We start from the raw sequence: 57061 nt of genomic DNA on the forward strand, positions 1-57061 counted from the left end.
ACCACGAATTTGGCTAGCGATGTCTTTATCAGTGTTTTCAAGAGTAGTAGCAGTCTGTGAAAGCTGTTTAGAAACGTCGCTAAGAAGGTCAGCCATCTTAATAAAAGAAGGTCTTAATTCTTGATATTGGGCTGCGAACGCACGGCTTGATTCACCTTCCCACATATCTTCAAGCTGTTTAATCATTTGATCAAGTCGTTGCTCAACCTGGCTATGAACAGCTTCGCTTTCTTTAGCATATCTGCCAGCCATTGAACGTAGTTCAGCTGGTGTTACGCGAATAATTCCTGACATATTCCTTATACCTCCTGCGCTATTTGCCCAGAAATATGGGCTAAAATAACTTATTTTTTGGAACGATCTTATTATAAAAACAAGATTGATTCACAGTCAAACAAATATGTTGTTATTTAACAAAATGAGTCTAAAGGTTTATTTTCTAACTATTCATGACCCAGTGAAATGCAAAAAAACTAGTAAAAATATATCATTTTTTAGCGTTTGAATAGATTGAGTCAAAAGAACTGCTTCTATCACATACACAAAAAAACAGCCCAACTTTTTGCTGTAAAGTCAGGCTGCATTTTTTAACTAGCTTTCAGTTTAGTAGGTTTTTGTCGGTTATAATGATGTAAGAAGAAATCATCTGTTTCTGCACGAATGACTTTCCATAATAAAATAAGTGCTACCAAGTTCGGGATCATCATCAAAGCGTTCGCCATGTCGGCAAATGCCCAGACGGTATTAAGGCTTGCGACCGCTCCATAGTAAGTAGCAACAACATACACAATTCGGTAAACCGGTACCCATCTCAAACCGACCATGTATTCGAGACATTTTTCTCCATATACATACCAACCAACAATTGTTGAATAACCAAAAAAGATAACTGAAAATGTCACAATGTATTTTCCAGTTATTCCTAAGGCAGAAGCAAACGCAGCATTTGTCAATGCACCTGCGTCAAGAGTGGCATCATGTGTAACGCCTGATAATATACCGCCTGACGAATCCCAAAAACCTGTGATGATGAGGACAAGCCCTGTCATTGTACAAACGATCAATGTAACGATAAATGTCCCTGTCATTGCGACTAATGCCGACTTAACAGGATGATCAGACTTCGCATTTCCCGCAATCAAAGCTGCCGTACCAAGACCAGCTTCATTTGAAAAAATCCCTTTAGACATACCATTTCTAATTGCCTCTGAAACCATAATACCGGTAAAACCTCCAGCAGCTGACACCGGATGAAGAGCATGATAAAAAATCAGCTGGAAAGCCGGAATGATTTGATCATAATGAATAAAAATAATTGCAAGAGATCCACCAATATAAAAAATCGCCATGACCGGAACGAAAATGCTCGCAACTGCACTGACACGCTGAAAGCCTCCAAAAATAATCGCAGTCGTCAAAATAGCAAGAACAAGACCTATGATCCATCCTGGAATTGAGAAGGTGTGTGTAACAACTTCAGAAATTGTATTAGATTGAACAGAGTTTCCAATTCCTAAAGCTGCAAACGCTCCAGAAAACGCGAATAAAAGAGCAAGCGGTTTCCACTTCTTTCCCAGCCCTTTTTCAACATAATACATTGGTCCACCAGAATATTCACCACGTTCATTTTTGACCCTGTATTTCATTGCCAGTAAAGCTTCACTATATTTTGTGGCCATTCCCAATAAACCGACAAGCCACATCCAAAAAATAGCTCCAGGTCCTCCTATTGTAATAGCCGTTGCCACTCCAGCGATATTTCCGTTTCCGATTGTTCCGGCCAAGGTTGTCATTAACGCTTGAAAGTTACTGACATCTCCATCAGCTCCCGCTGTTTCTTTTTCTTTCCCGAACGCAAGCTTAAACGCATAAATTAACCTTTTAAATTGAAGTCCTCGCAATATCACTGTTAAAAAAACCCCAGTACCGACAAGCAAAATAATCGCCGGAACTCCCCACAAGATGCTATTGATTTTTTGAATGATGTCCAATGTCTCTTTCTCCCTCTTATGTCAGAATAATAAAATTGTTGTATTGGAAGATTATTATTTATGAAAAATAATAAAAGGCCACTAACTTTTTTGTTGATTTTAACAAACAACTATAACCATAATAAAAGTAAGATGGGTATATGTCAAAATATTTTTTCATGCAAACTTAAAGTAGGGGTTTTTTATATGAAGAAACAAAGCAATCCATTTAAATATAGCTATGATCGTTTAGAAGATATCGCCGACCATATCAGTGAGGTTCTAAACTGTCCGATTACAATTGAAGATGTTCATCACCGTCTGCTTGCTTACAGCACGCACATAGACTACACAGATCCAGCGAGAACCTCAACAATCATTGGACGGCGCGTCCCGGAAAAAGTCATTAACAAACTCTGGAAAGACGGAACAATCCCTGCTCTACTCAAAAACGATCAACCTGTCAGAGTTGAGCAAATTGACGAAGTCGGACTGAGCAATCGTGTAGCCATTTCAATCTGGAAAAACAGTGAAGTGATCGGTTTTATTTGGGCGCTTGAAAGCCAAAAAACGTTGGCGGAAGAAGATTTATTACTATTAAAACTAGCAGCCGACGCTGTCAAAAACATGCTTTTACCTTACCAAGTCCGTAAAAGAAAAAATGAGCAGCGCAGTCAGGAGTTTTTTTGGAAGCTACTCACAGGTCATATTTCAGAAGAGCAAGAAATCGCAGATGGCTTTCACCAGCTTGGAATCGGTGTTCCATCATCATATTCTGTCTTTATGATCCGGCTCTTAGATGAAATTGAAGAGAAAACGGAGAAACAGCTCAATTATTTGTTAGAAACAACTCAGCAAGTACAAATTTTGTTAACGACAATTGATTATAATGAGATGATTATACTTGCTTCCCCAAAAACAGAACAAAGTGGACAGCCTTTTCATGATTTAAAACAGTTTGTAGGAAGCATACAAAAACAGCTTGCGGAAAGGTATAAATTAACGGACTGTATACTGGCAATCGGTGGCATGTATAACTTGATTACCCATGTACATCAATCCTATCAAGAAGCGCTCTCTGCCATAAAGGTAAAAGAGCGGTTTGCAACGGAAACGAAACATCTTGTTAGCTTTTCAGAACTTGGAATTTACCAATATCTAGATGTGTTAGCAGAGAAAAGAAAAAACACAAACTTTTCAAATTATGCCTTGGCAAGGCTTGAAGCCTATGATCAGGAACACCATTCCAACCTTGTTGAGACGCTTGAGCAATTTATCGAATGTGATAGTAATGTCAATATCGCTGCCAAAAAACTGAATGTCCATGTCAATACGCTCAATTACAGACTAAAGCGAATTAACAAAATTGCAGAAATTGATTTAAAGAATATTAATGAAAAGTTTACCATTTATCTCGAAATCAAACTACGTAACATGCATTTGTAAAATTCCACAAATGCATGTTTTCTTTTTTTTCTATTGCAAACAAAAAAATTTTAAAAGGAAGCTGACCCCTCCTGTTTGTTAACTAAAATTTAAATGAAGTTGACAAAAGAACTCTCATCTTTTACGATAATGATGAGATCATAAGGAGGAACATGAAATGAAGAAAAAGAAGCTTCGTGCAAGTGATATGGCGCTTGTTGGAATGTTTGCTGCTTTGATGTGTGTTGGTGCTAATATCACTTCATTTGCCCCTGTTCTACAAATCGGGGGGATTCCACTTTCAATGCAACCATTTTTCTGTCTGCTAGCAGGACTGTTACTCGGACGTAGACTGGGAGCTTTAGCAATGATCATCTATGCTTTAATCGGCTTTATTGGTGCCCCTGTTTTCGCCAATTTTTCCGGAGGGATGTCAGTGCTTTTGAAAGGCAGCGGCGGTTTTATTATCGCTTTCATTCCGGCAGCATATGCTGCCGGATGGATGACTGACCGAAAGTCAGAACCAAAAATAGGTGACTTTTTTACAGCTTCATTGATTGGGACAATCATCATATATTTAATTGGTGTCAACTATATGTACCTTGCCTTCACAAATTGGTTAGATACACCGCTGACTTATCAAGCTACATGGGGAATGATGACTGGCTTTTTCATCAAAGACCTGTCCTTCTCCATTCTTTTGGCCGCCCTTAGTTCAAAGATTTATCAAGCTGTTCAAAAAGGAGCTAACGTTAACAGAAATTCTGCTTATTAGAAGTCGGGCTTGGGTGATAAATCACGAAAAAAAGGCGTCCAGTCAGTCAATTTTTGACTATTGGACGTCCTTTTACGTTTAACAGCATCTTGAATCATCGCTTTACAATTTTCTTATAAAATAATCGCCGCTACCCAACCAAACAAAATGAGTGGAATGTTGTAAAAGATAAATGTTGGGACACAAGTATCCCAAATGTGGTGGTGCTGTCCGTCAGCATTGAGGCCAGCTGTTGGACCAAGCGTACTATCACTTGCAGGTGAACCAGCATCCCCCAACGCAGCTGCTGTCCCGATCACAGCAATAGTTGCCATTGGACTAAAGCCAAGCTGTAAGCAGAGCGGTACAAAGATCGTTGCAATAATGGGGATGGTCGCAAATGATGAGCCAATCCCCATTGTAATAAACAAACCGATAACTAGCATCAGAAAGGCACCGACAACTTGACTGTTGTTAATCATGCCTGTTGATGCTTCAACAAGTGATTGAACATCGCCTGTTTTCTTAACCACATTGGCAAACCCGGCTGCCGTTAGCATCACAAACCCGATAAACGCCATCATATTCATCCCGGCTGTGATCAATTCATCAGCCTCACCTTTTTTCATTGCACCACTGACAAATAAAACGATTAATCCACTGAGGGCACCAAAAATCATCCCATCGACATCTAAAAGCTGTGATAAATAGATCTGTACGCTTAATGAAACAGCTATCGCAAGCATTGCAATCGCAAGGCTTTTTTTCGTATAAGGAGCTGACTTTTGACCAGCAATTTCTTTCATTTCATATACCCGAGGCTTACGGTATATAAAGACCGCTACTATAAGCCCAGCAACCATGCCTAAAATAGGGATAATCATTGCAAACGGAATATCTGATAAGGAAACCGAAAGTCCCGCATCTTTCATATTATCTTTTAATATTCCTTGGAAAATCTGCCCGAAACCTACCGGAAGTAAAATATATGGAGCTGTTAAACCGAAGGTCATGACACATGCAATTAAGCGCCGGTCAACCTGAAGCTCATTTAATATTTTTAATAATGGTGGGATTAAAACAGGAATAAAAGCAATATGAACCGGAACAACATTTTGTGACATACAGGAAATGATTAAAATGATAAGGATGATGAGCACTTTAGAAAGTGTTTTTCTTCGTGTATCCTCTTCTTTTCCAATCAGCTTTACAGCGGCCTCAACCATGGCATCTGGAAGACCCGTTTTTGTCAAAGCAACCGCAAATGCACCGAGGAGAGCGTAACTGACCGCTACTGTAGCATTTCCCCCAAGTCCTTCTGTAAAGACCTTGACAGTTTGAGCAAGTCCGAGTCCTCCTGTCAGTCCACCAGCAAGAGCACCGACAATCAATGCGATCACAACATTGACACGCAATAAACTTAATATCAGCATAACGATAACCGCAATCACAACAGCATTCATCATAAACCTCCGAATATATACTTTAGTTTGCTAATGTAGTAGATAATTAAAGTGATGAACGTATAGTATCACAGTTATTGTGATGGCGTCAATAGACAAAAAACCCCTTTATCAAAATAAAGAGGTTCTGAATATGTCATGATTTATGATTGTCTGTAAATCGTTCCACAAATGTTACGAGCGTTCTCACCATTACACCTGTTCCGCCTTTTGGTCCAAAACAAGTCGTTTTATCTGTCACGGCTGTACCAGCTATATCAAGATGGACCCAAGGCGTTTGTTCAGCAAATTCGCCAAGGAATGTGCCCGCCATAATCGCATGTCCATCTCTTGACGGTGAATTATTTAAATCAGCCATTTGGCTGTTTCTCACTTTCTGTTTATCTTTTTCTGTAATCGGAAGTTGCCAAATGGATTCTCCCGTTTCTAGCGCAGCATTCTGTAATTGTTGATATAGCGACTCATTGTTTGTCATCGCTCCTGTTGTCTCAGTCCCCAGGGCAACAACAACCCCGCCAGTCAGTGTAGCGATATCGATCAGAACCGAAGCCCCGTGTTGTTTGGCATATGTTAATCCGTCAGCAAGCACAAGTCTACCTTCAGCATCTGTGTTTAAAATTTCAATCGTTTTACCGCTAAGTGAGACAATGACATCATCAGGCTTCATCGCACTGCCTGAGATCATATTATCTGTAGACGGAATTATCGCCAGCACATTTTGTTCAGGACGAAGCTCACCGATGGCTTCCATTGCCCCTAACACACTAGCGGCTCCCCCCATATCTGATTTCATGCCGACAATGCCTGTTTTCGATTTTATAGAATAACCACCTGTATCAAAGGTGATTCCTTTCCCAACCAAACCGATTACATCATCCCAAGTATCTTTTCCTTGGTATTTCAGAACGATCATTTTCGGCGGCTCTTCAGATCCTTGATTAACTGCCAACAACCCACCCATACCAAGTTCCTCTATATCATCTTTTTCAAGGATTTCACATTCAAATTCATACTTGGTGGCAAGTTCGGTTGCATATGAAGCAAGATCCGTTGGGGTAAGCATATTACCAGGCATATTGACAAGTGTTCTGGCTGAATTCGTCGCAGTTCCATAGACTTGACCAACATGTAAGCTCGCTTGAATTTCCTGAAGATCTTCATCTGTTAAAACATAAATGTTTTGTAAAGGTTTTTCTGGTTCATTTGATTTATGTTTATAATCCTGCACTTCATAACAAGACAGTATACACGATTCTGCCAAAGCATGAGCAGCGTCGTGATGATGAACTTGATCAGAGACAAAACTGTCAAGATAAACAGTAAGATCTTGTTTACGATCTTGATAAATCATTTGAAAAACAACAGAAAAACAATGGGTAGCATCCTCAAACGAATATTCTGCTTCCCGTCCCAGTCCAACAACATAAAGCCGTTTAACACCTTGTAGTGAAGGGGTAAATATTTTAGACACTTTTGCTTTTTTGGACGAAATATCTCCGTCTTTTAATAGCTGTGAAAGCTGGCCGTTCAAAAGCCAGTCAAGTTCTTTCGCTTTTCCATATAACCGGCTTTTTTGAAATAGACCAATGATCAGAGTTTCTTTCATTTCCAATTCTTTAAAGGCATAAAACATCAATTTGACAGCTCCTAACGAGTAAAATGAGTAAAAGTAAATCAACAATGTTATAATATGAAAAACATTTTTCTTATTTAGGTTCCATACGATTATTTTAACAAAGATTAGCATTTTTTTCTGGATTGATTATATTTATAGAAAGGATGTTCTGACAAAATGGAAATCCTTACAAACTTCCCTCTATTGGCAAGCTTTGCTGCTATCTTTTTTGCTCAATTTGTTAAAGTTCCCATTTATTTTATTGTTTCAAGAAAATGGGATTGGCGGCTTATAACAAGTACGGGTGGCATGCCAAGTTCACATTCGGCAGCTGTAACAGCACTTTCAACTGGAATAGCCCTTGATCAAGGGTTTGGCTCTCCTGTATTTGCTGTCTCCACTATATTTGCTGTCATTACAATGTTTGATGCATCTGGAATCAGAAGACATGCCGGGGAGCAAGCAACAGTCATCAACCGCCTCGTTAGAGATTTTAACTACTTTGTCAATAACGCAAAGGACTTCCCAAAAATTGAGCAGGAAGAAAAACAAAAAAAATTAAAAGAGTTGTTAGGCCATCAACCGATTGAAGTCTTTTTTGGAGGATTAACAGGAATTGTTCTCACCCTTTTTTTATATCATTTCTTCAGCTAATCTAAAAAACGTTTAAGCCTTTTTAGCTTAAACGTTATTTTTTGGCTGTTTTATATTTTTGTCTGAAAACCTGCATAGATTCTTCTTCATTCAATTTGAAAAGCTCACTTTCTGTCACAGAGCCATCACCCTTTTTAACAACATATACATCAAGGGTTTTCTTCCCCCATTCATTATAGACATCTTCAACTGTTTCATAATATAAGTCAAGACGGTTTCCTTTAATAGCTGATCCTGTGTCTGCTACAACACCATAACCGTAATTTGGAATGAACAAAATTGTCCCAATTGGAAAAACAGATAAATCAGCTGCAACAGTAGAATATAAATCTCGTTTTACTTTGACTCCTGAATATGTAAGCCCGTACCCAGGGTGATGAGGCTGTTTTCCTGTCGATTCAGCACCGGCAGTATAACCTGTGGCCGTTACTTTTTTTCTTGGATATCGGCTCCAATCAAAAGCTTCTTCTAGCTTTTTCGGTTTGTTCTTAATTTCTTTAGTAGCAGACAATGCTGTCTTTTCCGCCTTTTCTTTCGGTAGTGATTTAAAAGTAATCCCTAACTGTTCCAAAGACAACCTTTGTTTTTTCATCCAATCGGATAGATCTTTTGCTTCAACCCCAGAAACTGTAAAAAAGGTTGTCATAAACGCCAAAACAAATAAAACCGTCATGAATAACCGTCTGAACAACATCATCTTTTGTTTCATTCTTCCCACTCCTCTCACTATCCTAGTTGTTTCCAACCAGAAGAAAAAATATACAATTTGAAAGTGAGTTTTAAGAAAAGTGAAAAAATTCTGTACAAAAAAAAGCCTTCTTCATGACAGAAGATGGCTTAGAACATCTGATATCCTCTTTTTCGTAAAGCTTTGATCGTAACTCCAGAAAGCAAAGCACCTGCCATTCCACTTGCTAAAATGATCATATCAGCTGCCGCTAAAGATGCTACTCGTTCAAATAGATTAGAAAGTGTCTCCATTGGTGCTTCTACATAGCGAATAAGCTTTTCTTTATTTACGATAAAAAGGCAGACAAGAGGATAAATGATCACCATAATCCAAGACATTCTGAGCAACATATTCAACAAAAAACCAATCCCAAAAAACAGTACAAAAAACAAAACAACTGAAATGATGACAAATGGTAAGCTAATCAAACTCCCACCCCCATGTAACCTCTTTTAGTGTACATTGGAGTGCAAACATGAGTCAATCATTGGAAGTAGAATCTAATGAACTTTCCCAGTTCCCTTACAGTTTTTGCACGTTTCTGTTCCTCCTAGCAAAAGTTGAAAATACCCTTTACCTAAACAAAATGAACAAGGTGTATCAGAACGATAGTTTGATGCATAATCCATTAGCGACACAACCTTTTCTTAATTTTCTGATAATATTAACATAAGTGTTGTCAATTATAAAGTTAGATCATATAACAAATTATTTTATGTAAGCGCTTAAAGTCTATCTTTTCTTGTTTTTTCTATTGCTTTCTGCAAGTTTAAAAAAAGGCTTGCAAGATCATGGCAAGCCTAAAAATCTAGAAAAACTTAAACTTCCCTTTTTTAAGAACAAGACGTGGTCCCCCGATCAAAAAAAGCGAGCGGTTGTCAATCATTTTTTTCATAATGGAAGCAATAGTTCCAGTGACTTTTTTGCCATAAGTCAAACCGATGGCATTATGCTCGCCAAGTGAAGCAACAGAACCTTTATTTTCAAAGGAGAATGACTCTGGCTCTTTGCCACGAATCAATGCAGTAAGATTTTTTGCACAAGTTTCTCCCTGTTGCATAGATATTTGTGCAGTTGGTGGATATGGACGTTCAGTTTTTTCATTGATTATAAGTGAACAGTCCCCAATAACGAAAACATTCTGATATCCTTCCACACGTAAATCAGGTTTGACCTTAACACGACCGCGCATGTTTTCAAAACCTGACTGTTCAATAACTGGATTTCCTCGTACTCCAGCAGCCCACACAACCGTTCCCGCTTTCATTTCTTCCATGGCATCATCTTTGCCACAAACAATCCCCTCTTTTGTGCATTCTTTGATAGCGGTACCAATTTTAAATTCAACACCTTTTTCCTCAAGGTCATGCACTGCATAATCAACAAGTTCTTGATCAAAACCAGGGAGAATAGATGGTGCTGCTTCTACACAAATTAAACGAACCTTTTGTCGGTCTATATCATATTCCTTGCAAAGTTCAGGAACTCGGTTTCCCAGTTCTCCTAAAAATTCTATTCCTGTAAAACCTGCACCTCCAACAACAATTGTCAAACGTTCAGGACGTTTTTCGGCTTCTGTGTGATACGTTGCAAATTGATATTCAATATGCTCACGAAGTTGGCGTGCAGAATTGATATTTGTAATTGAAAACGCATACTCTTTTAACCCCGGGATTCCAAAGGTTTCGGGAACTGCACCCAATGCAACAACAAGATAGTCATATGTAAGTTCACCATTTTCCATGATGACTTTCTTTTCTTTTTGCTCGATCAACTTCACTGTATCCTTAACAAAATGAACACGCTGTGGGTGAATTACATCTTTTATCTGGTAGCGGCATCTGTCATGATGTAAAGTACCTGCACTTGCCTCATGCATCCAAGTTGTTTCATAGTGATAATGATGTTGATTGACAAGTGTAATATCCACTTCATGTATTCCGGTTTTTTTGACAAGTCTTGTGACAGTCATTAATCCACCATAACCTGCACCTAATATGACCACTTTTGGCTTCATCAACGGAATCACATCCACCTTTTCTATATTTTTACTGTTTGAGCCGTATCATCAGCTCATGATGAAAAAAGTCTGTGAAGTCCTTATTCTTCCCCACAAGTCATGAAAGTTTCATAAAAAATTAACATTTTATCTACACTAACATCATAACGATTCAATTTACCTTTTTCAAGGAATAGGAAAAATCCTGCATACTCGTATTTAATTTATGTGATATGATATAATGAAGAACACTTTTCACTTAGGGGGCATTATGTTGATGCAGGAAGACTCAAAAGTATATGATATAACCATTATCGGAGGTGGCCCAGTCGGCTTGTTTACCGCGTTTTATGGAGGAATGCGGAAAGCGAGCGTCAAAATCATTGAAAGCCTACCACAACTCGGGGGCCAATTGTCCGCTTTATACCCGGAAAAATACATATATGATGTGGCTGGTTTCCCTAAAATCCGCGCTCAGGAACTTGTAGACAACTTAAGGAAACAAATGGAGAAATTTGATCAAACCATCTGTCTTGAACAAGCTGTCGAAAGCGTTGAAAAACAGGCTGATGGAATATTTAAATTGACGACAGATCGAGAAATCCATTACTCAAAAACAGTGATTATTACAGCAGGAAACGGAGCGTTCCAACCAAGAAGACTTGAGCTTGAATCTGCAGCTCATTTTGAAAATGCCAACCTCCATTACTTTATTGACGATATGAATAAATTCGCTGGTAAACGTGTCGCTGTATTGGGTGGCGGAGACTCTGCCGTAGATTGGGCGCTAATGCTTGAACCGATCGCCAAAGAAGTATCCATTATCCACCGCCGCGATAAATTCCGTGCGCATGAACACAGTGTTGAAAATCTTCGCAATTCTAAAGTTAATGTGTTAACACCGTTTGTCCCAGTAGAGCTAGTCGGGGAAGAAAAAATTGACCAACTTGTCATTGAAGAAGTCAAAGGCGAAAGAAAAGAAATTCTTGAAGTCGATGATGTGATTGTCAATTTTGGATTTGTTTCATCCCTCGGTCCCATCAAAAATTGGGGTCTTGAAATTGAGAAAAATTCCATTGTTGTTAAATCTACAATGGAAACAAATATTGAAGGGTTTTATGCAGCTGGTGACATTTGCACATATGAAGGGAAAGTGAAACTAATTGCAAGCGGATTTGGCGAAGCACCGACCGCTGTGAATAACGCAAAAGCCTATATGGACCCGAAAGCACGTGTTCAACCATTGCATTCCACAAGTATGTTTGAAAATAAATAAAATGAAGGAGCCTTTTAAATCGGCTCCTTTTTATTGAAATATATGAAAGTAAGAGAAAGCTGTGCCGAAAAACAACACAATTGTTAATAAAGCGACCATACCTGCAACAGTCAAAATGATGCCATCTTTTATCTTGTCAGCTTTCGGCAGTGGTTTTTCACAGCCGCATGCCTCACATACCTTAGAACGGTACGAAATCACTGTTTTACAATTTCTGCAGTTTGTTTTTTCTCCCATATCGCACCCCTTTTCTACTCCGGGCATTCATTCCCAAAATGAACTTGTCCAGTATAGAATAACAAATATGCGAATAGAATGTCTTAAGATTCACAAAATATTCTTAAATGCATCACAAAAATCCTTGTTAGGAAGTGACGATTATGTCTTACTACAACAATCGAAATCAAGAACCTCTGCCAAAAGAAGATACTGAAACATGGGAATGTACAGCAGAGGAATGTAACGGATGGATGAGAAAAAACTTTACAAGCAGTGAACGTCCTTTATGCCCTCTCTGCAATCAAGAAATGGAAAGCGGTAGCCGCTTTTTAACATCAATCGCCAACAACACCAGCAATTTGCACCGGATATTTAATCGAAAATAAGTGCTGACCTACCGGCAAAAGCCTTGCTCGATCACGAGTAGGGTGGCTGCTTTTCTTCATAACAATGATGGAACTCAACGCCATTTAACAGTGTTCATCTCTTTTCCTCTAACTATTCAAAATAATCATTTGTAAAAATTTCAAATTTGAAGCATTGAAGAGTTGTTGAAAATTATTAACCACTTGAGGATCTCTCTTCATTTTTAGCCAAGGTGTTCAAAGTTGGGAAATGAGCTGACTTAAAAACACCACAGTATAGTTACAACCTTGTATCATTAGAACCATAATAACCCCATCATTTACCAATTAACACCATGATAAATGATGTTATAATGATGACTGGGCTTGTGATTGGAACGAGAATTTAGAAGAAAACAGTTCGGTGACATTTATGAATTAGGTGGTATTATTAGAAGCAATGAACAGACCATATTTTTAGTGAATAGAACGGCTATATCAGACACTAGGGCTTATTTTAAAACTTTCCGGCAATGGTCATTCAATCGCAGCGTGCATTGCTTTTCATGACCAAGACCTTATCATTAGAATAAAAGACTTGTACTGTCCCACATGACATACATAAATAGGAATACTCCACTTGTGACATGGAAAGAACGTAATGATTTAAAAAGTTGATTTTGATTATAAAACTGGCTCATGATCTAAAAATAAGTCATGATATACGTGTTGCTTTGTTAAAAGTTTAAAGAGAATAGATTAAATTTGAGATAAGAAATAAATTACCAATAAGTAACTTTATTAAACCTAGGAATGATGTAGTTGAGCATACAGGAGAACAATTTTACAGTTGAAGAATCATGACGTATATTAGCAATCTAACAAAATTGCCATGATTAAAAAGGAAACCCATAAAAATGGGTTTCCTAAATTTCTTATTTATCTGCACAGAAATTTTCTGTTCGTTAATTAGTCATGATTATTTTCCACTGCTGATTTAGATTGCCATTATAAGGACTTTGCTGAAGCAAAGCTCCGTCTGATTTTGAAGAACCCGCAACTTCAACCGCTTTATTGCTATTTAGGTTCATGATACTCCAATAACCGTTGCTTAATTTGATGATTCGGAACTGTTGTGCAGTAGTGTTCAGATCCTGCATCAGTTGTACTGCTTCACCATTGTTTTTTGTCCCGTTCCGCACATCCATTACTTTACCGTCTGACGAGCTTACGCTTCGTAATTTGTAAATATTCGTGGAATTTCCCACATCAGTAATGACCCACTTCTGCGCAGATGCATTATTATCAGACCACTGCTGCAGTTGTAGTGTATTCGTGTTCTTGCCGCCCGGTACATCTATCGTTTTACCAGATGCCCTGTTCACTAGTTTGTAGGTTGATCCTGATTTAATCCCGTTCCATACACCGTTCCACGGTTGCAGTTGTGCTCTCTCGTAATACCAATCGAAGATAAAACGTGCCATACCATCACGCGAAGCATCACCGTCATACTTTAGACCGGCAGTCGGGTCAGCAAAAGAGCTTCTCATACCACTTTCTAGTAAGAAACCATTCATATGTACAGCTATGCTGACATTTCCTGACGATGTAAAAATTGATTTTGTGTTTTTACCAAAGCCTTCACTTGAACCATTAAATAAATCCCAGTACGAAGGGTCTCCAGACTTCTTCTTAAACCACGTAGTTTCCGTAATATTAATCGGATACTTATCCGCACAAGGTTTAATATTCATATTCCATTGCTGTAGCAGTTTTGAGTAATTGTCATGTGCACCATATCCCGGGTACCAATGGACCGCGTATCCAAGATTGTTTAATGGATCTTTAAGTGGATGTGATGCGGAAAGCTGATAATATTGATCCCATCCAAGTCCTGCCGCCCAGATGACATTATCTGCACCCTTGCTACGGATTGTTGAAATCATTGCGTTTTGGAAATTTCTCAAAGAATTCCAAAACTCGACAAAGTTGGGGTCTGAAGGATTTCCTCCCCAGCGACCGTTTGCATGAGATAAAACCGGTTCATTAATCAGCTCAAACATGACATTATCTGCACTTTTAATTTCTGGCTGGGAGGCGAGGTAACCCCAAATTTGCTTGAATTTATCGAGATTCGCCTGTGTTGTCGCCTGATTATCCTTTAATGTAAAGTCGAGGCCAATCGTTACGTAAAGCCCTTTAGTTCTGGCATATTTGATATAGGGAATAAGGACATTTTGCGTATAGGCTTTCATTCCGGCAAAGTTGTAAGTACCAGCTGCTACGTCTCCCATATCTTGCCGGTCAATGAATAGTCGAACCTGATTCATATACCAACCATGGTTATTGCCATAACGAGGTGAGGTATTAGTAAAGGTATCAGAAATATCTTTTAAATACTCCAATACAGCTTTATGTCGGTTCCCACCATTTTTATTTAAATAGTATTTGCTATTCTGGTAGGTCCAATAAGATCCAGAAGGTTGATGCCATCCGCTTAATTGAACAGGTTGACCGCTAGCGTTGACGAGTTGATTGCCGCTGACATGGAGCTTTGACATTTGCATACCTGACCAAGCTTTTGCCGGTGTATAGGATGGTATCAATAAAGCCAATAACGTAATTAGAACAACTCGTTTGATTATTACTCCAATTTTATACATCATTTAACATCTCCTACAATAATAATGAATACAATTCCCTTCTCTTCTCAACCGTTTTTTGTATTTTGATGGTCCACCTCCTCACAGAATTAGACTGCGCATAACAAAACGATTACGTAGTAACTGATGTACTTTAGTTACTATCAAGTAATTAACATTCCATTTTTTCTGCTATTATCCTCTCATTTATAGAAAATCAGGTATATAAATGAAGTAATAGTCTCAGATTTGGAAGGTTATGTAGGTATAAATTAAGGGTCTAAAAATGAAGAACTCGCATCTTTTCCATACTTTCTACCCATCCGTATAGGAGTCTAATTTAAGTACATCTATGATACAGTAGGTTTGGTGTCGTCTTTTACATTGAATATACGTTCATTTTTAATTTTCTGCCAAGGTGCGCCAAAAGCTCGTACAAGTTCATATTTGCTTTTGTTCCTTTGCGTCAATCCATTTTAAATCGGTCATATTGATACCTAGAGTAATACAAGTGAAATCAATTGTATGGAGAATTAGTAAAGAATATTTTCAAATTTAATATGAACGATATACTGGATGAGCTAGGTATTACAAATAATAAATTAGCGGTTGAAGCTAAAGTGAGGCCTGCTACTATAGGAGATCTTTGCGAAGGAAAAACGAAAAGATTAGAACTTGACACCATTGAAAAAATACTAGATGTATTAAATTTTAAAAGCTCCGTCGTATACAATAGACAACATTATTTTTCACCAGCCAAGTAGTGGTAAACCGATATCTTAAACTAGGTTCATATACCTAATCTAAAAGATTCATTTGCTTCTCTCATTGGATGTCATTTTTATGTATAAAAAAGGAGAATGCAATGAAGACCCTTGATGTTAAAGCGTTACATGACGGAATCGATAAAACGCTTGACGAATTAAAAGTTCAATCTAAATAAATCAATAAAATTTTAAAAAACGTTGTGGTATCGTAGCCTTAGATGACGCTTTAAAAGGAAAAGGCGGTGAGGCGATTCGGAATTTTTACGAGGAGTGCCACATCCCTTTCTTGCGGTTCTATGATTTGTTTATTGAAGAATACACATCAGCACTCAAAAAAATCAAAAAATCGTTACAATCACTAGAATCTCATGATGATGGATTTATCTCACAACACTTTCTAGAGAAAGACCTTGAAGATGGTTTAAATGAAGCTGACAGGGAAACGAAAAGCATGGTTTCCTCAACGAATGATGTCATCAAAAGAGTCAAACATATTGTCGATTTACCCGAGTTGGACGATAGTGAGTTTGATAAGCATCAGAAAGAAGCGTTGAAAGAGATCAACGACACACTTGAAAAGCTAAACACATTCGACAGAGAGCAAACAAACGAGTTAAAGACAGCTTCTAACGATCTCCAGACGATGAAAACTTACATGAAAAAACTTGGGAAGATGTATACGTCAGGCCCAAAAATCGAGATTAATACTTATGAGAAAGGGTCGATTTTAAAATCTGAAGGCGTTTCAGACCTTTCAGATCTCACTCTCCTTGAGCAGAACGAAGATCCGTCAAAGTTAGCTATGAATACGATGCTTAAAAAACTAGCAGAACAAGAGAAATATGAAGTCGAGTCCGTTTTTACCTCTAAGAAAATTGATACTAGCATCCGCACGATAAATGGAAAGCTGTATAATATAATGGATCACCAACCAATGGTTTCTTTATACGTAACAGATGAAATCGGTACAGGCAAAGACTTCGTTGGCGGAAAATATACGACTTATTCAAACGGTCAAATTGTTCGCGAATACATGTCTAATGGAACTGTAAAATACGAAATCGTTAGCCGGATTCCAGAAAGCAGAGTGAAAAAAAGGGACGTTGAAAGCGAAGTAAACAAGATTTTGCATGAATATGACAAGTATACTCCTGTAAGCAGAGAGAAAAAAAGCGAAAGTGAGCCTGAATCCCTGTTTGAACAAACGATTGACACAGTCGGCGAGTTTTCAGGTGCTTATGATGGGTATAGAGCTATAGTAGGAGTCGATCCTAAAACAAAAGAAAAACTCTCCTGGCAAGAACGAACCCTAAGTGGTGCTTCCGTTATTCCTGTGGGAAAATGGCTAAAAGCAAGGAAATTTGTTTTAAAAGCGAATAAAGGTGCCAAGACAGTTAAGAGAGTTGAAAAGGCTGAGGAAGTTGCTAAAGATGTAGGGAAAGGGACTAAGGGCACAGATAATATTAGTGATTTTGCTAAAAAACCTTTCTTACCAGATGAGGTATACAAAAAAAGCTACCTAAATTTGTTAAACCAGGAACAAAAAGTCTTAACAAATATGATGAATTAGGTCATCTAAAACAAACTAAGTATTATGATGATTATGGTAGAGAAATAGGTTGGGTTGATTTTACAGACCATGGCTATCCTAATACCCACAGCATTCCGCATTGGCATGAAGTTCAATGGAACGAAAGATACCCAATAAGTGGTTACAAGATTAATCACCGTATGGATACTAACATACCTTTTAAATGAGATGGGGGTTAAATTATGATTACATTTCAATTACCTGATGGCAATAACAACAGCGATTTTATCAAGAAATTATTTAATATTATTTCCATTGAACTAAACAATATATATTGGTGTGTAGGGGATCTAGAAATAATCCCAAGATATTTAGGTGATTATCCTGGTTCTGGTCCCCACAATTATGAAGAAATTGCGTGGAAGTTCGGAGAAAAAGTTGAAAGAGAAAAAGTAGTATTTTTAGAAGAAAAAGATCTATACGATGTTTTGAACGATACTCAATCAGTTAGGAGAGGGGTATTCGTTTGCTTTTTCAATAATTATCCCTATGATTATAACTTTCATCCAATTGTAGAAGTCACAGACGTTAAAAATATGCAACACTCATTAGCATATCTTGAAATAAGAATTCTAGATGATGACTTATTTTTCATTCTGACTAAAGATAGTAATATAATTAGTAAATTAAAATATGAATTTCCAGAATACCTTTTGGCTTAAATTTAACCACATTGATTGTCTTCTCACCTTTAAATTGCACCTCAATTGTTAGACACAGTTAACAATTGGGATGCAGTTTTTTAATTACTTCAACAATTCTTCAAGTCTCACCTTTGTCTTCGTTCCATAGTAACGCATATTTGTCTGGATAGAAATAAAGCGCGCGCAAGTACTTCTTGAATCTACCGGACAGCTTCCCAAAGTGATTTTTTAAAACACGCATTTAAAAACCGCCTGGCGAACCGGCTCGGCTTTTGACCTCCCCCCGGCATAAAAAAAGACACCGCCTTTATAGCTGCGCCTTCCGTTCGCGGTTACGTCTTACTAACGTTGCTTTGCTAATGCCTGTCATCCGTTCTACCTCGGTATATGAGTACGTAGCGAGTAAGTCGAGAGCATGGTCGATCTGTCGCTTGTTAAACTTACGCGGTCTACCTTCGCGAAAGTCATCACGCTGCTTTGCGATGGCCTTTCCTTCTTGCGTGCGCTCTACGATCATATCCCGTTCAAACTCAGCGAACGCAAAGAATATATTACGAATGAGCTTCGATGCTGGACGATTATCCATAACGCCCATATTTAGAATATGTACGCGTACACCTCGATCAATAAGTTCTCGAACTAACTCGCTTCCTTGCGTTGCACTGCGAGCAATACGATCCAGTTTCGTTACAACTAGCGTGTCGCCCTCTTTTAGCTTGGCGAGTAGTCCCGTAAATACTGGTAGGTCTGTTATTGTACCTGTAAAATGTTCACTCAATAACTCGTCGCACCCTTCCGCCTCTAACGCTGTTAAATCTTGCCCCACCGTTGATACCTGGTCATTTTTATCCCGACATTTTTGATTGCGCTTAGAACTTTACACGCGGATCATATCGAAACATAAGTAGTTTCGCAAGATCTCTGTGGCAATCTCACCAATATATGTAACCGCAATTGTCGTTAAGCCACTCAGCAAAATACTACCACATCTTTTTATAATCAGTAAACGTTCTTTCGTGCAGCCCTTCCGTTCTTTTCCCAGATAAAGAAATCTCTAACTCTTCGCTCGGTAGCTTTTTTGAAGGTGAAAACATTCGTCACCCTTTTTCGCTTCTTTTTTAACGCCATAATAAAAACGCCTCCCTTAACGATGGTTTTAGCCTCATCGCTAAGAAAGACGTTATTCACAACCGTAACGACCGTAAATTAGGGTCGTTTTTATTCCGAATAATGCCTGTTAATTGCGGATTTTCCGGTACAATTAACAATCCTGCGTCTCAAATTCCGATTAGATGATCGAAACATATCATCGTTAAATCCGACATCCTAAACACGTTGATATATCAGGCTTAGAACACTAACACTCCTCAGGCGTACCGGTATTCTTCGCCGTCCGAAATGATGAACCGCAGCCACATGATGCGATGGCGTTCGGGTTTTCGATGGTGAAGCCGCCTCCCATCATTGATTGTTTGAAATCGATGACTGTTCCATTCATGATATCAAGGCTTTCCTGATCAACTAGTACCGTAATTCCATGTTGAACAAATTCCTTATCAAGTTCACCTTTATCGTGTTCAAAACCCATTCCATAAGAAAGGCCGCTGCATCCGCCACCTTTTACGCTGATTCTCAAGAAAGCATCTTCCTCTTCATGTTCCTTCATCATATCTTTAATATGAAGTGCTGCTGACTCTGTAATCGTTACCGTTTTATCACTCATAATGTCACACCCCTTTTTGTTGTATGTGTAAACTTATTATATATATGAAATCATCTTTTCTCAAACAGGCTGTTTTCAAACAAAAAATACGCCTTCACACACTGTTTCAGCCGGACCAGTCATCATCACACGACCATCGTGTTTCCAGTTGATAATCAAATCGCCTCCGGCAAGATGGACAGTAATGTCGGTTTCTTTCTGAGAAAAACCGTTAAGAACTGAAGCAACTGCAGCGGCACAAGCACCTGTACCGCATGCCTGAGTGATCCCAGATCCCCTTTCCCAGACACGAAAATGGAGTTCTCGTTCATTCTCCACTTCAACAAATTCGACATTGACACCTTCAGGGAATCTTTCATCCTTTTCAATGACCGGTCCTAATGTTGTAAGTGGGGCATCTTCAATCTTATTTAAATAAAAGACAATATGAGGATTGCCCATTGAAACAGCGGTACCTCTCATTTTATAGCTTCCAAAACTCATTTGTTCATTAATCGTTTGCGAGCTTTGTTCACCAAGCATTGGGAGATCTGATTTGAATAGACGCGGCTGGCCCATATCAACCGTAGCCGATACTACTTTCCCATCACTCACTTCCACCTCTGTTTTGACAAGTCCAGATATTGTTTCAATTAAAAATGATTTCTCCTTTGCCAGTCCGTGTTCATAAGCATATTTTGCCACACAGCGTAACCCATTTCCACAGTTTTTCGCTTCAGAACCATCACTATTAAAAATCCTCATTTTTACAGGAGCCTGATCAGATGGACAGATCAGAATCAATCCATCGGAACCGATTCCTGTATAAACAGAAGAAACTTTGATAGCAAGCTCTGATAACAATGCTTCCGGAAGATTTTCTTCAAATTGATTGACATATATATAACTGTTTCCTAAACCATGCATTTTTGTAAAATGAAAAGAATTCATGAAGGCCTCCAACTTTTTTTATTCATTATAGTATAAAAATTGAAAGATTCGGACACAATATAACCATCCCCCGTTTTTCATACATAAAAGCTCCCTGCCGATATTGGCAGGGAGCTTTTATCATGTTACCCGATAAACATTCCGGCAATTGCGCCACTTAAAAGGTTGGCTAATGTACCGGCAGCAACAGCTTTAAGTCCAAGTCGGGCAATATCAGAACGGCGAGAAGGCGCCATTCCCCCTAATCCGCCAAGTAAGATTGCAACAGAAGAAAGATTTGCAAAACCACACAATGCGAAGCTAATAATTGAAACCGTTTTTTCCGTAAATTCAGCCTTTACTTGTGCAAAATTAGAAAAAGCAACAAATTCGTTTAAGATAAGCTTTTGACCGATAAAACTTCCCGCCTTAATAGCCTCATCCCAAGGAACACCAATCACAAAAGCTAGCGGAGCAAATAAATATCCAAGAAGAAATTCCAATGTTAGATCTTTAAAACCAAACCAACTACCAACTCCACCGAGAATACCGTTTAAAACTGCAATTAAAGCAACGAAAGCTAACAACATGGCACCGACATTTAAGGCCAAATGCAAACCTGTTGATGCTCCTTTTGCCGCTGCATCAAGGACATTTGCAGCATCCTCGTCTTCAGCCATTTTGATATCTTCTGATGAAGTTTTTGGTTTTTCTGTTTCTGGAATTAACATTTTTGCCATAATCAAACCAGCAGGTGCAGCCATAAAGCTCGCCGCAAGCAAGTATTTTAGAGGAATTCCAAGAAGTGCGTAACCGAACAAAACTGAACCAGCAACAGATGCCAATCCACCTGTCATAACAGCAAACAGCTCAGATTTTGTTAGATGAGCAATAAATGGTTTAATGACAAGAGGTGCCTCAGTTTGTCCAACAAAAATATTGGCAGCAGCAGAAAGAGATTCCGTTTTACTTGTTCCAAGTAGTTTTGATAATCCTCCACCGATCACGCGGATAATCAATTGCATAATTCTTAAGTGATAAAGAACAGCGATTAATGAAGAAAAGAAGATAATAACGGGTAACACACTAAATGCAAAAGCAGGACTTTTTCCTACTTCTAAAAGAGGGCCAAATAAAAAGCCGATTCCTTGCTGTGCGTAATTGACGAGATTTTGAACCATTTCCGTAAACCAAAGAAACGCGTTTTTTCCCGCCTCCCACTTAAGTACGATAAACCCAAACAGGATCTGGATCGCTAAACCGATTAAAATCGTTCTAGGCTTAATTTTACTTTTATGTTCTGAAAGTAAAAATGCAATTGCAAAAACAACAATAATGCCAAGAAGTCCCCATAAAATATTCATGACCACACCTCTTATTATTTTTTAACTTTAATTAAGATAACAATTTCTCGTATGCCTGTCTACAAAATTTTTGCGAATCTTTTCATTTTTTATCAAAACTTTCTTAAAAAAATAGGATCCTGTCAAGACCAAGACCCCATTTACACTAATTCATTTTCATCAATAAATTTATATATATTTTCGACCAATTCAGCTGGATTATTCCCCGAAATTATTTCACCATTGACAAGAGCAAACAGGTTTTGCATACACTGTCCACAATAGCTTAAACAACCATATTCAATGACATCTAAATTAGGGTCCTTTTCCAAAACAGCTCTTGCTTCTTGTGAACCTTGAGCAAGATTGCTAACGCAAAATTCAACAATTGGAAACACGTTATTTCACCTCACATTGCTTATTATCGTACCTCAAGAAACTTCTGTTAGTCAAAACAGAGGTTTATTAAAGCTTTTGTAACATATTAAATCAAAAAAATGTTTTACTAATCGTTCTTTCATAATAAACTTGTAGGTTGTTTTTCGAGAAATATTGTGATTTTACATCAGATTCGATATAATTTTATGGGGTAAATACATAGTTTTTTATTTTTGCAGTGTAAAAAGATCAATGACAACTTCTAGGGGAAAAGGGGTATTCACAATGCAAAATTTAGTTTTATTAGGTGGCGGTTATGGAAACATGCGTATGATCCATCGACTGTTACCAAATCAGTTGCCTGATGATGTGATAATTACTTTAATAGATCAAAACCCTTACCATTGTTTGAAAACAGAATATTACGCACTTGCTGCCGGAACGATCTCTGATCAACATATTAGAGTGTCCTTTCCAGCCCATCCTAAATTAAAAGTAGAATACGGTCATGTTTCATCTGTTAACTTACAACAAAAAATGATTTTGTTTAATGACAGAGAACCAATCTCCTATGACGATGTTGTGATTGGACTCGGTTGTGAAGACAAATATCATAATGTACCTGGTGCACCTGAACACACATGTAGCATTCAAACAATCGATCAATCCCGAATGACCTATCAGACACTCAACAACTTAAATGCCAAATCAACTGTGGCAATTGTTGGGGCAGGACTAAGTGGTGTTGAGCTTGCAAGCGAACTAAGAGAAAGCAGACAAGACTTGAACATTATCCTCTTTGACCGCGGCGAATTAATATTATCAAGCTTTCCCAAGCGACTGAGTCGATATGTTCAAAACTGGTTTGAAGAACATGGTGTTAACATCATTAACCGTGCTAACATTACGAAAGTGGAGAAAAATATCGTCTACAATCACGATGATCCGATTCGAGCCGATGCCATTGTCTGGACCGCTGGAATTCAGCCAAATCAAGTTGTCCGTGATTTAAAAGTTGAAAAAGATCCTCAAGGACGTGTTATCTTAACACCGCATCACCATTTGCCAGAAGATGAGCATGTCTATGTTGTCGGAGATTGCGCAAGCCTTCCTCATGCTCCAAGCGCCCAACTTGCCGAAGCACAAGCAGAGCAAATCGCTCAGATTCTTGAATTGCGTTGGAAAGGGGAAGCGCTTCCAGAGACAATGCCAAAATTCAAACTAAAAGGTGTGCTCGGCTCACTCGGTAAAAAAGCTGGATTCGGTTTAGTCGCCGAACGTCCTTTAATTGGCAGAGTTCCGCGCTTATTAAAGTCAGGGCTTCTCTGGATGTATAAACACCATAATGGATAGTGTTTCATGGTTGTTCATAAACCCTTGGTGTATCAAGGGTTTTTTTATTTTATCATTATAATAAAATAACAATTCCAAAACATAAATGTTAGTAATTATTCATTTGGCATACCCTGTTAAAATAGGTCTAAGAAGAAGCCCTTCTCAATAGAGTTGGGCTTCATTTTATTATCATGAATTTGAATGGAGATTGCAGAAAAAAGACAAATTCCAATAAGAAACTGTAATTTCCAAGTTTCTTTAGTTAAGCATGCTTTTCATCAACACTTGCTTTAGGGTAATAAAAAACACTCACATTATAATTCATTTTCAATTCTAAAGGTCTGTTTGAAAACAATCAAACAACCGTCTTTTCTGTTTTTTCCCCACACTGAACCTTTATTTATTTCAGAAAAAAAGGGCCTTTTGCTCTTCTCCAACTCCTTACAGAGCTTGTATTCGAAGATTATACTCAACTCTGTATCAGATCGAGATTGTAATGGGAGTGTTAGATTTAATGATCCAGTATTAGATGATAATGAATCGCAAATGCCAACCTCTAATCCAATGTTAAATAATGGATCTGTGCAACCTTCATAATTTTCTACTAATCAAGGAGTGAACAATTTGAGCGGCGGTTATGGAGCAATCCTTTTAATTATTGTTAGTGCCTCTGGCTGGTATAGCGGCGTTTTTTATGAATAGATGCTCATACACCTCTTCCCACGTTATTGATGACATGCTAAAAGGGCCTTCACAAACTTGTGAAAAGCCTTTTTGTCTTTCAATTGTTATTAATGATTTAGCATAATCGATTTTGAATCTGAAAAGAATAATCAAAAAGGGGGTGCGGCATGATTTTTAATATTTTTTTTGGTTTTCTTGTCCCTTGGTCAATTTTTTTGTTCCATAAAAAAAAATCTGTCTTAATCGTTTTGTTATTGTCAGCATTAATTTCCTTTTTAATCAATGATATTGGCTTCAGTTTAAAATTTTGGACTGTAAAACCATTTGAATATCCAGTTTTATCAATGATTCCATACAATTTAGGATTATTTACTGTTGTCGGTATTTATATGATTCATTTTATTGCCCTGTACCAAAAACCTTTATTCTACATAATATTCACATCACTACTATTGACCGTTTTTGAATTTGGTTTATACATGATAGGTCGAATTAGTTATGGTAATGGCTGGAACATTATGTTTACCTTTTTCAGTTATCTACTATCGACTACACTGTTGTATTTATTAGCAAGACTAACAGATCAACTAAGTGTTAAGTATTAAAAAACTAAAGAGGCGCCAATGTTGACGCCCTTTTAGCATGTCTCTTTAAATATCTATACAAGTGAATGTTCAGAATAGCTATCAAGAAAAACCGCTCTTCCAGCTAGCATGTGATCCGGTGTTCCATCAAGAAAAATCGCTCTTCCAGCTAGCATGTGATCCGGTGTTCTATCAAGAAAAATCGCTCTTCCAGCTAGCATGTGATCCGGTGTTCTATCAAGAAAAACCGCTCTTCCAGCTAGCATGTGATCCGGTGTTCTATCAAGAAAAATCGCTCTTCCGGCAAATTCATTATTCTCTTTTGGTTGAAGTAAAAAGTTTAAACCGATAAGACTGGTGACGATGACAGCTGCAAAGATGGCAAGGTACTTTTTCACTTTAACACCTCCATTCTTTTTAAAATTTGGTCTCTTGCATGATGAGACTTTTCAAAGTATCCTACAGCACTGTCTGCATCACCATTTTTCTTATAGTAAAGTGCAATATCTAATGTTAATTCCGCTATATCTGTCCAAAGATTAACTGTTTTGAGATATTCTAAAGCCTGTTCAATTTGGAAGGCATCGTACTCATCATACAGAGCATGGATAAGTGTAAATTTCGACAAATATTCCCTTTCACCTGCCTTTTTCGATCGAAAAAAACCTTTTTTATACCATTTATGCGCTTCTTCTAAAAAACCTAATCTGTACAAAACATGTGTCAGTTCAAAAATTGAATGAATACCGTAAACAGAGTCTTCATGTTCTTTAAAATTTAGTGCTTTTTTAAAATGTTGTTGAGCATGATTGAGGAGATTCTGATTAATGTAACATAATCCCAAATTGTGATGAGCCATACCGATAAGAAGATTATTTTTGATGATGATGGCATCCTTTAATGCTTGTTTGTGATGTTTTTCTGCTTCCTCAAAACGGAATAAATCAAGTTTATTCGCTCCTATAATCATTTCACTACTAATTGCTTTTTGAACATATTCATCATGGATTTTGAAGGTTTTTAAAGCTGTATTTGCATGGTTTAAAGAGAAGAAATTTTGTTTGATTTGATAGTAGGCGATAGCGAGTTTGTAATGGAATTCTGCATTTTCGATTTGATCGGGGATTTTTCTAAGCTTGTCCTCAGCCAATTTGTAATAGTTAATTGCATTTGTATAGTCTTTTTTATGAAATTCATACATGCCAGAAAAAAAGAAAAAATAATAGTCAATCATGTCATCAGTACTTTGCATGTCGGCTTTTTGATATTGAATGTCTTCAAACAATTTGTTAGAAGCAGCAAACTGTTTTGTCAGCAGTTTGTGTCGATAGTCTAAAAGATTGTAGTAAAGCAGCAAATCTTGATTTTCTTCCATGTTTGGCAATTGATGTTCAATCGTATACTTGATCGAAATCGCTTGAGATATCTCATGACGTTTAATTAAGATATACCATTGATTCAACATTTTGGCGACTTCTTCATAAGCAATTTTTGTCTTCAATCGCTTCCCTTCCTTTCCTTGCTAAGTTTCCCTTCAATTGATTGTATCTATTTTACATAATTAAGCATTTTTTGACAATGTATTTATCTAAATATTAGAACAAATCCCCATTTGAAAAAGTGCTTCATTTTCTAATGGTACAAGGATTGAACTTTTGTTAGATCATTTAATAAGTCTTTAATATCTTTTTGGGATAAAGGAACAAGCATTTGATCATAAAGGCTAATGATCTGTCCTTCTTCATCATCGACATGCTGTTTTAAGTATTGTTGTAAAGCTTGGAGCTGATTTTCCTTTAGACTTGTTCTTGTTTCAAATTGTTTTATTTTTTTTAATGAAAAAATATTATTTTCAGTATCAAATTGACCAGACAATATTTGCCCTTCAATAATGGACATGATCAACACTCCCGTTTTTTTAGTGTTAGTTTATCCGTAATGATTGAAGGGCAGTCACTTATTTTAATTCAGTTGGTTGATATCCCCGCTTTTCCATTTCCTCATAGATACTTTTCAACTTTGGATTCCCTTCACCAATGATTTTGTCTTCAATAAGAACGAGCGGGTAGAAGTATTCGTCATTTTGTATCTTTTGGGAAATCTCTTGTTTTTTAACGTCATCTTCTGGAGGATGGTGGATATCAATGTACATGATTGAGAAAGGCTGATCAGCGTATTTTCTTTTAAGTGCAGCTTCAAGCCATTCATATGTATCTTTTGATGAAGGAAGGTTAACACAGCTTGGGCATTGCACGTCACTACCGTAAACAAACAGTTCGACCGGTTTTTTCATCATCATGACTCCTTTTTTGTTTTTTACTTTATTTTAGTTTATTTTCACTTCATACTCCATTACAGCAATAAAAATTATTTTTTGTCTTTAATGAAATATGCTATAATGTTGTGGGAAAAGGTTGAAACTAATCAATAGCTTTTTATTGTTTGACTCCATATAATAGTTGTAACGATTTGAAAGGAGCGATATGAATGACGACAGAAGTCGAAATGAAAGAACAGGTTCAAGAAGTGCTTGACAAACTTCGGCCATTTTTGCTTCGTGATGGCGGAGACTGTGAACTTGTTGATGTTGAAGATGGTATTGTAAAACTACGTTTACTCGGTGCATGTGGTAGTTGCCCGAGTTCAACGATCACCCTTAAAGCGGGTATTGAGCGCGCCCTATTAGAAGAAGTTCCGGGCGTTTTAGAAGTAGAGCAAGTATTTTAACGAAAAGTCTGTCTCCAATAAATGGCGACAGACTTTTGTTATTTTATAGATGAGTTTTAAACCAATCAGTAATATATTGAAGCCGCTTCATTCGCTGTTTTGGATGTCCATTTCTTGATAAATTGTGTGATGCATTTGGAAACCTGATCAATTTTACCTGTTTACCTCGTTTTTTTAAAGCTGTAAAAAGCTGTTCTCCTTGTTCAATAGGACATCTGTCATCCCGTTCACCATGGAGAATTAACAATGGTATTTCTACCTGGTCCACATACTTTAGGGGCGAGCGATCCCAAAGATATTCAACATCATCAAGGTCTGCACCAACTTGCCACTTCGTGAAAAAATAGCCTATATCACTTACACCATAAAAACTGATCCAGTTAGAAATCGAGCGCTGTGTGACCGCAGCTTTAAACTTATTCGAATGGCTCACAATCCAGTTCGTCATAAAACCCCCATAACTACCTCCTGTGACCCCGATTCGACTTTGATCAATAAAATCATATTGCTGCAGGACATAATCAACAGCTCCCATAACATCCTCATAGTCAGCCCCTCCGTAGTCATTCCTTACACTGTTCACAAAATCTTGTCCATAACCATGGCTCCCTCTTGGATTCACATAAATGACTGCATGTCCTTGCGCTGTAAGGACTTGAAATTCGTGAAAATACGTGTGTCCGTACATCACGTGTGGACCACCATGTATTTGTAAAATGAGTGGATATGTTTTTTCTTTTTCATATTGAGTCGGTTTTATTACCCAACCATGGATTGTTGTACCATCTTTTGTTTCAAATTGAAACTCCTCAGGTTCTGAGATCAAATGCCCTTCTACAAACGCTTGATTAGCATTTGTCAGCCGTTTGATTGTCCCGTCAAATGAGGTATGATACAGTTCACTTGGCCAAATAGGAAGTGCGATAGCTGCAGCAAAACCGGTCTCATCAGGGTGTAAACTAAAGCCGTTCAGGTGCTCTTTTTCAATACGAATTGGATAAACTAGCCCTTCTGTTGATATATAATAAATGCCTGTTGCTCCGTCATCAGTTCCCAGTGTATAAAAACCTTTGCTATCCTTAGTCCAAATCGGATGTTGTAATTCATCTCCAATCAAGCTGTCAGAAATAAGCACATCACCGAGATGAACATCAAACATCTCTGTTAAACATAATAAGTTGTTTTCATTTACATTGTAGAGCCAAGCTTTTTGAATTGTTGCATTTTTAAATTCTTGTTGGTGTCCTAAAAAAGCAAGCTGCTGTCCATCAGGAGAATAGGCTAATGAAGAAAAAACACCGCTTTGTGTGGTAACTCGTTTCATTTCCCCAGTAGCTAACGTCATGATATAAACATCGGACACACGGGCGCCAGACAATTTCGTCACATTTGCACAAAAGGCAATTCTTTTCCCACAAGGTGAGAAGGTGTAACTATGGTGGTCTCTTTCGTAGTTGGTCAACTGCCTAATGTCTCCTGTTTCTCGGTTTATCAGGACAAGCTGTGTAAATGTTCCTCTCTTCAAACCTTGTCCATCTGCTTTATATGAAATCGTATCAATTTCAACAGGTTCATCATCTTTAAGCTTCTGTTTTTGTGTATCTGTTGCTCTTTCATCTTTCGTTAATCTGACTGAACAAAGCAACTCTGTACCATCAGGCGACCATATTGGTTGTGACACACCATAAGGGATATTGGTTAGTTTTTTTGCTTCACCTCCGTTGATGTTCAGAAGATAAACCTGTTCTGTCTCATCTCGGTTTGAGGTAAATACCAGATTGCATCCGTCGGGTGACCAACGAGGATGCTGATTCCTTCCTTTTTCAAATGTCCATTGAACCGATTTTTGTTTTTCAAAATCATAAACCATAATCTGAGCATCATAGGCATCATGTTCTTTGTTTACCTTTGTTTGGACATAAGCTAACCTTTTACCGTCAGGCGAATATTGGGGATTTGTAACAGATACTAATTGTGTAACATCCGCTTCAGTTATATGCTTCTTCAATAATGACTCTCCTCCTCATGTGTCCTTTTCTTAATATTTCGACCCTCTAAATAAAAAACCTTTCTGAAAATAAAAAAGAGCTTGTCTAAGCTCTTTTGATCACACTTCCTTTATTTGGTATATACAGGCAGTCAACTGCACAATGTGGGAACTTTGTGGACAAATGCGTTTTCAATTCTTCTCCTTTTCCTTTTTCAATCAAGCTGAGAATCGTTGGTCCGGCACCGCTTAAAGCCGTTCCGTATGCACCTTTTAAACGGGCTTCATCCTCTACTTTGACGAGCTCAGGGACAAGTGCTCTTCGGTATGGCTGATGGAAAAGATCTTTTTTCATCATCTGTCCGACAAGCTGCCAATCCTTTGACATCAATCCTGCGACAAGTAAATTGCTAATCGCACTGGCTTTCACTGCGAGATGGTATGTGAGTTCTTCTGGAAGAACATGTCGTGCATCTTTGGTCAGTACTTCATATAAGGGGATCACAACAACAACATCTAAATCAATATCTTTAATAGGCACTATCTTTGTTTCTTCAGGTTCGTGAAGTCCGATAATCAGTCCACCTAATAGTGAAGCACCTGCATTATCAGGATGACCTTCTTCAAGACTGGCAAAATGCAATTTGTCACTTTCTGTCAGCTTTAAATCGACAAGCTCATTTGCCATTTCAATTCCAGCAACTATTGCAGCGGCACTGCTACCAAGCCCCCGTGCTAACGGGATATCGCTCCATACTTTAACAAAACTTGGAGGAAGCTGCTTTCCAAAATGATCCGCTGTCCGTTTTGCGACTTGATAAATCAAATGATCAGTTCCTTCTGGAGTTCCAGCAACAACATCTGTTTCAGCTTGAAAATGCCAATATTGATGAGGAAATACGGATATTTTTAAATAGCGAGAAAGGGCCATACCGACGGAATCAAAGCCAGGGCCTAAATTAGCCGTACTTGCTGGTACTTCAATCGAAAACAGCATGTCAGTTTCTATCATGTTTGAGCGGCTCCTTGTAGGTACTTAAGAATCTGTTCTTCATCAGTTGGAAGTGTCACAGGTTTAATTTTCGATACTTCGATCGCAATATTTGGATCTTTCAGTCCGTTTCCTGTTAAAACAGCAACAACCTTTGTCCCTGGCTGAATCTCATTTGTTTTTAGCTGTTTGATGATACCGGCAATTGAAGCACAGGAACCTGGCTCAGCAAAAACCCCTTCTTCCTTGGCTAACAGTTGATAAGCCGAAAGAATCTCCTCATCTGAAACAGCGGCGATTTTTCCGTTTGACTCATTTGCCGCATTGACTGCTTGCTCCCAGCTGGCCGGATTTCCAATTCTAATTGCGGTCGCAACTGTTTCAGGATGTTCGATTATTCTATTGTTGACAATCGGTGCAGCACCTTCAGCCTGAAAACCACGTAGCACCGGTAAACCTGTTTGATGTTTTTCGTGAAATTCTTTAAAGCCTTTCCAATAGGCTGTAATATTCCCAGCATTTCCTACAGGAATCGCAAGAATATCAGGTGACTCGCCAAGCTGTTCGCAAATTTCAAATGAAGCCGTTTTTTGCCCTTCAATTCGGTAAGGATTTACAGAGTTTACTAATGCAATCGGCTCTTTCTCACAAATACTTCTAACCATTTTTAGTGCATCATCAAAATTTCCGTTAATTGCAATAATTTCGGCTCCATACATAACAGCTTGAGCCAATTTTCCGAAGGCAATTTTACCATTGGGAATAATCACGATACACCTCATATTCGCACGAGCCGCATAGGCTGCTGCAGCGGCTGACGTATTGCCTGTTGAAGCACACATAATCGTATCGTTTCCCGCTTCTTTCGCTTTTGCCACCGCCATGACCATACCGCGGTCTTTAAAAGAACCTGTCGGGTTTACACCTTCTGTTTTCACATAAAGCTCAATTCCAAATCGCTTTGACAGTTTTGGTAAAGAGACAAGTGGTGTATTTCCTTCATATAATGTTAGTTCAGGTGTATTCTCAGTGACTGGAAGATAGCTTTTATATTGATGAATAAGTCCTTTCCACATTAGCTCCAACCGTTCCCTTCTACTCGATAAGTACTTTTAATCTCATGAACGACCTCTAGATCGTTTAATTGTTGCAAGATCTCAGTAAAGTCTGCTGCTGATGCGTGATGTGTCACAATAATGATTTCTGCTAAATCTTCATTGTCTTTAATCGGGAGCTGAAGAATTTTTTCAAAACTGACGCCTCTTTCTGAGAAAGTTGAGGTGATTTTCGAAAATGATCCAACTTGATCTTTCACATGAATTCTTAAAAACTGTTGGGCAAAGATTTCTGCAGGCGACTTCATTTTTTTCTCAAACTGAGGATCGACAAAACTGCTGCCAGTTACTCCAAGCCGCATGTTTTTCATCACAGCGACTAAATCTGATACAACAGCAGTCGCAGTTGGCATACTCCCTGCACCAGGTCCGTAAAACATCGTTTCACCGACAGCTTCACCGTAAACATAAACGGCGTTGTACTCATTATGTACAGATGCAAGTGGATGATGGTCTGGAATCAATGTCGGTTGAACACTCACTTCAACTTTTTGTCCGTCTCGCTGGGCAATACCGATCAGCTTCATCGTATAACCAAGCCGTCTGCTGAAACTGATGTCTTCATCAGATACTTGAGAAATTCCCTTTACTTTTACATCATCAAGTGCAACATTCATCGAGAAACCGAGCCTTGCTAATATGGCCATTTTTCTTGCTGCATCAAGCCCTTCTACATCAGCAGTCGGATCCGCTTCTGCAAAACCAAGCCTTTGTGCCTCTTTAAGTACATCTCCATATGGCGCCTGATCTTTATTCATTTTTGTCAAGATAAAATTCGTTGTTCCATTTACGATTCCCATCATTTTTGTAATTCTGTCTGAAGCAAGTCCCTCTTCCAACGTCCGCAAAATTGGAATTCCTCCGGCAACACTTGCTTCAAAGTAGAGGTCACAGCCGTTTTCTTTGGCGCAAGCTAATAGCTCTGACCCATAAAGAGCAATCAAATCTTTATTGGCCGTTACAACGTGTTTTTTGGCGCGAAGTGCATCAAGCAAGTACTGCTTTGTTTCCTCAATTCCGCCAATGACTTCAATAATGACATCGACTTCAGGGTCTTCAATGACTTCATAGGTATTTGTTGTCAATATATCTCTCGAAAGCTCCACATCTCGCTTTTTGTCAATATTTTTGACAAGTACTTTTTGAATGACAACTGGACACCCAACCTGATGTGTCAGTTTATCCTGATGATCCTGAATTATTTTTACGACTCCACTACCTACCGTTCCTAAACCTAGAAGTCCTACTCGTATCGCCTTCATTAAAATTCCACCTTTCTATCTATATTATGTCTCTCTTATAAAGACATTTGTAAACACTATAAATACACTTAAGTTAAAGAACATTATAATCGTGGAGTTGTTTTTTGACAAGGTGTTACTTTATAAATGATTACTATTGTAACCGCTTTAAATACCAATATAGCAACATTCTATATATTCAGAAATATTTTATTTTCGTTTTTTGCTACCTTGCTTTAGAACGCGGCTAGCTAGTCTTGGCTGTATCACCACTTTACTTGTTTTTACACTGATACTGGAAAAATATAGGAATATACAAACGTGAAGACCTGCACCTGTATAAGTTCTTCTTGTGCATGGTGGTATCTGTTATGACACAAAATCTTTCGCCAATCTAGCAACAGGCTGTCCAATAGCTGAATGCTGTTTTAGGATGTGTATTTTAACCAGATAAAAACGCTTTTTCAGTTTTTAGTTACTGACATCGATGATGATCTACACCGATGCCAGCAATCATGCGAAAATTTAGTAGCCTCTTTTCAGCCAATTTACAGACGGAATATTAACATATCCCCTTGCTTTTGTGCAGTACATGTCTTGGAAATTTGCTAAAAACTTTTCATATCTTTGTGCTTGATTCACAATATCATCAAGACGTTTTTCATAAAAGGCATGCTCTGATTCGGGGGATAGATAATAGTTCTCAATCGTTTCAAAATAGTGAAGTGGAAATAACAATCTGCTAAACAGCAATCGTTTAGAGAATGATGATAGTGGAATGATTTGTTCATACTGCTGTAAAAACAAAGTGCTTTCCTGAAAATCTTGGTTTTTTTGAAACAAACTTCTCGTATATTCTGCAAGGTCCCGAGCTGCATGATCAAATACCCATTCCACTGGAACCTTTATAAGTGGACTTTCCCAAGTCAGACGCTGGCGACAAATTGTCCCTGAATCTGCTGTCTGCGGCTGATCATCTAATTCTGTATCTGCTAAATACTGAATCGCATTTTCTGTTAAACCCAAATAATAAGGAAATGATTCTACAAAGACTCTTTCGAAAGGTTGTAATGGCTCTGATTGTGTTTTTTTAATCCAAAACTGTTCCAGTTGGTCTAGGCGTTTTCCCCATAAATCTTTCCATTGTCCGATTCTTGTCATTTCTTTCACTTCGTCTGGATATCCTCTCCCTTTTTGATGAAATTGCGCGAGTTCAGCTCCGAGTGAAACAGATCTTTTCGGATGACGCTGATCAGCCTGCAACAATACATACGATGTTCCATTGTCTTCAAAGGTCAGTGCACCATCTTTTGTTAATATAAAAGAGCAAACGTATGGTTCTTGTTGTTCTTGTAAATAATGACTGATGTAATATAGTTCCATAAGTTCAGATTGTCTGAATTGGGAGACAGGGACAATGAAAACAATCGAATTTGGTGTATGAAAGGATTGATAAGAGAGGTGATGAGAAAGATCACGAACATGGATTCCGAATTTTTCTTTTATTATTTCCTTCACCATATATCACCTTCATTCCTGAAAAATAAGCCTTCTTCACATCGTAATCTGATCAACATACAAATATGATAAATCAACTAAAAATGTTGGCTTTGATTGTTACATTTTTAAGGATGTTTGTATACACTAAGAAAAAAGATTGGGTGAACATCATGTCGGGAAACAAAAATAAGCACCACTTTGAAACATTGGCTAAGGAATGGCTAGAAAAACGGGGAGTCTCAATTTCAGAAATTGCGGATCTTGTCTATGTTTTACAAAGAAAATATCATCCAAACTTAAAAAAAGAGGAATGTGAAGCTAATGTCCACCGAGTGATTAGAAAACGTGAAGTCCAAAACGCCGTTATGACCGGTATTCAATTGGACCTATTAGCAGAGCAAAACAAACTTTTAGAACCACTCCAAAATTTAATTGAGACGGATGAAAGCCTATACGGTGTTGATGAAATTTTATCTTTTTCAATCATTAATTTATACGGTTCGATTGGTTATACGAACTATGGCTACGTTGATAAAATAAAACCGGGTGTGCTTGCTCGATTAAATGATAAGTCAACAGGTGAATGTCATACATTTTTAGACGATATCGTCGGTGCCATTGCGGCGGCTGCTTCAAGTAGGCTTGCACATCGGGCGAGAGATGCTGAGTAACAAAAAGATGGCCTCAAACTTCACGGCCATCTTTTCTCGTTTATATGTGCTTCATCCATTCTGTGAGTGAATGAATGACATAAGTCGGTTTTTCTGAATAAGCTTCAAGGTGTTCTTTTTGAGTCACACCTGTATGGACAAGGAGCGTATCCATTCCAGAATTCATTCCAGCCATGATATCCGTATCATAGTTGTCTCCGACCATCAGTGTCTCGTTAACCTGTGTTCCAAGCACTTTCATCGCCTGTTCCATAATGATCGGTTCCGGTTTGCCAATAAAAATCGGCTTTGTCTGCGTTGATACAGTTAATACAGATGTTAATGATCCGTTCCCAGGTAACAGCCCTCTTTCCGTAGGAATCGCAATATCACCATTTGTCGAAATAAATGTAGCGCCATTTCGAATCGCAAGACAGCCGACAGCAAGTTTTTCATATGTAATCCCGCGGTCAATACCGACAACGACATAATCAGCATTCTCTTCGGCAAAGGCCAAACCTTTTTCTTCAATTGCCTGACGGATTCCTTCTTCCCCGATCACATAGACCGAAGCTTTTGGTGTTTGTTCAGCAATAAAGTTTGCTGTAGCCATACTTGTTGTAAATACCTGTTCTTCTGTTGCCGGAATATCAAAAGAAACAAGTTTTTCAGCAACTTGTTTGGGAGTGCGTGAAGAATTGTTGGTCACGAATAAGTAGGGAATATTTCGCTCTTTCAGCATTCTAACAAATTCGCACGCCTCTTCAATTTTTTCTGTTCCTTTATACATTGTTCCATCTAAATCGATTAAGTATCCTTTATACGTTTTCATGTTTTACACTCCAATTTTTTTTAGTGCGGTTTAAATGCCGTTACTGGACCGAGTTCATTGTTTAAATAGGTCCGAACCCGATGAGGAAAGCTTTTTAATGTTTCTACATAGATCTCCAACACTTTTTTCAACTCTTCATGGTTGACGTTCAAATAGTCTTGAACCAATGTTTTACGATAGGTGATGAGCTGTTTTAAATTCTCCCCTTCTGTTTGGTCAAGAACGTTTTCATCTATTAGTATATCCATGATATCGTGATAACTTCCCGGATCTCTCATAATAAAGCCGTCAATGATGTCATTCCCAATATCTAAAACACACTCAATCAACATCTGACAGATTCGTTCAAGCGCTTTTTTTTCTAGTGCTGAATTCCATGCTGTTTGTGATTGAAGTAAACGTAATTCTGCTTCAAAATAACTTAGTGTGTTTTCAATTTTATTTTGATCGACAAAATACATTCGAGCATCCCCTTTTATCATCGTTTATTTTCGCAAACGTTTTAACACAAAATAGGCACAGCCAAAATTACAGTATTCGTAAATATACTCATCAAGAGTACTAATTTTTGTATCAAAGGTTGCTTTTTGACTTTGGTCATCAAAAAATCCTTTTAGCCTTAGCTGATTATACCCCCAATCTCCGACAATATAGTCATACTTGTTTAAAATATCGGAATATCTGGCTTTAAAGGCATCCTCATTAAAACCGCTTTTTACATCTTTGACAACTTCAAATGAAGCATTTTGAACGACAATCATGCTTTTCACCTCTTTTATATGATAATTCAAACCCAAGCCGCCATCAATTGCTAAGAATAAATCTTCTTGATTGGAAAAGCTAAAGATATAAGGAGGACATGCAGAATGAATATACGATTTATATTACTCGTTTTCGTGCTCATGCCGTTAACTGGATGTCAAACAGCTCTAGACGATTCAGAACAAAACATGAATGAAGAAAACGGAAATACAATCCACGTTGCAGATCGAAACCGTCAATACCATCAAACCTTTAGAAATGATGAACGAAAAGGCAGGTTCGGCTATGCCAGACATCAGGCTTCACCTGTTGAAAATAAAAATGAAATACGATCACCCCAGATTAATCGAGATGAAATCGCTAATATTATATCTAGTTTAACGGTTCAGCTCCCCCATATTCAAGATGCCTCAGCACTTGTTACAGATGAGGAAGCTTTAATTGTCTACAAAACAAACTCGAAACAGCGAGAAAAAACCGCTGATCAAGTGAAAAAGACGGCTTCATCTGTCATTCCAAGATTTTATGATGTTTATATTTCTGATAACGAAAATTTAATCCAGTCGATTGCGAACTTCAGTCAACTCGGGTCTAATTCAAGAAATGTTGACCAGTTGATGGCGGACACAATTAAAGACATGAAAAAATCACCACAAGGCAATCTAGGTGATTAATTTAAAACAACCGCACCTTTTTTCACAATCAAAGGTGCGGTTTCTGAGTGAAAAAAAAGGCATGAACCCGGTACATTTCCGGGTCATGCTCGTTATGCTTTAGCTTGCCGTTTTTTTGAAGCTTCATTTACTTGCTCATCTGCATGATATGAAGAGCGGACAAGTGGACCGGCTTCACAATGACTAAAGCCTTTTTGCATGGCAATTTCTTTTAATTCTGCAAATTCATCTGGATGGTAGTATTTTTCTACTTTAATGTGTTTTCTTGATGGCTGTAAATATTGACCGATCGCCATAATATCAACATTGTTTGCGAGAAGATCATCCATTGTTTCAATGATCTCAGCTTTTGTTTCGCCAAGCCCGATCATCATGCTTGATTTTGTCGGAATATCAGGTTGCATTTCTTTCGAACGGCGCAACAGCTCTAAAGAACGATCATATGTAGCTCTGGCACGAACTCTCGGTGTAAGGCGACGAACTGTTTCAATGTTGTGGTTCAAAATATCGGGCCGAGCTTCCATTAATATTTTTAAGTTTTCTTCATCTCCCCCCATATCAGAAGGGAGCACTTCAATTGTTGTAAAAGGACTTTTTCTCCGGACGGCGCGTATCGTTTCAGCGAAAATACCTGCTCCTCCGTCTTTTAAGTCATCGCGTGCAACTGCTGTAATAACGGCATGCTTTAAATTCATCATGCTGACTGAATCAGCGACACGTTCCGGTTCATTTAAGTCAAGTTCTGTTGGCAGTCCCGTTTTCACCGCACAGAAACGGCAGGCTCTCGTACAGACAGATCCGAGAATCATAAAAGTTGCTGTTCGTCTGACAGCCCAGCATTCGTGAATATTCGGACATTTTGCTTCTTCACAGACCGTATGTAGGTTTTGATCTCTCATCATTTTTTTTAAGCCCGTATAATTCTCATTTGTATTGAGTTTAATTTTAAGCCATTCGGGTTTTCTAAGATACTCGTCTTTCTTTGCCAATTCCATCATCTCCACTCGTTGTAGTCAAGTTTTACAGTGTTCATGTTATGTTCTTTGTGCCGTCTGGAACCGCTTAAATAAATGAGATCCTCGTCTAAAAAAACTTTAACACAGTACAAATCATGGGACAAGAGATTGGTTTTGAACCATCACAAATTGCAAATATTTTCTTATTATTGTTTTTCTCGTCAGACGTAAACTATACATATTCAATTGGAAAGGAGTTAAGGACACTGTGAAAGTTGTATTATCCGTTCTCATCCTCCTTTTAGTCATCGGCCAACCTTGTGCTTTTGGGAAGGAAAAGAAGAAAGAAGCGGATTACGAAAAAAGGATGGCACTTTATCAAAAAACAGAGGCTGCAACCCAAATCCCTTGGTATGTCTTCGCAGCTGTTGATCAATATGAAATCAATATTCGTAAAAACCGCAAAGATTTACCAAAGCAATCAGGGTATACTGGAATCTACATTCCGCAGAGTGTATGGAGCGGACCTGAAAATCCCAACCTGGATGATACCGCCCCTCTCAGTATTAAAGTATTTGATGGAATTGGAATGGATGGCAACGGAGACGGACGGGCGGATTCAAATGATGATGAAGATGTCCTTTATACATTTGGACAATACTTATTGACATATGGAAAAGATATTGAAAACATCCGCATTGGGCTATGGGAATTTTATGAGCGGGATCAAACGGTCGGAATCATCTCTGGATTCATCAAACTTTTTGAAAAATATGGCCGGATTGATTTAGGAGAACACGCCTTTCCTCTTCCGGTCAAAACGATTTACAGTTACAGAAGCACATGGGGTGATGCTCGCGGCTTTGGAGGGAGACGGATTCATGAGGGAACTGATTTATTCGCCCATTTTGGTCTCCCTGTACGCTCCACATGCTATGGGATCATTGAAATGAAAGGTTGGAATCGGTTTGGCGGCTGGAGAGTCGGTATCAGGGATATCCATAACACATATCACTATTTCGCCCATCTGAATGGTTTTAGTAAAGGACTAGAAACCGGTCAAATCGTTGAACCTGGACAGGTAATTGGCTCAGTTGGAAACACCGGATATGGTCCACCTGGGACAGCCGGAAAGTTCCCACCTCATCTTCATTATGGTATGTACAAAGACAATGGACGGACTGAATGGTCTTTTGATCCATATCCACATCTAAAAGCATGGGAACGGAAAGATATTCGAAAAAGAAAAAAGCGTTAAAAAATGAACATCCCTATTCTTGCAAAAAGCATGAATAGGGATGTGTCGTTAGGCCTTGCTCTTTTTATGTTTTATTACTGCATTTGTGATACTTAAAGCCAATCCTCCCCAAATGATCAAGATGCCTACTGTCATCATTACAATTGAAGCATCACTCATGAGGAAACCTCCTTATCTTGATAAAGTGAATACGTAGATGCACTCTTCCATTTAGAGAAAGAAAGCAGAAACCCGACAACAATCACACCAAGTGCAACAGACCAGCCCCATTTTAAGAGAAATTCCACCGGCATGCCTCCATAAGCAGATGTCAAATTAGTTTTAATATTGTCAAACATCATATATCCTAACACGAGCGGTGTGACAATACTTAAACTGATTCTCCACCATCCACCAAGCTGAATATCAGAGACTGAATTGGCATAATTTTGCAGCGTTTTCAACTCTCTTGCAAACCAGGCAATGACAATCACTTCAATTAAACCTGCAAGTGCCACTCCAAAATTATTAATAAAATAATCTGCAGCATCTAGGAAGAACAGTCCACCTTTTGTAGCAAACACAAGTGAACAAAGTGCTGCTAATCCTCCGCCGAACAAGACAGCTTTTCTTCGCGAAATATTAAATTTATCCTGTATAGCGGCAACATATGTTTCAGAAATGGAAATGAGAGATGTTAAACCTGCTAATACGAGCGAACCAAAGAACAAAAATCCGAAAAGTGCATTAAATGCCGGAAATTCATTAATGATTTGTGGAAATACGACAAATGCCAAACCTACACCTGATGAAACAACTTCTTTTACAGGTACACCTTGCTGTGCCGCCATAAAACCTAACGCACTGAAAATACCAATTCCCGCTAACAGTTCAAATGATGAATTTCCAAATCCAGTAATAAATGCATTATTGGTAATATCCGATTTTTTTGGTAAATAGCTAGAATACGTAATCATGATGGCAAATGCAATGGATAGACTAAAGAAGATTTGGCCGTAAGCGGCAACCCAAACCTTTCCATTTGTAATTTGACTCCAGTCAGGTGTAAAAAATGCTTCAAGCCCTTTTCCTGCTCCATCCAATGTGATCGAATAAATGACAATGATTAAAAACAACACACCTAATAATGGTAGAAAAATCTTGTTTGCGGTTTCGATCCCTTTTTTAACACCTGCAAATAAAATACCTAATGATATGATCCAAACAATTGCAAGAGGAATCAGGACACCAGGAACAAAACCACCAAATTGACCAATAACGCCTCCACTCATATCAATTCTATCTAAATAGTCTTTCATTAGGAAATTTTCAGTATTTTTACCCCATCCTAAATTCAGAGAAAAGACTGCATAAGATACTGCCCAAGCAACAATAACTGCATAATACGTGGAAATGACAAATGATATAGCAACCTGCCACCAACCAAGCCATTCTTTTCCTTTTCCCATTCTTGCAAACGATAGCGGAGCTGACCCCCTATATTTATGGCCAATTGAAAATTCCATAATCAAAAGTGGAATTCCAGCTGTTAGGAGGGCAAACAAATATGGAATAAAAAATGCGCCTCCTCCATTTTCATAAGCTACAGCAGGGAATCTCCAAATGTTTCCCAAACCGATAGCGGAACCGACTGCCGCCATAATAAAACCTGCTCTTGTTCCCCACTGTGGACGGTGATCCATAAGCTTCCTCCTTTACCTTTTTGAAACATCAGAAAAAAATGAATTTTCTAATTATTATTATTATTGATTAGTATATACAGTCTTTCTACCTATGTCAAAATATTTTTTCTGGTAATTAAAAGTACAAAACTAAAAAAGCATTCTGCCTTATATTCAGCAGAATGCCTTAGAAATTTTATTTTTTCATCTTTAAAAGTGCCTCTTTTCCACTTATCCCTGGGTAAATGCCAAGTTCTTTAGCTGCATCTGTCACAGATTCAAGCGGAGCTTCAAGAAGCTGGTCAATCGTTCTGACACCGACTGCTCTGGCGGCGACAATCTTGCGATCCTTTAATCTATCGTTTAACAAGGCAACATCAAGCGCTCCACACATAATATATCCATCATCATTTGTAATGGCCATAAAATTTGTTTTTGGCAACTTGACCGTTATAGCTGTAAATGATTGACCTTCAATCATGATTGGAGTTAAATTTACCATTGTAATCCCTCCTTTACCATTAATCTATGATAAAACAAGGGACTTGTTCCGATAGCCTCATTTTGATTGATGTAAAGCCTTTAGCTTCCATGCCAAAAGATCGCGCAAAAATTCAGGCATAAAATATTCAATATGTTTGGCTGTACGAATCAGCGGAAAAAATTTTCCGAGTGTGAACATATCAATTGTGGCAAGTGTATAGGTGAGGTCAGTTTCCACGTTTGCCCCATTGATTGTTAGCTTTTCAAGATTTAGTCCAGAGTAAATCATTTTCCCCATTACCTTTCCACGAAAGCCAAGTCCTTTGATCTGAAGCTGTTCCATTTCATTTGTTGACGCCTGATGAATGATTTCCTTTATCTCCATCCCTGTTAACTTTAATTTAATAGGGTTGATCGGATGTGGACATATCCTATGTAAATCAGCTTTCATTACTGGACCTTTTGGAAGGGATTGAAGAAGAATGCCGGCATTGACCATGCCGATGTCAGCCTCACACCATTCCCGTAAGGCCTCCGCTAACAGTTGTGGCAAGCTAGACGTCTGAAACCAGTTCGTGACGAGGGGATCATCCAGTACGGCTACTTCTTCCTCGAGGATCTTTTGAGCGTCTTCTTTTTTTTGATAGAGAAAACCTCTTGTTTCTTCTGATTCACCTTTCCAATCTGTTGTCTTCAAAACACTTGCCTTCATGTTTGCCATTGTCTTTGTTGTGCTGTTAAACGTCAACTCGACATGACCGGTGTAGTGCCCATATTTTTCGGCACAAGCTAGCAAAACCCCATTTTTCAACATCCCGTTTTCTAATAAGTGATGGGTGTGGGATCCTAAAATCACATCGATTTCTGGAAATCGTTCGGCAACAAGCTGATCATCTAATATTCCTAAATGAGAAAGAAGAATCTTTACATCAGCTTCTCCTTCTACCTCTTTCAACATACTGGCGATGCTTTCAAAAGCATCTGTCACTTCCCAATCAAGCTGTTTATAAATCGGGTAATATGGAACTGTTACCCCAAGAATAGCAATGGACCGTCCGCTTTTAAGCATTTTTATCAAATACGGTTGTGCCCATTGCGGTCTATTCCCAAAACGATCAAACAAATTAGAAACAATAACCGGAAATTCTGCATCGTCATAAAGTTTATTCAGTTCTTGGTGCGGCAGTGTGATCCCTTCATTATTCCCAATTGTTACAGCATCATAACCAAGACGGTTTAACAACTTGACATTGACTTTTCCGAAAGACGCTTCAGAAATAGGATGACACCTGTCCATATGATCACCGATATCAAACAGCAGCACATCTTCATCATCAGCGATATGTTTCTGTCTTTGTTTTTCAAGGTAATCAACGATCTTCGGCCAGTTTTCAAAATGACTGTGCAGATCATTTGTGTGATAAATATGGAGCTTTTCCCTCATGCAATATCTCTCCCTAGCGTTTTAACTGAATATGCCTTGATAGACTAATCTGAGTCCGATTAAAATGAGAACCAACCTTAAAATCACCACGATCGTTTTTGTATTCATTTTTTTATTAATGATAGCGCCAAGCTTTCCACCGTACCAAGCTCCTGGGATCAGTGCCAAAGCATATAGCCAATTGACATGACCTGATATGACATGACCGAGGGAGCCTGTGACAGATGAAAGAAAAATAATGAACATAGATGTGGCTACAGCAACCCGTGTTGGGAATAAGAAGATAAGTAACATCGCTGGAACCATTAATGATCCTCCGCCAATCCCAAATAAGCCACCAAGGAAACCGACAACAAAAGCAATCGCGATTCCAAAGATTGGCTGATAAGAATATGTATAATCATTTCCTTCATCATTTTTAAATGTTCTGATCACACCAATATGTTTTTTTTCTGCCGTTTTCTCTTTTTTCTTAATCATTAATGACAAAGATAATAAAATCATAAAAATTCCAAACGATAGGGAAAATGAGGAAGAGCTGAAGTACTTCGAGACATGCGCCCCAATGATACTGCCCGGTCCTGACCCGATAAAAAAAATAAGCCCGCTCTTATAATCAACGGTTTTATACTTCATATAAGTGATGGTCGAGGAAAGACCTGTAAAAATGATGACAAACAGAGATGTTCCCACTGCTATTTGCGGCGTAATATGATCAAACATCGCTATGCCTGACAAAAAAAGCAGTGAAGGAACGATGACAATTCCGCCCCCAAGACCAACTAGTCCGCCGATGGTTCCCGCAATAAAACCGAGAATAATCAGTATGATGTATTCCATAAAAAGTCCTCTTTTCTTTAACTAAATAAATCGAGCTGTCTTGGTGCAAGTCCTTTATATTCTAGGTTCAACAGCTCCATCATTTGTTTACCATTTTGTGCTGCATCTCCACCAGAATTGTTATTAAACAGGAGATAGAGTTGTTCAGATTGCTTCTGAAGTAGCTGTAAATTTTGCTTCCAGTCTTGTAACTCTTGTTCATGATATAAATATAAATATCTAACCTCTCGCCAATTTTGCCCTGAAGATGGTCTTACCCAGCCTTCTTTATTTCGACCATGAAAGCGGATCAGCGTTTTATCGCTATCTGTCGCGTGAAGTACAGTCGGAATACTTCCTTCACCAATTTGAGGTTCATCACAAATACTATGAATCCATTTTTGTTCTTCCATAAAAGCCAATGTTTTATCATAGACTTGGGGCATAAACCATGAACGATGCCTAAATTCAAGCGCACACGGAATATCTCCCATTTTTTCTTTGCACCATCTTAAGTAATGGACATTTTCTTTTCTGCAATCAAACCAAGGTGGGAACTGGAACAACACCATTGCTAACTTTTTTGCTTTTTTATATGGTGTCAATGAAAGTTTAAAAGCATCAAACATCTCATCTTTTGACTGAAAAGGAATCTCTCCACGCTGATGACCGGTCATCCCCTGATAAGCCTTCATGATAAATTGAAATGATTCAGGTGTTTCTTTTACCCATTTCTCATTGTTCCTTTCCGGTTGAATGGCATAAAAACTTGCATCAAGCTCAACGATTGGAAAATGAGATGAGTAAAGTGTCAGCTTCTTTTGATTGCTCGTCTTAGGTGGGTACAAGCTATCATGATCCCCCCACCCTGTTAATCCGATATAAATCAACGACATTCACCTCTCTTCCTAGTTTATCATAGGTTTTTTTTAGAATCTTATATTTAGACCTAGCTTTCCCTAAAAAAAGCAGCCGGAATCCCGGCCACTTAATCTTTTCTTCTTGGAAAAAGCGTAAAGCTAAAACTATAAAGAAAATCGACTGCAAGGATGATCGTCCACATGAAAGCGGTCTGAACTAATGGTTGAGTTCTTGCAAAATCTCCGATAAATAAATGCATTCCACCTAAAATTGGGGTACCAATCAACCATGCAAGTAAGTGACGGTACCAGCCCGCTCGCTCTTTTTGGGCATGTTCTTTGCCAAATCGCGGTCCTTTCTCAGGCTTTGGCCCATTTGCAAAACGATATGCGAATCGAACATCCGCCCATCTCACCATGCGACTACCAAAAGCGACACTAACTCCAATATAAATAGCAGCTAAGCCGTGTACAACATTGGCTTTAGCACCATGATACAAATCGACACCTGTGGCAATTAATAAAACTAAATCTAATACAGGTGTTAAAGCAAGTAACAACAAACTCGTTTTTTTCATCTTGAGAATGTATCGAAAACATAATCCCAACAAAATCAAGACCCAAAAACCAATTTCACAAGCAATGATAAGTAAACCAATCATGTTAAATGTCCCCCGCTCTTTTTATAATACAAGTGTGCTAAAAAATAATAACACAAATTCACGTAATAGTACAACTGTGTTATAATCATTTTATGCCTAAAATTGTTGATCACGAAAACCAAAAAGAAAGAATTGCTGAAGTTGTCTGGAACATTATTCATAAAGAAGGTCTGGAACAGTGCACTGTTCGAAAAATTGCAAAAGAAGCAGGGATTTCAGCAGGGTCTATGCGCCACTACTTTCCAAACCAAGCAAAACTGTTGATTTATTCCATGCAGCTCGTCGTCAATCGAGCTAAAACACGAATCGATCAGCTGACATTTACAGAAACACCAGAAAAAAATGCAAAACAGCTGCTCCTTCAGCTCTTACCTATAGATGCTGAAAGGAAGTTAGAAATGGAAGCATGGTTTTCATTTACAGCCAAATCAATGAGTGACCCTGAGCTAAAACAGCTAAGGAAGGAGATGAATGAAGGAATTTTTTCAGCTTGTCAAATGGCTGTTGAAGCACTGTGCCCGTCGCAAAGTGAAATGGAAAGGAAAAGGGAAACAGAACGTCTCTATGCATTGCTCGACGGACTGGCACTTCATGCAATTTTGGAGCCTGACCGTGTCACACATGAGATGATCGATTCTGTATTGACAAATCATTTACAAAGCTTGTCTCATAAAAAACGAAGCCAGTGACAGTCTCCACTGGCTTTCTTATGCTTATTTCATTGATGGAATACATGATGATCAAAATACCTTGACAGCGTTTGTAGCTGAGTTAGAAACCAAGGAGATAGAAGAAAGCATCATATCATCACACAGCTATCTATCAAGAAAATAAAATGAATCGGAAACATGTGAAACGAATGTGAGAATGGTTCATTTTAGGAGGTAGAAGACATGTTATCAACAAGTACAACCAGTTCAAGAATTGACAGAGGAGCTCACCCAAAATCTTGAGGAATATCGTCATACACAAGCAATGCTTGAGGCTATCCATATCCAGCATGATTATTAATAAAGTATCGATTTAAAATACTCTCATCAAAACCTTCGGAATTCGATTTTCAAAATATTTTACTTCACGATACCAAATGTCGATATAGCACTGGCAATAACAGCAATTTTGCAACAAAATAAATGATGAAGACCGATGATTTTCAGTCTGATTTAAAAACGAAACTTTGAAAAATTGTGTCTGCGAAAATACATGTTTAAACGGAAAAAACGTTGTTTTAAATGACATGATCTTTTGATGGAATGCACTCGCCAGTTTTTAGCACACATTTGTTAAAGGGATGAGTGCTAACTAAAATCGTTTAAAACAGTCTGACATACGGATCACTTCAATTAGCCGCTTTCCTTGTCATTTTGTCCACAAAAACATTGTGCCCCGTCCATCCTAGCAGAACAGGGCCTTTTCTTGTTTACTAATGACGCCTTAACATTGTAAGAATATCGAGTAATGTATGGTGAATGACAAATTTGCGATAATCGATATCATCTAAAATAGGTTGAGGTAAATGTTGAAGTGCTTGGTGAACCCTTTCTTCATCAGACAGTTTTTGGTTATTTAAAGCTCTTTCAATCACTTTGGAACGGAAAGGAAAAGGACAAATTCCACTAAATGCGACGCGAACCTCACCATCAACTTCAAGCGCTGAAACGGTCACCAATGGATACCCCTTATCCCATTGTTCGCGTACTTTTATACTCGCAAATGGTTGATTCAAATATCGCTTTTCAGTTAACAAAAGCATGAGCATCTCACCATTTTTCAACTGTAATTTTTGATTGAACACTTCATGAATCGAATAATAATTTGTTCCTTCCGCACTTAATGTCATCACTTTACTGTCGGTTAATAAAAATGGCAAAACAGCTTCTCTATAAAAAATCTGACCACAAATATTACCGCCTAATGTAATTTTGTCACGTGACATATGATCGGCAACTTCTATTGCAGCTTTACTTAATAAAGGGAAATCGTTATTTTCTGTTAGTTCTGTTAATGTTAACGCTGAACCAAGTACAAGATGATTGTCTTCAGATCGTAAAGTACGGCATTCAGGGATGTCTTTCAGATCAATGATCACCTTTTTGTCCTTCATATTTGAACGGCCAAAGGAAGCGTGTTCTGTCCCGCCAGAAAGATATGAAGGCTGTTTCCCCTCTCTCTCCAACCGATTAAATAGCTGGATAGCTTCTAACGCAGACACCGGCCGATAATATTCTAAATCAAACAAAATCATTCTGCACTCTCCTCCAATCCCAAACAGCGACAGCTGATTTTAATGTACTACAGCAAATGCCTTCCTCATTGTATTGTATCTTGAGTTAATTTAAAACCATTATTTTGAAATATAAGTCAAATGAGATAGGAATTGGTATTATGGTTCGGTATTAATCACAATTGTCCATACTACACATTCACTTGTTGAATTACGACTGGTCTTTAAAGCCTTTTCGGGCTAATTGAATAAAGGTTTTTAAAGGAGAAGACATCCATTTATCTTTGTGCCACGCCATTTGAGTAAATACAGGGCATTCACTTTTCCAATTTAGTTTTTTCATGAGACCTGCTTCAATTTCTGCCTTTACCACCATTTCGGGCAGTAGGGCAATTCCGAGCCCAGCCATTACACATTGTTTGATCGCTTCTATGCTGACAAATTCTAATTGATTAGGTGATATACATGTTTGATTCAGAGTTGCCTCAAAAAGCATTCGGTAAGAGCAGCCACTTTCAGTCAATAAAAGGGTTTCATCTTGCAAATCTTGAGGTGTGATAAGTGAATCTTCGGAAAAAGGATGATCGATCGCTGCCACCATTTTGATGTCATCTAAAACAAGTGGTTCAATATGTAGTGACTCATCAGGACGATTAATGTCCATCATAAAAGTGAGATCAAGAAGCCCTTCTAATAATTGTTGTTTCGCCTGTTTACTAGAAATGTATGGTTTGAACACAAGTTTAACATTGGGAAATATTTTCTTGAATTCTTTAATAATTGCTGGAAGACGGTATGTACACTGGCTCTCTGTCGCACCAATTTTCAGAATTCCTGTTGCTTCCAGCGCTGTATTGGTTGCCATTTTGGCTTCTTCGGTTAATGCGATAATTTGATCTGTATAGCGCTTGAAAGTCTTACCAGCTTCCGTTAACACAAGCCGTTTTCCAAGTCGCTCAAATAAAGGAGTCCCAATTTCAGCTTCAAGTGATTTGATTTGGGAAGTCACACTTGATTGTGCGTAATTTAACAATTTTGCGGTCACAGTAAAATTAACATGTTCAGCGGCAGTTCTAAAAGTGATTAGTTGCTTAATTTCCACTCCTTATCTCCCTTTCTCATCATTTTTTTCGATAGATTCAATCGAAATAATCGTCTGTATTGATTTTTCCATTCATTATATGATGAAAGAAATCAATCGTAAATAAAGGAGTCGATTCGATCATGAGTATAGCCGTCATCAACGGTGGAACGCGCACCAATGGAAACACGGAGTTATTAACGAAAAAAGTCATTCAGGGACAAGATGCAGAAACCATTCATCTAAAGGAATATCACATTCAATCTATTGAAGACTTACGTCATACAGAGACTGGATTTCCAAGTATCGCAGATGATTATGATTCGATTATTGAGCGTATCCTCCCTCACGATACTCTCATTTTTGCTACACCGATATATTGGTACGGGATGACAGGTACTTTAAAGATTTTTATAGATCGTTGGTCACAGACGATGAGAGATCGGCATTACCCTGACTTTAAAGAAAAATTAGCTGCTAAACAGGCGTATGTGGTCGCTGTCGGTGGAGATCAACCGAGAATAAAAGGACTGCCATTGATTCAACAGTTTGCCTATATATTTAGCTTTTTTGGTATTTCCTTTGGAGGTTATGTATTAGGAGAAGGTAACAAGCCTGGTGATATTTTAGAAGATCAGCAGGCACTACATATAGCAAGTGGATTATTGAATGGAAGTGCTATTAGATGAAATGGATCTTAGCTTTCATTGTCATGATATTTGATTTAGGATTGGTTTTTGCTTTCATTTGTCAGCCATCTCCATCATGGACTTATATGAAAACAGAAACATCTACAACCCAGAAGGACAAGCAATTTGTGAGAATGACGGGGTCTGTCCTACAAACCAAACATCAAGTGACAACTGATACAGGTGAAGAAACGATTTTCATTACAAATGACATGTCAGGCCCAAAATAGATCGGTCTGACATTTTCCACAAAAGCTCTTGTCGATGAAGCCGTTTCGTTTAACGATTTTGTCGACAAGAATGAGCTAGTAGAACTTGTAATCGTATAGGATTCAACGATTTCAAAATGGCTGTAACCGATCTGCTCTATTTAGCACACATACTTCTCCATTTAAGACAATATTTAATGATCGTCAAAACCAATCAAATATCATGATGAAAAGAAATATTTCTCATTTTCTATTGAGAACATTGCTCAACAGATTACTAGCCCATTCCCAGCAATTAGATTATGTTCACTAATGAAACATAGCTATTCAACAATTTCATGAGTTAAAGAAAAATCCTTGAGCTGATACAAAAAATACAAATAAAAAGAGAACGATACAAGTCAAACCGTCATCTTTTCGTCCTTTTTGAAATTCATCTAATCCCATGACTAACATCAATAAACTTAAGAAAAATAGCATATAAGGTTGGAATTCAAAATGATTCGTTACCAATACATATCCTGAGCTTAAAACAACTGTTATTGCTAACAGAATCCTTAAAATTTTTAACACTTAAAAATCCCCCTTTTATTTGATCTCATACCTTACAGAAAAAACACTAACAATTGCCCTATGTTTTTACAAGTAAGTAAATACCAACTATACCGTTTTATGTATTAATGGTTTTCAACTTTTCATATGTCTAAGTTGAATGAATTGAAAAATATTGTTAATCTAAAAAAGTCAATTGATCAATGAGGAGAGAGAAATTTGAAAAAAATCGCAGTTTTTATGATGTTGGTATTTATTATCATCGCAGGTTGTAGTAATAAATCAGATACTTCTACAGAAAAGACAGGGGCTGAAACAAAAGAAAAACAGGAAAAATCTTTATCAAATGAACAGGCTTCAAAACAACCTGTTTTGAAATACATAAAAGAAGGGACTATGGATGCCAATATTGTGGCACCTGGCTTTTTGAATGCTGCTAAAGAAAAAGAAATAAATGCGATTACAAAGAAGATGCAGAAGAGCCTTGCTAACAAACAAGAGTGGTTTAAAGCTTACATTTCTAAGACGAAAAAGGGTGAAAAATTACCCTATCACCCCAATTTTGGTATAACTGAAAAAGAATACCGTCTTCTTCTTAATTCAGATCATCATATCAGATTAAAAAAGATCGGAGATACGTCTTTAACCATAACAAAAGAAGGAGATCAACTGATCTTAAAAACAGACAATACCAAAATAATCAAAACCGTTTATATTGATTTAAAAAAGAACACGGTCAAAACTGAAGCTGGAACACTTAAATATGACGGTAAAATTAAGGCTTCCAAGGGACAAGTAGTAACTGGTGAGTGGTCTGGAGAAGCTTGGGCATTAAAAGGTAAGTCTCCAGAAGACATGTCAGCAGAGTTCTATATAGGAAAGCTAAAGGATACAGGGGAAACACTTGTAACATTTAGAATAAATCAGAACACGTTGAAAGCAGAGGAAATGTTAAAATTTAAATAGTTTCAATCTTTTCCTCTCAAAACAATTAACACACGATATAAAAAATTGTATGATTTTATACCTTGAACGTTCGCCTGCACATCTGAATTAAAAAAACTAGTGTGAAATCGAAGAGTCATTGATACAACAAAAGAACCCATAGTCTGTACTGTGGGTTCTTTTCAAAATCGGCATAAAGAAGGAGATGTTTCGTCCAACCCTATTATTGTACCTTATAATCTTGGATCCACAGGGTTCGACTCCATTGAAAGCGTTCCAAGAACACATTCATGAACTCTTTCGATAGATTCACCATTGACGAACCTTTGAATTCCCTCTACTCCTAAAGCAAATTCTCTTCTTTTCTGTACTTCTTTTCTTTAATCTCTTCAAGTTTTCTGGTTGCAAGTAATTTTCTACTTCTTACTTTTACAGCAGGTTGTACAAGCTTGCCGTTTGTTTTGAAAAGGGACGATTTTTTTAAAAAGGCTGCCAGAAAGTCTTCTTTCACTGACACCCCTTCACCATCTAATCACATGCAGTCGATTTGCTTTATAATTTTAGCAGGATTTCCACCGACCAACACATGATCTGGCACATCTTTTGTTACGACCGCACCCGAAGCAATCACAACATCTTCACCTATGGTAACGCCAGGATTAATGATGGCTCCTCCACCGATCCAGACGTTATCACCTATAGTTACTGGTGCTCCATATTCTAGACCTGATATTCTTTCGTTTGCATGTAGCGGATGAGTCGCTGTATAAATGTGTACTCCTGGTGCAATAAAACAGTTATCACCTATTCTAATCTCACATACATCTAAAAAAATACAATCAAAATTCGCAAAGAAATTTTCACCAACATGGATGTTGTAGCCATAGTCACAGCGAAACGTCTGCTCTATGTAAACATTTTCGCCAGTGGAACCAAGTAAATCTTTTAATAATTCGGTTCTAATGTTGTCATCAATTTCGAGTGATTCATTAAATAACCTGGTTAGTCTTCTAGCTTTCTTTCTATCACTACGCAATTCTGGATCGGCTGGATGATACCGTTCACCACTCAACATTTTTTGTTTTTCGGTTTTCATGATATACACTCCACTACTCACATTTATTTTATTACACAGTCAATTCTAAAAGATTGCCTTCCGGATCCTCTATCACACTTTCATAATAACCATCTCCAGTGACACGAGGACCATTAACAAGGCGGTAACCATCATTTTGCAAAAGAGCGGTTTTATGATCTACAGCCTCCCTGCTCCCCAGAGAAATTGCAATATGAGCCCAACCAATCCTATCATTCTGATCAGGCTTATCTATCCCCGACTTACACATTATTTCTAAACGTGCGCCATCAGCAAATGTCAGAAAATAAGATTCGAATTGTTTATCTTTATTATGATACTTTGCATTTGCTTTTCCATTAAAATATGTTACATAAAACGTCTTCATGGCTTCGATATCGTTAACCCACATTGCCACATGCTCTATCTTCATCTTACACATGCCCCTCCTTACATGTTGAATGGATCATGGTTTGCAAAATACTTATCAAGTATTTCTAAAACACCACTATCATGATGAGATGGTGCTATATATTTTGCGACATTTTTTACTTCTTCACTCCCATTCTCCATTGCAAATCCATGCTTTACATGTTTTAGCATGTCAATATCATTACCACTATCACCAAAAGCCATCGTTTCATCGTCCTTCACATTCCATTTTTGTTGTAACAATTGAATACCATAAGCTTTATGAAAACCAGGAACGATTAAATCTATACTCCCATGCCCACTAGACACAGGTGTTATGATTTCTCCAATTTTACTATAAAGTAAATTTCTTAATTGAATTGTTTCCTCATCTGGACAAGATAATGAAAACTTTAAATCTTCAACCAGTTCAAAACTTGATATCCTGTTTAGTCGTTGATAATACTTATTCACTGTTTCAACAAAATCAGCAGATACACGCTCCAGAACATAAGTGCTTTCTTTTCCACATAACACAATTGAAAGATTATGATGTGTTACCAGCTCTTCTAGAATAAGTTTTATATTTTTTTTAGGAATATCAACAGAGAATACTTCCTGTCCTTGATTTACAACAAGAGCACCATTTTCAGAAACATAACTTATTTCTTCCTGTATCTCACCAAAGAACGATTTCAGTTGTTCATATTGATTTCCACTTGCAACAACAAATCGAATTCCCCGCTCTTTCATTTTTAAATATTGCTTGAAAAATCTTTCAACATCATATTGTATTTCTTCATTAAGAAAAGTTCCATCCATATCTACAGCTATGAGCTTTACTGTCAAATCGATTCTTTCCCTTAACTGCTTATTTCGGTCACCATCAGATCAAAACCAAGGCTTTGTAATCCAAATAGATAGTCTTGTTTCCATTCACTTATTTTAAATTCTGGAAGATGTTCTGTTGGAATATACTTTGAACTTTGCTTTACAATTCGGTCAATGGTCAATTGGTTCACTTCATCATCACAAAAAATCATTGTATGAGGGTTAAGGATCGCTACAAATGAAGCGACTAACCTGCTAATAGCATCAACCTCCCCGCTTTCGTTTTCCAAAGCCCGCCGAAAATTTCGGTCACCATCCTGTGGAACAAATGAAATCTCACCTGAAAAATTAGTGCTTCCTCGCACAACAACACCATTTACCATAATTCCAGCACCTGGACCATTTTGACCTGAATATAAATAGATCAAAGATTTGTTCTTCATCCCCTTCCGATCGTGATATCCAAGTACTGCCGCATTCATATCGTTTTCTACGACAACAGGTATAGAAAAACGGTCTTCCAAGTATCCCTTTAAATCAAAGTTTTGAAGATGCTCATAACCTGGTATATAAAAAATCCGTCCATTATCAACAGAACCAGGTACACCAATAGCTATTGAACTGATTTTCGAATATTTCCCTAAGATATCTTCAACATATTGGGTTAATGATCTTAAATCATCTTCTACTAATACACTTGATGTTTTCCCAGTATCCTTGACTTCTCCCAAACAGTTAAACACAATATAATGGGTCTCTGTTCTTTCTAAAAAAATAGCCAATCCCAACATATACTCTGGATTGTATGTATATCTTTTCGCCCTTCTTCCACCACTTGAATCATCAAGACCCGCCGAAAAAAGCTCACCGCTTTTTTCCATCTGCGATAGGAACTTACTGATTGTCGGGAAACTAATGCCCAACTTCTCACTAAGTTCAACTTTTGTCGCACTTTCAAGTTCTAAAAGAGATTTACGAATATCACGAAGAATGACTTTCCTCATTGATAGCTCACCACCTTTAAATAGACTTATTAAAGATATTTAATAAGTCCCCAACAAAAAACTTATTAAACTCCTTTAATAAGTGATGTTGACAATGTAACATATAAAATAATCGAAAGCAATTGAAACTTTATGACAGCATGGAGTTGGCATTTTTCCTTTTCTATTTGCTAATCAATACTTGCCAGTAATTTAAGCATCAACTCTTTAGATTGAACAAAAAAGTCTCGAATCGAAAGCACAGCAAAGTATGAAGAGACTTGGGTATTTGCCAATGAACATTCATCATAAATGAAACTAATATTTAACTCCTTTTTTGGGACTATTCTTCTTTGAACTAACGAGTTTGTTAATTCTATGTATAATTCTTCACTCACATCCCCAATAGACCTTTCGATTGAAAAACGCCCCGCAAAGCTGTTCCACCAGACTCCGAAGGTTTTATACATCTGATTAAAAGCGCTATCATCAGTCACAAACAGCCGCTGATAAAATAAATCCTTTTCTTTATGAAATGCTCTTGCATCGTTTTGATGATCTTCAGATATTCTTTCTGAAACTTCATTCCACAGTTCTTTATACTTTAATTCAAAGTCTTCTTTAAACGCGATTCTTGTTGATAAATACGGAAACCTTAACTCCTGCCGATTTTGATTAAGAAATAGATTTTGGATGTAAATCAGAAAGTTCAAAGAAACAGGTGCATCTGTCACCATCACGAACGAATTTTCCAAATTTCCACCTCCTTAAAATAAAAGTCACCTGACCATTTATTTACAATCTTACATTTCTGGTTCTGGATAATACATCACTAGAAAAAAACTCACTAATTCTTCAGTGGTATTTATATACCCATGTGTTGTTGTACCGCTAAATTGTAGGGCATCCCCAGATTCTAATACATAATTTTCTCCTTGAAGATGAACTGTTAACATTCCCTCTTTTATGAGTATATACTCTTCCCCTAGGTGTGATTTTGCATCATGTGTACACCCTGGTTTAAGTTCAACGATGTAAATTTCAAACTTTGTTTCAGGATGATACGGAAAAAAAGGATAGACAAGATAGTCGCCCTCATGATCTGAAATTGGATTTAGTTCATTTATATTTATTTTTTTTACTTCAGGACTTTCCTCTTTCAAAAAATGTGTAAATGATACTTGAAGACCGTTCGCAATTTTCCAAAGGGTAGTAACGGTGGGATTGGATTTCCCTTTTTCAATTTGCGCAAGCATGGCTTTACTAACCCCTGTTCGTTCTGACACTTGATCAAGGGTCAGATGTCTACTTTTTCTGAGATTAAACAAATTCTTCGCAATAACCGATTGAATATATTCCATAAACTGCTCTCCTTTATTTGATTATTTTTATTTTAACACACCATTGTTTATTATAATGAAAATTTGTATAATATGATAAACATTGTGATGAGGGGGAGCGGAATGAATACAGAAACTTCATTCGTTAGAAAAGAAGAGGTGGCTTCATCTTTTGTACAAGGAATAAAAGATTGTGTACCAACATTGTTAGGTTATACAAGTATAGGTTTTGCATTTGGAGTGGTGGGTGTTTCTTCAAATTTAAGTGTTGTAGAAATTGGACTATTATCAGCCTTAGTATATGCTGGTGCAGCTCAATTCATCATCTGTTCTATGTTAATAGCAGATAGTCCAATTTCAGCTATGATCTTGACTACTTTTATAGTAAATTTAAGACACTTCTTATTAAGCGCATCACTTGCACCTTATTTCACAAAATGCTCTCTACTTAAGGGTTTAGGTATAGGAATATTCGTCACGGATGAGTCATTTGGGGTTGCATCTAACAAAATAGTCAAAAATGGACAAATTCATGAACGTTGGATGTATGGTTTAAATTTAACTGCTTATATTTGCTGGGTCATCTCTTGTGTTACAGGTGCACTATGCGGCAATTGGATCTCTCATCCTGAACAGTATGGGTTAGATTATGCTTTAATTGCAATGTTTGTAGCTTTATTAGTTTTACAACTAGACTCCGTTGTACCTTCAAAATTGAAGCATTATTTAAGATTAGTATTGTATATGGTGATAGCCATGTTGGTTTTATCTTTATTTATTTCGACACATCTAGCCGTTATCCTTGCAACGGTAATCGTAGCAACTATTGGGGTGGTGACAGATAAATGAGTATAGATTTAACCATTTTATTTATCATCATCAGTTGTGCTTTCGTAACAATTGTTCCAAGGATCATCCCTTTTTTAGTTGTACGTAATATAACACTACCCGAACCGATTTTAAAATGGTTATCATATGTACCCATTTGTATTCTTACAGCACTGATAGTAGAGAATTTCATCATCCAAACCGATCATACGTTAAAACTTG

65 protein-coding genes and 2 pseudogenes (2 of these 67 only partly in view) are annotated in these 57061 nt (G+C 37.7%); 21 read left to right on the plus strand and 46 right to left on the minus strand.

The annotated features are described in order from the left end of the window. Together PDT38_RS07845 and PDT38_RS07850 are read right to left on the minus strand one after the other, a co-directional pair. Positions 1 to 294, minus strand: partial view of a WXG100 family type VII secretion target gene (locus PDT38_RS07845; protein ID WP_270800334.1) — the 5' portion only. 3 nt of this gene lie to the left of the window's left edge; the window shows 294 of its 297 coding nt (coding positions 1-294); its start codon is at positions 292 to 294; its stop codon lies beyond the left edge, outside the window. 293 nt (positions 295 to 587) lie between these two features. After that, positions 588 to 1991 carry an alanine/glycine:cation symporter family protein gene (locus tag PDT38_RS07850; RefSeq protein ID WP_270800336.1) on the minus strand — a complete coding sequence of 468 codons (1404 nt, stop codon included), beginning with the start codon at positions 1989 to 1991 and terminating at the stop codon, positions 588 to 590. 186 nt (positions 1992 to 2177) lie between these two features. Between PDT38_RS07850 and PDT38_RS07855 the strand changes: the two genes are divergently transcribed. Then, a complete protein-coding gene (locus PDT38_RS07855; RefSeq protein ID WP_270800338.1) occupies positions 2178 to 3416 on the plus strand; it encodes a PucR family transcriptional regulator in 1239 nt (412 codons plus the stop codon). A gap of 157 nt (positions 3417 to 3573) precedes the next feature. Next, positions 3574 to 4170, plus strand: a complete 597-nt coding sequence (locus PDT38_RS07860; protein ID WP_270800340.1) for a biotin transporter BioY — start codon at positions 3574 to 3576, stop codon at positions 4168 to 4170. A gap of 113 nt (positions 4171 to 4283) precedes the next feature. Here the strand turns inward: PDT38_RS07860 and PDT38_RS07865 are convergent, their stop codons facing one another. Further along, entirely contained in the window at positions 4284 to 5612 is a 1329-nt protein-coding gene (locus tag PDT38_RS07865; RefSeq protein WP_270800342.1) for a Na+/H+ antiporter family protein, read from the minus strand. Between the two features lie 136 nt (positions 5613 to 5748). Further along, complete coding sequence (locus tag PDT38_RS07870; protein ID WP_270800343.1) at positions 5749 to 7245, minus strand: leucyl aminopeptidase; 1497 nt, start codon at positions 7243 to 7245, stop codon at positions 5749 to 5751. A 159-nt stretch (positions 7246 to 7404) separates the two neighbouring features. On the opposite strand from PDT38_RS07870, the gene PDT38_RS07875 reads away from it, so the two are divergent. Further along, positions 7405 to 7881, plus strand: coding sequence for a divergent PAP2 family protein (locus PDT38_RS07875; RefSeq protein ID WP_270800345.1), 477 nt, complete (start codon positions 7405 to 7407; stop codon positions 7879 to 7881). Between the two features lie 34 nt (positions 7882 to 7915). Here the strand turns inward: PDT38_RS07875 and PDT38_RS07880 are convergent, their stop codons facing one another. From PDT38_RS07880 to PDT38_RS07895, 4 genes are all read right to left on the minus strand, one after another. Then, positions 7916 to 8590: a 3D domain-containing protein gene (locus PDT38_RS07880; protein WP_270800347.1), complete on the minus strand. Its 675-nt coding sequence runs from the start codon at positions 8588 to 8590 to the stop codon at positions 7916 to 7918. Between the two features lie 128 nt (positions 8591 to 8718). Continuing rightward, a complete protein-coding gene (locus tag PDT38_RS07885) occupies positions 8719 to 9039 on the minus strand; it encodes a YuiB family protein (protein ID WP_270800348.1) in 321 nt (106 codons plus the stop codon). 72 nt (positions 9040 to 9111) lie between these two features. Beyond that, a complete protein-coding gene (locus PDT38_RS07890; RefSeq protein ID WP_270800349.1) occupies positions 9112 to 9240 on the minus strand; it encodes a YuiA family protein in 129 nt (42 codons plus the stop codon). A gap of 179 nt (positions 9241 to 9419) precedes the next feature. Then, complete coding sequence (locus PDT38_RS07895) at positions 9420 to 10631, minus strand: NAD(P)/FAD-dependent oxidoreductase (RefSeq protein ID WP_270800350.1); 1212 nt, start codon at positions 10629 to 10631, stop codon at positions 9420 to 9422. Positions 10632 to 10887: 256 nt separating this feature from the next. On the opposite strand from PDT38_RS07895, the gene yumC reads away from it, so the two are divergent. Continuing rightward, positions 10888 to 11886, plus strand: coding sequence for a ferredoxin--NADP reductase 2 (gene yumC / locus PDT38_RS07900; RefSeq protein WP_270800351.1), 999 nt, complete (start codon positions 10888 to 10890; stop codon positions 11884 to 11886). 30 nt (positions 11887 to 11916) lie between these two features. Here yumC and PDT38_RS07905 read toward each other — a convergent pair whose 3' ends face one another. After that, positions 11917 to 12123: a hypothetical protein gene (locus tag PDT38_RS07905; RefSeq protein ID WP_270800352.1), complete on the minus strand. Its 207-nt coding sequence runs from the start codon at positions 12121 to 12123 to the stop codon at positions 11917 to 11919. Between the two features lie 143 nt (positions 12124 to 12266). Between PDT38_RS07905 and PDT38_RS07910 the strand changes: the two genes are divergently transcribed. Further along, on the plus strand, positions 12267 to 12491 hold the full coding sequence (locus PDT38_RS07910; RefSeq protein ID WP_270800355.1) for a cold-shock protein: 225 nt from the start codon (positions 12267 to 12269) through the stop codon (positions 12489 to 12491). Positions 12492 to 13414: 923 nt separating this feature from the next. On the opposite strand, the gene PDT38_RS07915 is transcribed toward PDT38_RS07910, so the two are convergent. After that, on the minus strand, positions 13415 to 15112 hold the full coding sequence (locus tag PDT38_RS07915; RefSeq protein ID WP_270800357.1) for an RICIN domain-containing protein: 1698 nt from the start codon (positions 15110 to 15112) through the stop codon (positions 13415 to 13417). A 500-nt stretch (positions 15113 to 15612) separates the two neighbouring features. On the opposite strand from PDT38_RS07915, the gene PDT38_RS07920 reads away from it, so the two are divergent. From PDT38_RS07920 to PDT38_RS07930, 4 genes and pseudogenes are all read left to right on the plus strand, one after another. Next, positions 15613 to 15855, plus strand: coding sequence for a helix-turn-helix domain-containing protein (locus tag PDT38_RS07920; protein WP_270800358.1), 243 nt, complete (start codon positions 15613 to 15615; stop codon positions 15853 to 15855). 101 nt (positions 15856 to 15956) lie between these two features. After that, positions 15957 to 16684, plus strand: a pseudogene (locus PDT38_RS19575) (ribonuclease YeeF family protein); the annotation flags it as partial. A gap of 207 nt (positions 16685 to 16891) precedes the next feature. After that, the gene (locus tag PDT38_RS19580) at positions 16892 to 17428 is read left to right on the plus strand and encodes a pre-toxin TG domain-containing protein (protein WP_449374906.1); all 537 of its coding nucleotides are present in this window, start codon (positions 16892 to 16894) and stop codon (positions 17426 to 17428) included. A gap of 203 nt (positions 17429 to 17631) precedes the next feature. Further along, positions 17632 to 18111, plus strand: a complete 480-nt coding sequence (locus PDT38_RS07930) for a hypothetical protein (RefSeq protein ID WP_270800359.1) — start codon at positions 17632 to 17634, stop codon at positions 18109 to 18111. 289 nt (positions 18112 to 18400) lie between these two features. Here PDT38_RS07930 and PDT38_RS07935 read toward each other — a convergent pair whose 3' ends face one another. The 5 genes from PDT38_RS07935 to PDT38_RS07955 form a co-directional block, all read right to left on the minus strand. After that, entirely contained in the window at positions 18401 to 18919 is a 519-nt protein-coding gene (locus PDT38_RS07935) for a recombinase family protein (RefSeq protein WP_270800360.1), read from the minus strand. Positions 18920 to 19450: 531 nt separating this feature from the next. Next, positions 19451 to 19816 (minus strand): HesB/IscA family protein, encoded by a 366-nt coding sequence (locus PDT38_RS07940; protein WP_270800361.1) that lies wholly within the window; start codon positions 19814 to 19816, stop codon positions 19451 to 19453. Between the two features lie 75 nt (positions 19817 to 19891). Next, the gene (gene dapF / locus PDT38_RS07945; RefSeq protein WP_270800363.1) at positions 19892 to 20746 is read right to left on the minus strand and encodes a diaminopimelate epimerase; all 855 of its coding nucleotides are present in this window, start codon (positions 20744 to 20746) and stop codon (positions 19892 to 19894) included. Positions 20747 to 20871: 125 nt separating this feature from the next. Then, positions 20872 to 22089, minus strand: a complete 1218-nt coding sequence (locus PDT38_RS07950; protein ID WP_270800365.1) for a NupC/NupG family nucleoside CNT transporter — start codon at positions 22087 to 22089, stop codon at positions 20872 to 20874. A 140-nt stretch (positions 22090 to 22229) separates the two neighbouring features. After that, on the minus strand, positions 22230 to 22466 hold the full coding sequence (locus PDT38_RS07955; RefSeq protein WP_270800367.1) for a YuzB family protein: 237 nt from the start codon (positions 22464 to 22466) through the stop codon (positions 22230 to 22232). 265 nt (positions 22467 to 22731) lie between these two features. On the opposite strand from PDT38_RS07955, the gene PDT38_RS07960 reads away from it, so the two are divergent. Both PDT38_RS07960 and PDT38_RS07965 read left to right on the plus strand, forming a co-directional pair. Beyond that, positions 22732 to 23799 (plus strand): NAD(P)/FAD-dependent oxidoreductase, encoded by a 1068-nt coding sequence (locus PDT38_RS07960; protein ID WP_270800368.1) that lies wholly within the window; start codon positions 22732 to 22734, stop codon positions 23797 to 23799. Between the two features lie 833 nt (positions 23800 to 24632). Next, positions 24633 to 25070 (plus strand): hypothetical protein, encoded by a 438-nt coding sequence (locus tag PDT38_RS07965; protein WP_270800369.1) that lies wholly within the window; start codon positions 24633 to 24635, stop codon positions 25068 to 25070. A gap of 53 nt (positions 25071 to 25123) precedes the next feature. Here PDT38_RS07965 and PDT38_RS07970 read toward each other — a convergent pair whose 3' ends face one another. The 4 genes from PDT38_RS07970 to PDT38_RS07985 all read right to left on the minus strand — a co-directional run bounded on the left by PDT38_RS07970 (position 25124) and on the right by PDT38_RS07985 (position 27342). Further along, complete coding sequence (locus PDT38_RS07970) at positions 25124 to 25447, minus strand: hypothetical protein (RefSeq protein ID WP_270800370.1); 324 nt, start codon at positions 25445 to 25447, stop codon at positions 25124 to 25126. Beyond that, complete coding sequence (locus tag PDT38_RS07975) at positions 25444 to 26550, minus strand: response regulator aspartate phosphatase (RefSeq protein ID WP_270800371.1); 1107 nt, start codon at positions 26548 to 26550, stop codon at positions 25444 to 25446. Before PDT38_RS07975 ends, PDT38_RS07970 begins: the two co-directional genes overlap by 4 nt. A gap of 131 nt (positions 26551 to 26681) precedes the next feature. Next, a complete protein-coding gene (locus PDT38_RS07980; RefSeq protein WP_270800373.1) occupies positions 26682 to 26948 on the minus strand; it encodes a hypothetical protein in 267 nt (88 codons plus the stop codon). Positions 26949 to 27006: 58 nt separating this feature from the next. Beyond that, the gene (locus tag PDT38_RS07985) at positions 27007 to 27342 is read right to left on the minus strand and encodes a YuzD family protein (RefSeq protein ID WP_270800374.1); all 336 of its coding nucleotides are present in this window, start codon (positions 27340 to 27342) and stop codon (positions 27007 to 27009) included. Between the two features lie 134 nt (positions 27343 to 27476). On the opposite strand from PDT38_RS07985, the pseudogene PDT38_RS07990 reads away from it, so the two are divergent. Next, positions 27477 to 27776: pseudogene (locus PDT38_RS07990) on the plus strand (NifU family protein). 43 nt (positions 27777 to 27819) lie between these two features. On the opposite strand, the gene PDT38_RS07995 reads toward PDT38_RS07990, so the two are convergent. The 5 genes from PDT38_RS07995 to yutH all read right to left on the minus strand — a co-directional run bounded on the left by PDT38_RS07995 (position 27820) and on the right by yutH (position 34631). Continuing rightward, positions 27820 to 29784, minus strand: coding sequence for a S9 family peptidase (locus PDT38_RS07995; RefSeq protein WP_270800376.1), 1965 nt, complete (start codon positions 29782 to 29784; stop codon positions 27820 to 27822). 85 nt (positions 29785 to 29869) lie between these two features. After that, complete coding sequence (thrB, locus tag PDT38_RS08000) at positions 29870 to 30775, minus strand: homoserine kinase (protein WP_270800378.1); 906 nt, start codon at positions 30773 to 30775, stop codon at positions 29870 to 29872. Then, complete coding sequence (gene thrC, locus PDT38_RS08005; protein WP_270801686.1) at positions 30772 to 31830, minus strand: threonine synthase; 1059 nt, start codon at positions 31828 to 31830, stop codon at positions 30772 to 30774. The genes thrB and thrC overlap by 4 nt, the downstream gene beginning before the upstream one ends. Further along, positions 31830 to 33131, minus strand: a complete 1302-nt coding sequence (locus tag PDT38_RS08010; protein WP_270800379.1) for a homoserine dehydrogenase — start codon at positions 33129 to 33131, stop codon at positions 31830 to 31832. Before PDT38_RS08010 ends, thrC begins: the two co-directional genes overlap by 1 nt. Before the next feature lie 504 nt (positions 33132 to 33635). Continuing rightward, positions 33636 to 34631, minus strand: coding sequence for a spore coat putative kinase YutH (gene yutH / locus PDT38_RS08015; RefSeq protein ID WP_270800380.1), 996 nt, complete (start codon positions 34629 to 34631; stop codon positions 33636 to 33638). A gap of 149 nt (positions 34632 to 34780) precedes the next feature. On the opposite strand from yutH, the gene PDT38_RS08020 reads away from it, so the two are divergent. Continuing rightward, the gene (locus tag PDT38_RS08020) at positions 34781 to 35281 is read left to right on the plus strand and encodes a phosphatidylglycerophosphatase A family protein (protein ID WP_270800381.1); all 501 of its coding nucleotides are present in this window, start codon (positions 34781 to 34783) and stop codon (positions 35279 to 35281) included. 40 nt (positions 35282 to 35321) lie between these two features. Here the strand turns inward: PDT38_RS08020 and PDT38_RS08025 are convergent, their stop codons facing one another. From PDT38_RS08025 to PDT38_RS08035, 3 genes are read right to left on the minus strand one after another with little or no spacing between them, the layout of a single operon-like run. Beyond that, positions 35322 to 36092, minus strand: coding sequence for a TIGR01457 family HAD-type hydrolase (locus tag PDT38_RS08025; RefSeq protein ID WP_270800382.1), 771 nt, complete (start codon positions 36090 to 36092; stop codon positions 35322 to 35324). Between the two features lie 20 nt (positions 36093 to 36112). Beyond that, complete coding sequence (locus PDT38_RS08030) at positions 36113 to 36553, minus strand: DUF86 domain-containing protein (protein WP_270800383.1); 441 nt, start codon at positions 36551 to 36553, stop codon at positions 36113 to 36115. A gap of 24 nt (positions 36554 to 36577) precedes the next feature. Then, entirely contained in the window at positions 36578 to 36853 is a 276-nt protein-coding gene (locus PDT38_RS08035; RefSeq protein ID WP_172297635.1) for a YutD family protein, read from the minus strand. Between the two features lie 105 nt (positions 36854 to 36958). Between PDT38_RS08035 and PDT38_RS08040 the strand changes: the two genes are divergently transcribed. Next, positions 36959 to 37528 (plus strand): YhcN/YlaJ family sporulation lipoprotein, encoded by a 570-nt coding sequence (locus PDT38_RS08040; RefSeq protein ID WP_270800384.1) that lies wholly within the window; start codon positions 36959 to 36961, stop codon positions 37526 to 37528. A 92-nt stretch (positions 37529 to 37620) separates the two neighbouring features. Here the strand turns inward: PDT38_RS08040 and lipA are convergent, their stop codons facing one another. Then, positions 37621 to 38517: a lipoyl synthase gene (gene lipA, locus PDT38_RS08045; protein ID WP_270800386.1), complete on the minus strand. Its 897-nt coding sequence runs from the start codon at positions 38515 to 38517 to the stop codon at positions 37621 to 37623. Between the two features lie 235 nt (positions 38518 to 38752). On the opposite strand from lipA, the gene PDT38_RS08050 reads away from it, so the two are divergent. Continuing rightward, entirely contained in the window at positions 38753 to 39742 is a 990-nt protein-coding gene (locus tag PDT38_RS08050) for a M23 family metallopeptidase (protein WP_270800388.1), read from the plus strand. A gap of 48 nt (positions 39743 to 39790) precedes the next feature. On the opposite strand, the gene PDT38_RS08055 is transcribed toward PDT38_RS08050, so the two are convergent. From PDT38_RS08055 to PDT38_RS08085, 7 genes are all read right to left on the minus strand, one after another. Continuing rightward, on the minus strand, positions 39791 to 39901 hold the full coding sequence (locus tag PDT38_RS08055; RefSeq protein WP_270800389.1) for a methionine/alanine import family NSS transporter small subunit: 111 nt from the start codon (positions 39899 to 39901) through the stop codon (positions 39791 to 39793). Beyond that, positions 39898 to 41424, minus strand: a complete 1527-nt coding sequence (locus PDT38_RS08060; protein ID WP_270800390.1) for a sodium-dependent transporter — start codon at positions 41422 to 41424, stop codon at positions 39898 to 39900. Before PDT38_RS08060 ends, PDT38_RS08055 begins: the two co-directional genes overlap by 4 nt. 175 nt (positions 41425 to 41599) lie before the next feature. Next, a complete protein-coding gene (locus PDT38_RS08065; RefSeq protein WP_270800391.1) occupies positions 41600 to 41905 on the minus strand; it encodes a YunC family protein in 306 nt (101 codons plus the stop codon). A gap of 57 nt (positions 41906 to 41962) precedes the next feature. Continuing rightward, positions 41963 to 43330 carry a bifunctional metallophosphatase/5'-nucleotidase gene (locus PDT38_RS08070; RefSeq protein WP_270800392.1) on the minus strand — a complete coding sequence of 456 codons (1368 nt, stop codon included), beginning with the start codon at positions 43328 to 43330 and terminating at the stop codon, positions 41963 to 41965. Positions 43331 to 43351: 21 nt separating this feature from the next. Beyond that, complete coding sequence (locus PDT38_RS08075) at positions 43352 to 44170, minus strand: sulfite exporter TauE/SafE family protein (RefSeq protein WP_270800395.1); 819 nt, start codon at positions 44168 to 44170, stop codon at positions 43352 to 43354. Positions 44171 to 44187: 17 nt separating this feature from the next. Beyond that, positions 44188 to 45039 (minus strand): DUF72 domain-containing protein, encoded by an 852-nt coding sequence (locus PDT38_RS08080; protein WP_270801689.1) that lies wholly within the window; start codon positions 45037 to 45039, stop codon positions 44188 to 44190. 98 nt (positions 45040 to 45137) lie between these two features. Continuing rightward, entirely contained in the window at positions 45138 to 45671 is a 534-nt protein-coding gene (locus PDT38_RS08085; protein ID WP_270800397.1) for a hypothetical protein, read from the minus strand. 92 nt (positions 45672 to 45763) lie between these two features. Between PDT38_RS08085 and PDT38_RS08090 the strand changes: the two genes are divergently transcribed. Beyond that, the gene (locus PDT38_RS08090; protein WP_270800399.1) at positions 45764 to 46360 is read left to right on the plus strand and encodes a TetR/AcrR family transcriptional regulator; all 597 of its coding nucleotides are present in this window, start codon (positions 45764 to 45766) and stop codon (positions 46358 to 46360) included. Between the two features lie 734 nt (positions 46361 to 47094). Here the strand turns inward: PDT38_RS08090 and PDT38_RS08095 are convergent. Next, on the minus strand, positions 47095 to 47916 hold the full coding sequence (locus PDT38_RS08095; protein WP_270800401.1) for an FAD binding domain-containing protein: 822 nt from the start codon (positions 47914 to 47916) through the stop codon (positions 47095 to 47097). A gap of 190 nt (positions 47917 to 48106) precedes the next feature. Further along, positions 48107 to 48997 (minus strand): LysR family transcriptional regulator, encoded by an 891-nt coding sequence (locus tag PDT38_RS08100; protein ID WP_270800403.1) that lies wholly within the window; start codon positions 48995 to 48997, stop codon positions 48107 to 48109. 122 nt (positions 48998 to 49119) lie between these two features. Here PDT38_RS08100 and PDT38_RS08105 point away from each other — a divergent pair, with 122 nt between their 5' ends. Together PDT38_RS08105 and PDT38_RS08110 are read left to right on the plus strand one after the other, a co-directional pair. Next, positions 49120 to 49665, plus strand: a complete 546-nt coding sequence (locus PDT38_RS08105) for a flavodoxin family protein (protein WP_270800405.1) — start codon at positions 49120 to 49122, stop codon at positions 49663 to 49665. Beyond that, on the plus strand, positions 49662 to 49895 hold the full coding sequence (locus PDT38_RS08110) for a hypothetical protein (protein ID WP_270800407.1): 234 nt from the start codon (positions 49662 to 49664) through the stop codon (positions 49893 to 49895). Before PDT38_RS08105 ends, PDT38_RS08110 begins: the two co-directional genes overlap by 4 nt. 315 nt (positions 49896 to 50210) lie before the next feature. Here the strand turns inward: PDT38_RS08110 and PDT38_RS08115 are convergent, their stop codons facing one another. Continuing rightward, on the minus strand, positions 50211 to 50447 hold the full coding sequence (locus PDT38_RS08115; protein WP_270800409.1) for a DUF3953 domain-containing protein: 237 nt from the start codon (positions 50445 to 50447) through the stop codon (positions 50211 to 50213). Between the two features lie 198 nt (positions 50448 to 50645). On the opposite strand from PDT38_RS08115, the gene PDT38_RS08120 reads away from it, so the two are divergent. After that, the gene (locus PDT38_RS08120; RefSeq protein WP_270800411.1) at positions 50646 to 51392 is read left to right on the plus strand and encodes a hypothetical protein; all 747 of its coding nucleotides are present in this window, start codon (positions 50646 to 50648) and stop codon (positions 51390 to 51392) included. Between the two features lie 212 nt (positions 51393 to 51604). Here the strand turns inward: PDT38_RS08120 and PDT38_RS08125 are convergent, their stop codons facing one another. The 8 genes from PDT38_RS08125 to PDT38_RS08160 all read right to left on the minus strand — a co-directional run bounded on the left by PDT38_RS08125 (position 51605) and on the right by PDT38_RS08160 (position 56032). Beyond that, positions 51605 to 51703: a hypothetical protein gene (locus PDT38_RS08125; protein WP_317134951.1), complete on the minus strand. Its 99-nt coding sequence runs from the start codon at positions 51701 to 51703 to the stop codon at positions 51605 to 51607. A gap of 11 nt (positions 51704 to 51714) precedes the next feature. Continuing rightward, on the minus strand, positions 51715 to 51882 hold the full coding sequence (locus PDT38_RS08130; RefSeq protein WP_270800414.1) for a hypothetical protein: 168 nt from the start codon (positions 51880 to 51882) through the stop codon (positions 51715 to 51717). A gap of 21 nt (positions 51883 to 51903) precedes the next feature. After that, positions 51904 to 52467 (minus strand): maltose acetyltransferase domain-containing protein, encoded by a 564-nt coding sequence (locus PDT38_RS08135; protein WP_270800416.1) that lies wholly within the window; start codon positions 52465 to 52467, stop codon positions 51904 to 51906. 31 nt (positions 52468 to 52498) lie between these two features. Continuing rightward, entirely contained in the window at positions 52499 to 52879 is a 381-nt protein-coding gene (locus tag PDT38_RS08140) for a VOC family protein (RefSeq protein ID WP_270800418.1), read from the minus strand. Between the two features lie 17 nt (positions 52880 to 52896). Beyond that, positions 52897 to 53706, minus strand: coding sequence for a Cof-type HAD-IIB family hydrolase (locus PDT38_RS08145; RefSeq protein WP_270800419.1), 810 nt, complete (start codon positions 53704 to 53706; stop codon positions 52897 to 52899). A 14-nt stretch (positions 53707 to 53720) separates the two neighbouring features. Beyond that, a complete protein-coding gene (locus PDT38_RS08150; RefSeq protein ID WP_270800420.1) occupies positions 53721 to 54692 on the minus strand; it encodes an ROK family transcriptional regulator in 972 nt (323 codons plus the stop codon). Positions 54693 to 54862: 170 nt separating this feature from the next. Next, positions 54863 to 55426 (minus strand): hypothetical protein, encoded by a 564-nt coding sequence (locus PDT38_RS08155; protein WP_270800422.1) that lies wholly within the window; start codon positions 55424 to 55426, stop codon positions 54863 to 54865. A gap of 48 nt (positions 55427 to 55474) precedes the next feature. Next, complete coding sequence (locus PDT38_RS08160; RefSeq protein WP_270800424.1) at positions 55475 to 56032, minus strand: helix-turn-helix domain-containing protein; 558 nt, start codon at positions 56030 to 56032, stop codon at positions 55475 to 55477. Between the two features lie 102 nt (positions 56033 to 56134). Here PDT38_RS08160 and PDT38_RS08165 point away from each other — a divergent pair, with 102 nt between their 5' ends. Together PDT38_RS08165 and PDT38_RS08170 are read left to right on the plus strand one after the other, a co-directional pair. After that, the gene (locus PDT38_RS08165; protein WP_270800427.1) at positions 56135 to 56860 is read left to right on the plus strand and encodes an AzlC family ABC transporter permease; all 726 of its coding nucleotides are present in this window, start codon (positions 56135 to 56137) and stop codon (positions 56858 to 56860) included. After that, positions 56857 to 57061, plus strand: the 5' portion of a protein-coding gene (locus PDT38_RS08170) for an AzlD domain-containing protein (protein ID WP_270800429.1). 119 nt of this gene lie beyond the right edge of the window; only the first 205 of its 324 coding nucleotides appear in the window; the start codon lies at positions 56857 to 56859; the stop codon falls past the right edge of the window. The genes PDT38_RS08165 and PDT38_RS08170 overlap by 4 nt, the downstream gene beginning before the upstream one ends.

Source organism: Bacillus changyiensis (assembly GCF_027706145.1).
GTDB classification, from domain to species: Bacteria; Bacillota; Bacilli; order Bacillales; family Bacillaceae; genus Bacillus; species Bacillus changyiensis.

Excerpts from the sequence above, each read along its gene's own strand:
- PDT38_RS07855 (WP_270800338.1), top strand. The coding sequence starts at position 2,178 with ATGAAGAAACAAAGCAATCCATTTAAATATAGCTATGATCGTTTAGAA.
- PDT38_RS07860 (WP_270800340.1), top strand. The coding sequence starts at position 3,574 with ATGAAGAAAAAGAAGCTTCGTGCAAGTGATATGGCGCTTGTTGGAATG.
- PDT38_RS07865 (WP_270800342.1), bottom strand. The coding sequence starts at position 5,612 with ATGAATGCTGTTGTGATTGCGGTTATCGTTATGCTGATATTAAGTTTA.
- PDT38_RS07870 (WP_270800343.1), bottom strand. The coding sequence starts at position 7,245 with ATGTTTTATGCCTTTAAAGAATTGGAAATGAAAGAAACTCTGATCATT.
- PDT38_RS07875 (WP_270800345.1), top strand. The coding sequence starts at position 7,405 with ATGGAAATCCTTACAAACTTCCCTCTATTGGCAAGCTTTGCTGCTATC.
- PDT38_RS07880 (WP_270800347.1), bottom strand. The coding sequence starts at position 8,590 with ATGAAACAAAAGATGATGTTGTTCAGACGGTTATTCATGACGGTTTTA.
- PDT38_RS07890 (WP_270800349.1), bottom strand. The coding sequence starts at position 9,240 with ATGGATTATGCATCAAACTATCGTTCTGATACACCTTGTTCATTTTGT.
- yumC (WP_270800351.1), top strand. The coding sequence starts at position 10,888 with ATGCAGGAAGACTCAAAAGTATATGATATAACCATTATCGGAGGTGGC.
- PDT38_RS07905 (WP_270800352.1), bottom strand. The coding sequence starts at position 12,123 with ATGGGAGAAAAAACAAACTGCAGAAATTGTAAAACAGTGATTTCGTAC.
- PDT38_RS07910 (WP_270800355.1), top strand. The coding sequence starts at position 12,267 with ATGTCTTACTACAACAATCGAAATCAAGAACCTCTGCCAAAAGAAGAT.
- PDT38_RS07915 (WP_270800357.1), bottom strand. The coding sequence starts at position 15,112 with ATGTATAAAATTGGAGTAATAATCAAACGAGTTGTTCTAATTACGTTA.
- PDT38_RS19580 (WP_449374906.1), top strand. The coding sequence starts at position 16,892 with ATGTCTAATGGAACTGTAAAATACGAAATCGTTAGCCGGATTCCAGAA.
- PDT38_RS07930 (WP_270800359.1), top strand. The coding sequence starts at position 17,632 with ATGATTACATTTCAATTACCTGATGGCAATAACAACAGCGATTTTATC.
- PDT38_RS07940 (WP_270800361.1), bottom strand. The coding sequence starts at position 19,816 with ATGAGTGATAAAACGGTAACGATTACAGAGTCAGCAGCACTTCATATT.
- dapF (WP_270800363.1), bottom strand. The coding sequence starts at position 20,746 with ATGAATTCTTTTCATTTTACAAAAATGCATGGTTTAGGAAACAGTTAT.
- PDT38_RS07950 (WP_270800365.1), bottom strand. The coding sequence starts at position 22,089 with ATGAATATTTTATGGGGACTTCTTGGCATTATTGTTGTTTTTGCAATT.
- PDT38_RS07960 (WP_270800368.1), top strand. The coding sequence starts at position 22,732 with ATGCAAAATTTAGTTTTATTAGGTGGCGGTTATGGAAACATGCGTATG.
- PDT38_RS07965 (WP_270800369.1), top strand. The coding sequence starts at position 24,633 with ATGATTTTTAATATTTTTTTTGGTTTTCTTGTCCCTTGGTCAATTTTT.
- PDT38_RS07980 (WP_270800373.1), bottom strand. The coding sequence starts at position 26,948 with ATGTCCATTATTGAAGGGCAAATATTGTCTGGTCAATTTGATACTGAA.
- PDT38_RS07985 (WP_270800374.1), bottom strand. The coding sequence starts at position 27,342 with ATGAAAAAACCGGTCGAACTGTTTGTTTACGGTAGTGACGTGCAATGC.
- thrB (WP_270800378.1), bottom strand. The coding sequence starts at position 30,775 with ATGATAGAAACTGACATGCTGTTTTCGATTGAAGTACCAGCAAGTACG.
- thrC (WP_270801686.1), bottom strand. The coding sequence starts at position 31,830 with ATGTGGAAAGGACTTATTCATCAATATAAAAGCTATCTTCCAGTCACT.
- PDT38_RS08010 (WP_270800379.1), bottom strand. The coding sequence starts at position 33,131 with ATGAAGGCGATACGAGTAGGACTTCTAGGTTTAGGAACGGTAGGTAGT.
- yutH (WP_270800380.1), bottom strand. The coding sequence starts at position 34,631 with ATGGTGAAGGAAATAATAAAAGAAAAATTCGGAATCCATGTTCGTGAT.
- PDT38_RS08020 (WP_270800381.1), top strand. The coding sequence starts at position 34,781 with ATGTCGGGAAACAAAAATAAGCACCACTTTGAAACATTGGCTAAGGAA.
- PDT38_RS08025 (WP_270800382.1), bottom strand. The coding sequence starts at position 36,092 with ATGAAAACGTATAAAGGATACTTAATCGATTTAGATGGAACAATGTAT.
- PDT38_RS08030 (WP_270800383.1), bottom strand. The coding sequence starts at position 36,553 with ATGTATTTTGTCGATCAAAATAAAATTGAAAACACACTAAGTTATTTT.
- PDT38_RS08035 (WP_172297635.1), bottom strand. The coding sequence starts at position 36,853 with ATGATTGTCGTTCAAAATGCTTCATTTGAAGTTGTCAAAGATGTAAAA.
- PDT38_RS08040 (WP_270800384.1), top strand. The coding sequence starts at position 36,959 with ATGAATATACGATTTATATTACTCGTTTTCGTGCTCATGCCGTTAACT.
- PDT38_RS08055 (WP_270800389.1), bottom strand. The coding sequence starts at position 39,901 with ATGAGTGATGCTTCAATTGTAATGATGACAGTAGGCATCTTGATCATT.
- PDT38_RS08060 (WP_270800390.1), bottom strand. The coding sequence starts at position 41,424 with ATGGATCACCGTCCACAGTGGGGAACAAGAGCAGGTTTTATTATGGCG.
- PDT38_RS08065 (WP_270800391.1), bottom strand. The coding sequence starts at position 41,905 with ATGGTAAATTTAACTCCAATCATGATTGAAGGTCAATCATTTACAGCT.
- PDT38_RS08070 (WP_270800392.1), bottom strand. The coding sequence starts at position 43,330 with ATGAGGGAAAAGCTCCATATTTATCACACAAATGATCTGCACAGTCAT.
- PDT38_RS08075 (WP_270800395.1), bottom strand. The coding sequence starts at position 44,170 with ATGGAATACATCATACTGATTATTCTCGGTTTTATTGCGGGAACCATC.
- PDT38_RS08085 (WP_270800397.1), bottom strand. The coding sequence starts at position 45,671 with ATGATTGGTTTACTTATCATTGCTTGTGAAATTGGTTTTTGGGTCTTG.
- PDT38_RS08090 (WP_270800399.1), top strand. The coding sequence starts at position 45,764 with ATGCCTAAAATTGTTGATCACGAAAACCAAAAAGAAAGAATTGCTGAA.
- PDT38_RS08095 (WP_270800401.1), bottom strand. The coding sequence starts at position 47,916 with ATGATTTTGTTTGATTTAGAATATTATCGGCCGGTGTCTGCGTTAGAA.
- PDT38_RS08105 (WP_270800405.1), top strand. The coding sequence starts at position 49,120 with ATGAGTATAGCCGTCATCAACGGTGGAACGCGCACCAATGGAAACACG.
- PDT38_RS08110 (WP_270800407.1), top strand. The coding sequence starts at position 49,662 with ATGAAATGGATCTTAGCTTTCATTGTCATGATATTTGATTTAGGATTG.
- PDT38_RS08135 (WP_270800416.1), bottom strand. The coding sequence starts at position 52,467 with ATGAAAACCGAAAAACAAAAAATGTTGAGTGGTGAACGGTATCATCCA.
- PDT38_RS08140 (WP_270800418.1), bottom strand. The coding sequence starts at position 52,879 with ATGAAGATAGAGCATGTGGCAATGTGGGTTAACGATATCGAAGCCATG.
- PDT38_RS08150 (WP_270800420.1), bottom strand. The coding sequence starts at position 54,692 with ATGAGGAAAGTCATTCTTCGTGATATTCGTAAATCTCTTTTAGAACTT.
- PDT38_RS08160 (WP_270800424.1), bottom strand. The coding sequence starts at position 56,032 with ATGGAATATATTCAATCGGTTATTGCGAAGAATTTGTTTAATCTCAGA.
- PDT38_RS08165 (WP_270800427.1), top strand. The coding sequence starts at position 56,135 with ATGAATACAGAAACTTCATTCGTTAGAAAAGAAGAGGTGGCTTCATCT.